This window comes from Streptomyces sp. GESEQ-35, assembly GCF_017948485.1.
In the GTDB taxonomy this organism is placed as follows: Bacteria; Actinomycetota; Actinomycetes; order Streptomycetales; family Streptomycetaceae; genus Streptomyces.
In genome coordinates, this window is sequence record NZ_JAFFSX010000007.1 from 1 (window position 1) to 55,748 (window position 55,748).

Annotated in this window: 51 protein-coding genes and 2 pseudogenes; 23 read left to right on the forward strand and 30 right to left on the reverse strand. The window is 68.8% G+C overall.

Annotation, left to right across the window (positions count from 1 at the left end):
• Positions 1 to 14 precede the first annotated feature (14 nt).
• Positions 15 to 176, forward strand: coding sequence for a VOC family protein (locus tag KCH87_RS15535; protein WP_247196317.1), 162 nt, complete (start codon positions 15 to 17; stop codon positions 174 to 176).
• Here the strand turns inward: KCH87_RS15535 and KCH87_RS15540 are convergent.
• Together KCH87_RS15540 and KCH87_RS15545 are read right to left on the reverse strand one after the other, a co-directional pair.
• Positions 173 to 373 (reverse strand): annotated as a pseudogene (locus tag KCH87_RS15540) (transposase); the annotation flags it as partial. The gene KCH87_RS15535 and the pseudogene KCH87_RS15540 overlap by 4 nt on opposite strands.
• 286 nt (positions 374 to 659) lie before the next feature.
• The gene (locus KCH87_RS15545) at positions 660 to 1,583 is read right to left on the reverse strand and encodes a hypothetical protein (protein ID WP_210586674.1); all 924 of its coding nucleotides are present in this window, start codon (positions 1,581 to 1,583) and stop codon (positions 660 to 662) included.
• Positions 1,584 to 2,450: 867 nt separating this feature from the next.
• Between KCH87_RS15545 and KCH87_RS15550 the strand changes: the two genes are divergently transcribed.
• The 5 genes and pseudogenes from KCH87_RS15550 to KCH87_RS50750 all read left to right on the forward strand — a co-directional run.
• Positions 2,451 to 3,491, forward strand: coding sequence for a DUF4238 domain-containing protein (locus KCH87_RS15550; protein ID WP_210586675.1), 1,041 nt, complete (start codon positions 2,451 to 2,453; stop codon positions 3,489 to 3,491).
• A 128-nt stretch (positions 3,492 to 3,619) separates the two neighbouring features.
• Positions 3,620 to 4,018: a trypco2 family protein gene (locus KCH87_RS15555; RefSeq protein WP_210586676.1), complete on the forward strand. Its 399-nt coding sequence runs from the start codon at positions 3,620 to 3,622 to the stop codon at positions 4,016 to 4,018.
• The gene (locus KCH87_RS49050) at positions 3,961 to 4,266 is read left to right on the forward strand and encodes a peptidase inhibitor family I36 protein (protein WP_308298837.1); all 306 of its coding nucleotides are present in this window, start codon (positions 3,961 to 3,963) and stop codon (positions 4,264 to 4,266) included. The genes KCH87_RS15555 and KCH87_RS49050 overlap by 58 nt, the downstream gene beginning before the upstream one ends.
• Positions 4,267 to 4,425: 159 nt before the next feature.
• Positions 4,426 to 4,998 (forward strand): hypothetical protein, encoded by a 573-nt coding sequence (locus KCH87_RS15565; protein WP_210586678.1) that lies wholly within the window; start codon positions 4,426 to 4,428, stop codon positions 4,996 to 4,998.
• Between the two features lie 128 nt (positions 4,999 to 5,126).
• Positions 5,127 to 5,264: pseudogene (locus KCH87_RS50750) on the forward strand (hypothetical protein); the annotation flags it as partial.
• Positions 5,265 to 5,356: 92 nt separating this feature from the next.
• Here KCH87_RS50750 and KCH87_RS49055 read toward each other — a convergent pair.
• Together KCH87_RS49055 and KCH87_RS15575 are read right to left on the reverse strand one after the other, a co-directional pair.
• Positions 5,357 to 5,560, reverse strand: a complete 204-nt coding sequence (locus tag KCH87_RS49055; protein ID WP_247196289.1) for a DUF397 domain-containing protein — start codon at positions 5,558 to 5,560, stop codon at positions 5,357 to 5,359.
• A complete protein-coding gene (locus tag KCH87_RS15575; protein WP_210586972.1) occupies positions 5,557 to 6,378 on the reverse strand; it encodes a helix-turn-helix transcriptional regulator in 822 nt (273 codons plus the stop codon). The genes KCH87_RS49055 and KCH87_RS15575 overlap by 4 nt, the downstream gene beginning before the upstream one ends.
• A gap of 142 nt (positions 6,379 to 6,520) precedes the next feature.
• On the opposite strand from KCH87_RS15575, the gene KCH87_RS15580 reads away from it, so the two are divergent.
• The 3 genes from KCH87_RS15580 (at position 6,521) to KCH87_RS15590 (ending at position 9,483) form a co-directional block, all read left to right on the forward strand.
• Positions 6,521 to 7,024: an ATP-binding protein gene (locus KCH87_RS15580; protein ID WP_210586680.1), complete on the forward strand. Its 504-nt coding sequence runs from the start codon at positions 6,521 to 6,523 to the stop codon at positions 7,022 to 7,024.
• Positions 7,025 to 7,099: 75 nt separating this feature from the next.
• Positions 7,100 to 8,068: an arabinan endo-1,5-alpha-L-arabinosidase gene (locus KCH87_RS15585; protein ID WP_210586681.1), complete on the forward strand. Its 969-nt coding sequence runs from the start codon at positions 7,100 to 7,102 to the stop codon at positions 8,066 to 8,068.
• Positions 8,050 to 9,483 carry a family 43 glycosylhydrolase gene (locus tag KCH87_RS15590; RefSeq protein ID WP_210586682.1) on the forward strand — a complete coding sequence of 478 codons (1,434 nt, stop codon included), beginning with the start codon at positions 8,050 to 8,052 and terminating at the stop codon, positions 9,481 to 9,483. Before KCH87_RS15585 ends, KCH87_RS15590 begins: the two co-directional genes overlap by 19 nt.
• Positions 9,484 to 9,577: 94 nt before the next feature.
• On the opposite strand, the gene KCH87_RS15595 is transcribed toward KCH87_RS15590, so the two are convergent.
• The 8 genes from KCH87_RS15595 to KCH87_RS15630 form a co-directional block, all read right to left on the reverse strand.
• Positions 9,578 to 11,182, reverse strand: a complete 1,605-nt coding sequence (locus tag KCH87_RS15595; RefSeq protein WP_210586683.1) for a histidinol-phosphate transaminase — start codon at positions 11,180 to 11,182, stop codon at positions 9,578 to 9,580.
• Positions 11,183 to 11,344: 162 nt separating this feature from the next.
• Complete coding sequence (locus KCH87_RS15600; protein WP_210586684.1) at positions 11,345 to 12,490, reverse strand: aldose epimerase family protein; 1,146 nt, start codon at positions 12,488 to 12,490, stop codon at positions 11,345 to 11,347.
• Positions 12,491 to 12,598: 108 nt separating this feature from the next.
• Positions 12,599 to 13,843, reverse strand: coding sequence for a multiple monosaccharide ABC transporter permease (mmsB, locus tag KCH87_RS15605; protein ID WP_210586685.1), 1,245 nt, complete (start codon positions 13,841 to 13,843; stop codon positions 12,599 to 12,601).
• Positions 13,840 to 15,390 carry a multiple monosaccharide ABC transporter ATP-binding protein gene (gene mmsA, locus KCH87_RS15610; protein ID WP_210586686.1) on the reverse strand — a complete coding sequence of 517 codons (1,551 nt, stop codon included), beginning with the start codon at positions 15,388 to 15,390 and terminating at the stop codon, positions 13,840 to 13,842. Before mmsA ends, mmsB begins: the two co-directional genes overlap by 4 nt.
• Before the next feature lie 36 nt (positions 15,391 to 15,426).
• Entirely contained in the window at positions 15,427 to 16,539 is a 1,113-nt protein-coding gene (gene chvE, locus KCH87_RS15615) for a multiple monosaccharide ABC transporter substrate-binding protein (protein WP_374199001.1), read from the reverse strand.
• Positions 16,540 to 16,679: 140 nt separating this feature from the next.
• The gene (locus KCH87_RS15620) at positions 16,680 to 17,648 is read right to left on the reverse strand and encodes a hypothetical protein (protein WP_210586688.1); all 969 of its coding nucleotides are present in this window, start codon (positions 17,646 to 17,648) and stop codon (positions 16,680 to 16,682) included.
• A gap of 110 nt (positions 17,649 to 17,758) precedes the next feature.
• On the reverse strand, positions 17,759 to 18,763 hold the full coding sequence (locus KCH87_RS15625) for an alcohol dehydrogenase catalytic domain-containing protein (protein WP_210586689.1): 1,005 nt from the start codon (positions 18,761 to 18,763) through the stop codon (positions 17,759 to 17,761).
• Positions 18,760 to 19,920: a mandelate racemase/muconate lactonizing enzyme family protein gene (locus tag KCH87_RS15630; RefSeq protein ID WP_210586690.1), complete on the reverse strand. Its 1,161-nt coding sequence runs from the start codon at positions 19,918 to 19,920 to the stop codon at positions 18,760 to 18,762. Before KCH87_RS15630 ends, KCH87_RS15625 begins: the two co-directional genes overlap by 4 nt.
• A 260-nt stretch (positions 19,921 to 20,180) precedes the next feature.
• Between KCH87_RS15630 and KCH87_RS15635 the strand changes: the two genes are divergently transcribed.
• Entirely contained in the window at positions 20,181 to 21,176 is a 996-nt protein-coding gene (locus KCH87_RS15635) for a hypothetical protein (protein ID WP_210586691.1), read from the forward strand.
• A gap of 122 nt (positions 21,177 to 21,298) precedes the next feature.
• Here the strand turns inward: KCH87_RS15635 and KCH87_RS15640 are convergent, their stop codons facing one another.
• Positions 21,299 to 21,754, reverse strand: a complete 456-nt coding sequence (locus KCH87_RS15640) for a MarR family winged helix-turn-helix transcriptional regulator (RefSeq protein ID WP_210586692.1) — start codon at positions 21,752 to 21,754, stop codon at positions 21,299 to 21,301.
• Positions 21,755 to 21,855: 101 nt separating this feature from the next.
• Here KCH87_RS15640 and KCH87_RS15645 point away from each other — a divergent pair, with 101 nt between their 5' ends.
• Positions 21,856 to 22,854: an NADP-dependent oxidoreductase gene (locus KCH87_RS15645; RefSeq protein ID WP_210586693.1), complete on the forward strand. Its 999-nt coding sequence runs from the start codon at positions 21,856 to 21,858 to the stop codon at positions 22,852 to 22,854.
• 98 nt (positions 22,855 to 22,952) lie between these two features.
• Entirely contained in the window at positions 22,953 to 23,372 is a 420-nt protein-coding gene (locus tag KCH87_RS15650; protein WP_210586694.1) for an organic hydroperoxide resistance protein, read from the forward strand.
• A gap of 64 nt (positions 23,373 to 23,436) precedes the next feature.
• Here the strand turns inward: KCH87_RS15650 and KCH87_RS15655 are convergent, their stop codons facing one another.
• Positions 23,437 to 24,591: a serine hydrolase domain-containing protein gene (locus tag KCH87_RS15655; protein WP_210586695.1), complete on the reverse strand. Its 1,155-nt coding sequence runs from the start codon at positions 24,589 to 24,591 to the stop codon at positions 23,437 to 23,439.
• Positions 24,588 to 27,152, reverse strand: coding sequence for a M14 family zinc carboxypeptidase (locus tag KCH87_RS15660; RefSeq protein ID WP_210586696.1), 2,565 nt, complete (start codon positions 27,150 to 27,152; stop codon positions 24,588 to 24,590). Before KCH87_RS15660 ends, KCH87_RS15655 begins: the two co-directional genes overlap by 4 nt.
• Before the next feature lie 168 nt (positions 27,153 to 27,320).
• On the opposite strand from KCH87_RS15660, the gene KCH87_RS15665 reads away from it, so the two are divergent.
• The 4 genes from KCH87_RS15665 (at position 27,321) to KCH87_RS15680 (ending at position 30,880) form a co-directional block, all read left to right on the forward strand.
• Complete coding sequence (locus tag KCH87_RS15665; protein ID WP_210586697.1) at positions 27,321 to 28,187, forward strand: hypothetical protein; 867 nt, start codon at positions 27,321 to 27,323, stop codon at positions 28,185 to 28,187.
• Between the two features lie 96 nt (positions 28,188 to 28,283).
• The gene (locus tag KCH87_RS15670; protein ID WP_210586698.1) at positions 28,284 to 28,757 is read left to right on the forward strand and encodes a carboxymuconolactone decarboxylase family protein; all 474 of its coding nucleotides are present in this window, start codon (positions 28,284 to 28,286) and stop codon (positions 28,755 to 28,757) included.
• Positions 28,758 to 29,073: 316 nt separating this feature from the next.
• Positions 29,074 to 30,018: a TauD/TfdA family dioxygenase gene (locus KCH87_RS15675; protein WP_210586699.1), complete on the forward strand. Its 945-nt coding sequence runs from the start codon at positions 29,074 to 29,076 to the stop codon at positions 30,016 to 30,018.
• A gap of 67 nt (positions 30,019 to 30,085) precedes the next feature.
• Entirely contained in the window at positions 30,086 to 30,880 is a 795-nt protein-coding gene (locus tag KCH87_RS15680) for an EI24 domain-containing protein (protein WP_210586700.1), read from the forward strand.
• Here KCH87_RS15680 and KCH87_RS15685 read toward each other — a convergent pair.
• Positions 30,870 to 32,108, reverse strand: a complete 1,239-nt coding sequence (locus KCH87_RS15685; RefSeq protein ID WP_210586701.1) for a pyroglutamyl peptidase — start codon at positions 32,106 to 32,108, stop codon at positions 30,870 to 30,872. The two genes, KCH87_RS15680 and KCH87_RS15685, sit on opposite strands and share 11 nt — an antisense overlap.
• A gap of 251 nt (positions 32,109 to 32,359) precedes the next feature.
• Between KCH87_RS15685 and KCH87_RS15690 the strand changes: the two genes are divergently transcribed.
• Positions 32,360 to 34,798, forward strand: a complete 2,439-nt coding sequence (locus tag KCH87_RS15690; protein ID WP_210586702.1) for a glycoside hydrolase family 3 protein — start codon at positions 32,360 to 32,362, stop codon at positions 34,796 to 34,798.
• A 155-nt stretch (positions 34,799 to 34,953) separates the two neighbouring features.
• Here KCH87_RS15690 and KCH87_RS15695 read toward each other — a convergent pair whose 3' ends face one another.
• Together KCH87_RS15695 and KCH87_RS15700 are read right to left on the reverse strand one after the other, a co-directional pair.
• Positions 34,954 to 35,922, reverse strand: a complete 969-nt coding sequence (locus tag KCH87_RS15695; RefSeq protein ID WP_210586703.1) for an aldose epimerase family protein — start codon at positions 35,920 to 35,922, stop codon at positions 34,954 to 34,956.
• Positions 35,923 to 35,970: 48 nt separating this feature from the next.
• Positions 35,971 to 36,858, reverse strand: a complete 888-nt coding sequence (locus KCH87_RS15700) for an SGNH/GDSL hydrolase family protein (protein WP_210586704.1) — start codon at positions 36,856 to 36,858, stop codon at positions 35,971 to 35,973.
• A 259-nt stretch (positions 36,859 to 37,117) separates the two neighbouring features.
• On the opposite strand from KCH87_RS15700, the gene KCH87_RS15705 reads away from it, so the two are divergent.
• Positions 37,118 to 37,612 (forward strand): DUF3145 domain-containing protein, encoded by a 495-nt coding sequence (locus KCH87_RS15705; RefSeq protein WP_210586705.1) that lies wholly within the window; start codon positions 37,118 to 37,120, stop codon positions 37,610 to 37,612.
• Between the two features lie 129 nt (positions 37,613 to 37,741).
• Here the strand turns inward: KCH87_RS15705 and fabF are convergent, their stop codons facing one another.
• From fabF to fasR, 5 genes are all read right to left on the reverse strand, one after another.
• A complete protein-coding gene (gene fabF / locus KCH87_RS15710; protein ID WP_210586706.1) occupies positions 37,742 to 39,013 on the reverse strand; it encodes a beta-ketoacyl-ACP synthase II in 1,272 nt (423 codons plus the stop codon).
• A gap of 84 nt (positions 39,014 to 39,097) precedes the next feature.
• Entirely contained in the window at positions 39,098 to 39,346 is a 249-nt protein-coding gene (locus tag KCH87_RS15715; protein ID WP_030931809.1) for an acyl carrier protein, read from the reverse strand.
• A 76-nt stretch (positions 39,347 to 39,422) separates the two neighbouring features.
• Positions 39,423 to 40,454, reverse strand: coding sequence for a ketoacyl-ACP synthase III (locus tag KCH87_RS15720; RefSeq protein WP_210586707.1), 1,032 nt, complete (start codon positions 40,452 to 40,454; stop codon positions 39,423 to 39,425).
• A 21-nt stretch (positions 40,455 to 40,475) separates the two neighbouring features.
• On the reverse strand, positions 40,476 to 41,393 hold the full coding sequence (locus KCH87_RS15725) for an ACP S-malonyltransferase (protein ID WP_210586973.1): 918 nt from the start codon (positions 41,391 to 41,393) through the stop codon (positions 40,476 to 40,478).
• Positions 41,394 to 41,482: 89 nt separating this feature from the next.
• Positions 41,483 to 42,688, reverse strand: a complete 1,206-nt coding sequence (fasR, locus tag KCH87_RS15730) for a fatty acid biosynthesis transcriptional regulator FasR (protein WP_210586708.1) — start codon at positions 42,686 to 42,688, stop codon at positions 41,483 to 41,485.
• Between the two features lie 171 nt (positions 42,689 to 42,859).
• Here fasR and KCH87_RS15735 point away from each other — a divergent pair, with 171 nt between their 5' ends.
• A complete protein-coding gene (locus KCH87_RS15735) occupies positions 42,860 to 43,522 on the forward strand; it encodes a pirin family protein (protein WP_210586709.1) in 663 nt (220 codons plus the stop codon).
• Between the two features lie 7 nt (positions 43,523 to 43,529).
• Here KCH87_RS15735 and KCH87_RS15740 read toward each other — a convergent pair whose 3' ends face one another.
• Positions 43,530 to 44,348: a serine hydrolase gene (locus KCH87_RS15740; RefSeq protein WP_210586710.1), complete on the reverse strand. Its 819-nt coding sequence runs from the start codon at positions 44,346 to 44,348 to the stop codon at positions 43,530 to 43,532.
• A 19-nt stretch (positions 44,349 to 44,367) separates the two neighbouring features.
• Positions 44,368 to 44,847 carry a GNAT family N-acetyltransferase gene (locus tag KCH87_RS15745; protein WP_210586711.1) on the reverse strand — a complete coding sequence of 160 codons (480 nt, stop codon included), beginning with the start codon at positions 44,845 to 44,847 and terminating at the stop codon, positions 44,368 to 44,370.
• A gap of 94 nt (positions 44,848 to 44,941) precedes the next feature.
• Between KCH87_RS15745 and KCH87_RS15750 the strand changes: the two genes are divergently transcribed.
• Together KCH87_RS15750 and KCH87_RS15755 are read left to right on the forward strand one after the other, a co-directional pair.
• The gene (locus tag KCH87_RS15750; protein WP_210586712.1) at positions 44,942 to 45,406 is read left to right on the forward strand and encodes a MerR family transcriptional regulator; all 465 of its coding nucleotides are present in this window, start codon (positions 44,942 to 44,944) and stop codon (positions 45,404 to 45,406) included.
• Positions 45,403 to 46,422 carry an aldo/keto reductase gene (locus KCH87_RS15755; protein ID WP_210586713.1) on the forward strand — a complete coding sequence of 340 codons (1,020 nt, stop codon included), beginning with the start codon at positions 45,403 to 45,405 and terminating at the stop codon, positions 46,420 to 46,422. Before KCH87_RS15750 ends, KCH87_RS15755 begins: the two co-directional genes overlap by 4 nt.
• Positions 46,423 to 46,504: 82 nt before the next feature.
• On the opposite strand, the gene KCH87_RS15760 is transcribed toward KCH87_RS15755, so the two are convergent.
• From KCH87_RS15760 to KCH87_RS15770, 3 genes are all read right to left on the reverse strand, one after another.
• The gene (locus KCH87_RS15760) at positions 46,505 to 47,365 is read right to left on the reverse strand and encodes a DUF4429 domain-containing protein (RefSeq protein ID WP_210586714.1); all 861 of its coding nucleotides are present in this window, start codon (positions 47,363 to 47,365) and stop codon (positions 46,505 to 46,507) included.
• 58 nt (positions 47,366 to 47,423) lie between these two features.
• Positions 47,424 to 48,641, reverse strand: coding sequence for an alpha/beta hydrolase (locus KCH87_RS15765; protein ID WP_210586715.1), 1,218 nt, complete (start codon positions 48,639 to 48,641; stop codon positions 47,424 to 47,426).
• 83 nt (positions 48,642 to 48,724) lie between these two features.
• Positions 48,725 to 49,366 carry a TetR family transcriptional regulator gene (locus tag KCH87_RS15770; protein WP_210586716.1) on the reverse strand — a complete coding sequence of 214 codons (642 nt, stop codon included), beginning with the start codon at positions 49,364 to 49,366 and terminating at the stop codon, positions 48,725 to 48,727.
• A 113-nt stretch (positions 49,367 to 49,479) separates the two neighbouring features.
• Between KCH87_RS15770 and KCH87_RS15775 the strand changes: the two genes are divergently transcribed.
• Together KCH87_RS15775 and KCH87_RS15780 are read left to right on the forward strand one after the other, a co-directional pair.
• A complete protein-coding gene (locus KCH87_RS15775) occupies positions 49,480 to 51,099 on the forward strand; it encodes an MFS transporter (protein WP_210586717.1) in 1,620 nt (539 codons plus the stop codon).
• Between the two features lie 271 nt (positions 51,100 to 51,370).
• A complete protein-coding gene (locus tag KCH87_RS15780; protein ID WP_210586718.1) occupies positions 51,371 to 51,673 on the forward strand; it encodes a small hydrophobic protein in 303 nt (100 codons plus the stop codon).
• 120 nt (positions 51,674 to 51,793) lie between these two features.
• Here KCH87_RS15780 and KCH87_RS15785 read toward each other — a convergent pair whose 3' ends face one another.
• Positions 51,794 to 52,567 carry a potassium channel family protein gene (locus KCH87_RS15785; RefSeq protein ID WP_210586719.1) on the reverse strand — a complete coding sequence of 258 codons (774 nt, stop codon included), beginning with the start codon at positions 52,565 to 52,567 and terminating at the stop codon, positions 51,794 to 51,796.
• Between the two features lie 80 nt (positions 52,568 to 52,647).
• Positions 52,648 to 55,395 (reverse strand): pyruvate dehydrogenase (acetyl-transferring), homodimeric type, encoded by a 2,748-nt coding sequence (aceE, locus tag KCH87_RS15790; protein WP_210586720.1) that lies wholly within the window; start codon positions 55,393 to 55,395, stop codon positions 52,648 to 52,650.
• Positions 55,396 to 55,748 lie beyond the last annotated feature (353 nt).

Consider the following 55,748-nt stretch of genomic DNA (forward strand, 5'->3'; position numbering starts at 1 on the left):
TTCAGCGGATCACGATGCACCTCGACTTCGAGGTCGTCGATCTGCAGGCGGCCGTGGCGCACGCACTCGAACTCGGCGCGCGGGAATCCGGCCACCAGCCGCAGGAAAACGTCAGAGTGATGCTCGACCCGGCCGGTCATCCCTTCTGTCTCTACATGGACAGCAGCAACAGCTAGCAGAGCGAACCGAGTTGTCGGTGGGTGATGAGGCAGCAGGCGATTTTGAGGAACGCTTCGTGGATGTCGGCCCGGCGTTCCCAGCGGACGCGCAGGCGTCGGAAGCCGTGCAGCCAGGCAAAACTCCTCTCGACGACCCAGCGGTAGGTGCCCAGGCCGGTGCCGTGCAGGGTGCCGCGGCGGGCGATCGTGGGTTCCCGTTGCGCATCTCCAAGAGGTACACCGGGTTGTTCGAGACCAGGACCGTTTTGGCGAGCCGCTCCACGGCGACACCGCCATGTAGAGCGCACTCGTCGTACTCGCCGCGCCCGTGATCGTCCATGGCTCTGTGGGCGGCCTTCTTGGCCCCTTCAAGGAAGCTCTCGAAGGAGAGGGAATCGTCCATGAGGGGACGGTAGCGGACCCTGTAATACAGGTGTGATCACTTTGAAGGGCAGCCCCACGGAGCACGTGGGTTCTGCGGCTGGATCGTGAAGGCAGGAGCTACTCGTCATCCTCCCACTCTGGGCTGTCATGCCAGAGGAACTCATCGGCCGGGCTCAGAACCCTTTCCCCGTTCAGGTCTACCAGTGGTACGCGTCGGTCCATGCGTGCCGCTGCAAGTTCCTCGGTCGTCTTCAGCCGGAGTCCGCAGACACGGCACAAGAATTGCTGGGGAGCGGCTTCTCCAGGCCTGTCCTCCATGATCAGGACAATCGGTCCAGTGATCAGCGCCCCGTGGTGGTGGCAAGCGGGACATTCGTGCGGCAGGAGGAAGGAGCGCATGTCGGGGCCGAAGTCAGCCGTTCGCATCGAGCGAGCTTCCACGTACGCCTCCTGCGCAGCTAGAGGAAGGCCCTTGGTGCGTTCTGCGAGTCGATAGCGTGCCTGCTCCACGAGCTGGCGGAAGTGTCGGGTTGCCTTCTCGATAGCCTCGCTCAGGGTCAGCTGCACGAGGCGATGGTGAGGTCCCCAGTACCGCTTGGCGCCATATCGTCCCCAGGCCTTCAACAGGGTCGTGGTGGTCCTGGCAAATACAGCCAGGCCGTCAAATGAGCCGTTAGGCGTGGCTGATAGATGGGCGACGCCGTTCCGTAGCTCGATCAGCTCGTCCAAGTCGGGGTCAGCTGCTTGTGGAAGGACTCCCAGGCGCTTCAGCCGCTTGATGGCCTGTGTTGCTCCTATGGTGCGGACCCTAGTGGCCGGTTCCAGGCCGGCGAACTGGAAGAGGACGTCATCGTTCCCCTTCATTTCCATCAGCAGGAAGGGGTTCTTCTTGGCCAGTACCGCCTTCGCCAGCCGCTCAACGCTGACACCAGCGTGTAGGAGGAAGACCTCCTCATCGTCGTTCGCGTGAGCGTCCATCGCTGAGTGCGCGAATTTCTTCGCACCCGAGATCAGACCTGTGAAGGTCTTATCGATGTCCATACCAGGACGTTAGCCGTGCCTGTAGCACGGGTGCGATCGCTTTGAGAATCGGTCGCAGAAGGCGTTGTGAGGTCCACCAGGGCTACTCCGGCCCGGGAGCGTCCTCCGGCGGGTAGTCCGGCTGCGGGTACTGCTGTGTTGCTCCTCATCGCCATCGTTGTGGTGGTGGGGCTCCTCATCTGGATCGGGGTCGAACTGAGGCGACGCCCCCCAACAGCCAGCCCAAGACGGGGCTGAGCGGAACGTCGACGTGACTCGATCGGTGACCGGTCTCCTGGCTGTCATATCCAGCGACGTGGCTATCGTCGTGGCAGGAATATGGGGCATCACGAAGGCGGGCGACAAGGCGCAGCAAGTGGTGCCGCTCCTCACAAGCGCGTTCACCGCAGTCACCGCTATCACAACGGCGTACTTCGGGATCAGGGCTGTTGCCAACACGGCTAAACAAGCTATCGAGACGCCGAAGCCTCCGGGGCCCCAAGGTGAGCGGGGCCCCAAGGTGACCCAGGTCCCCCGGGTGAGCCAGGTCCCCCGGGCCCGCCAGGCGGCCAGCCACATCCGTCTGATGAGGGTGAGGTGAACGACGAGGACGACTACTCGGAAGGCGCAGGACGGGCCGCAGGACCACGAGGGTCGCCCGCTAGGGCCAGGGCCGCAAGGGCCGCCGCAGAGCGTGGTCGGCGTTAGATGCTCCAGACCGGACTTCGATCGCTGCCATCGGTCCGGACCCGCATTACTTCCAGGACACCTCGACCCGGTCCGGGTTCCAGACGTTGAAGGGCCGGGTCGCGGAGTGGATCAGGATCTCCCTGATCGACCCCCGGAAAAGGCCATGAGGATGTCAGGGGGTGCCCGTATCGTCATGACATGGGCAAGTCCTCCAAGAAGTCGAAGTTGAAGCGCCGTCACCACACCGTGCCGCGCCTCCATCTTCGGCGCTTCGCTGACGGTGAGCGGATCATGCGCGTCCCTCTCGACGGCAGCGAGCGGCGTCCGGTCGGGATTGCCGACGTCACCGTCCACCGCAACTTCTACTCGATGCGGGATGAGAACGGTCAACTCGACGACACCGTTGAGGATCTGCTCGCCGAGCTGGAGAATAAGGCCGCCAGGGTCATCCGACAGGTCGTCGGCGGGCTGTGGCCTTTGCCCATCGAACACCGCGCCGTCCTGGCCGAGTACATCGCGGCGCAGCATGCGCGGATCCCTGCTGCCCGTACGGTTAACGACGAGATCGGGGATCACCTCGGCAAGGTCGTGATCGCCATGGGCGGAAAGCCCGAGATCCGCACGCGCCTCGAAGAGAACGCCACGGAGCCCGTCTCGGACGAGGAGGTCGATGCGGTGTGGGCGGAGGTGACGGACTTTGACGGCTACTACGCCGAGATGTCGGTCAACGACCACATGCTGTCGATGGGCCAGTCCATGGCGACGGCGTACGAGGTGTTCATGGCACGCTCGTGGGGCCTTATCAAGTTCGAGCACCGCACACTGCTCATTCCGGATCACCCGGTGACGCTGGTGCGCGACGGGGACATGCCTAGGTGGCGCGGCGTCGGTATCGGCAACGCAGGCGCGATCCTCGTGCCGATCGATCGGCGGGTGGCCATCATGATGGCGTCGCCTGGGGTTGATGACTTCTTCGTACGGACGCACACCAAGCTGGCCAAGGAGCTGAACCAGCGCTTCGCGGACAACGCGCGCAGGGAACTGTTCCACCACCCCGATGACAACCCCCTGGAGGGGGTTGAACTGCCTCCGGTGCGAGACCGCGAGACGCGGATCAGCCAGCCGCCGGGCAACTTCCTGTTGCCCGACGGACCCTCGGACGTTTTCAAGCGCGTCGTGAGCGACGTCCCCGAGCCGCCGCCTGGCGCCAAGCCACCCCGGTTCGAGGGGCAGCGATGACATTCAGAACTCGGTGCTGAGGCGGTAAAGGAACACGATCAGATGAGTTGTCCCTGTAACGTGCATGCGGAACCGCTCCCGTGTCGCCGTACGTCTCGGCCTGTAACCGTGACCGGTTGGAGGCCAGTGTGGAGATTGGCATCAGGGAAGCCATCGAGGCCGCTCAGGCCGAGATACGTCAGGCTCTACGGACCTTGCCCATGCAAGACGGCGTGAACTTCCACTACAACAGCGTAGAACTCGAACTCACCCTGGAGGCTTGCAGTTCCTCCGAGAAGCAGGGCGGCGTGAAGTTCTGGGTGGTCGAGGGCTCAGGGAAGCGCGGGGTTGAGGACAGGCTGACGCACACCGTTCGTATCTCTATGGTTCCGACGGGATCGCATTACCAATGGACGTCTGACACGACTTTGGCGCCGCTGGCGTGCCACGCTGAAGGCCCCGTCACGGCACCAGATTCGCGCGGCTATTTGTGGCGCCGCCTCGCAGGGCCCTCTACTTCCAACGAACCTCAATCCGATCAGGATTGAAGACGTTGAACGGCCTGGTCGCGGGGTGGATCAGGATCTCCTCGACTGTCGGACGGTGCGTCCAACCTGGGCGTGCTGGTGGGCGTCTCAATGACCACGTGTGGTCGGTGAAGAACATCTCCGGCGACTCGTGGTGCCTGTACCGGGACGCGGACTACGAGAACGAGATCCAGGTGATCCTGGACGGGCAGACGCTCGACCTGGCTTCGTCCGTGCGGGACGAGGTCAGCTCCGTCGAGCCGTGCTGAGAAGTCCTGCCGAACGAACGCCCCGTCGCACCTCGCCGTGCAGCGGGGCGTCGGCCTGTCGGTGGAGCCCCAAGACTTCTGGAGCCCATGACTTCTCAGGATGGCAGGAGGCAAGGATCCCCGGAGCATGTGAGTGCACACCGACCGGGGATGGCTCACATGGCGGTACGCATTCACTTCACCGACGACGATCTCGCCCACATCAGGCTGGCGCAGGCTCCCGAACCCATGTGGGAGGCGCTGCTCAGCATGCACATGCTTCAGACCGACACCGGGTCCGCCGTCTTCGGCGGCTGGCGGCACCGGGTGCGCCGCGAACTACCCGCCGACGTACGCCCGTTGCTCCGCCTGGCACCGCCCGTCGACTGCTCGGCCGATTTTCTCACCCCGGCGGCCGGCACGGGCGGCCTGGACGCCGGCACCGGCGCCCTGCTGTCCACGCCACGGCAGCGGCTCCGCGGCGACCTGCTGGAACTGGCCCGCGCCGGCCGACGACTGCCGCGCTGGGCGAGGCCGCTGGCCGACGGCGACAAGGAGGCGGTCGCCCACCTCGCGCGAGTGTTCCGGCAGTACTTCGGGACCGCGCTGGCCCCCGTGGTGGGGCCCGCATCCGCACCCGCCTCGACGCCGAACATGCCCTCCACGGACGGTACTTGGCGAACGGCGACCTCGGCGCGCTGCTCAGCGCCCTCCACGCCGATCTCGTCCGGCGGCGGCCGGTGCTGGAGGTGAGGGGGTTGGGCGCGGACCGAGACGTCCATCTGGACGGGCGCGGGTTGCTGGTGCTGCTCTCGTACTTCTGCTGGCGCAAGCCGACGCTGCTCAAGGATCCCGCGTTGCCTTGCGTCGTGGTCTACCCGATGACGCACGAGACGGTTCTGAACGGCACGCCCGGACTCCGTCCCCTGAACGCCCTCCTCGGCCGCACCCGCGCCGGGATCCTCGAGACGGTCGCAGACCATGGTGTGACGACGACCGAACTCGCCCATGACACGGGGATCTCACCAGCCACGGCCAGCCATCACGTCGGCATTCTGCGCAAGGCGGGGTTACTGAGCACGCAAGGCGAGGAAGGCCGTACTGCATTCCGTCACGCCGCTGGGGCTGGCCCTGCTGGACGGACGTGCGTGATGAACTCCGTCCACGTGGTGGGGGAGAGGGCGAGCGCGGGGGCCTGCCGGTTCTTGGAGTCGCGTACGTGGATGGTGGCGGGGGTGAGGGCGACCTCGACGCAGTCGCCGGAACCACCGCTGCTGTAGCTGCTCTTGAACCAGGCCAGTTTGCTGGTGCTCATAGGTCTCCTCGCATCCGCTGCAACAGGCTCATGGAGTCTTTGAGGGTGAGAGCCTGTGAGCGCATCCTGGCATACCGCATCTGGAGCATGCTGACCACTTTTCGATCAGCGATGAACTGGCCGCTTTCCTGCCCCTCGCAGTAGGCGAACCACTTGTTCTCCGCGGTCTCCAGCAACTGCATGGGTCCGTCCAGCCCTGCGTGAGTATCCTGCTCCGTCGGCATGATCTGGATCTCCACGTTCCGCAGGTCGGCGATCTCCAGCACATGGTCGATGAGCTCCCGCGTGACCTCCACACCACCCGTCCGCCGCCGGAACAGGTGCTCCTCCAGGATGAAGGCGAACGCCGTGTTCGGCCGTTCTCGCAGCAGTCGTTGCCGTTCCGCCCGCGCTACCCACTGCGCCTCGATCTGCTCGTCGCTCAGCGGCGGGAGCTGGTTCGTGAACAGCGTCCGCGCGTACGCCTCCGTCTGCAACAGCCCTGGAATCAACCGGCATTCGTAGGTGTACAGCGTCATCGCCATGGCCTCCAGCTGGGCCCACCGCCGAAACCACGCCGCCAACCCGGGCTGTCGAGCCAGATACCGTGCCGCCCGTCGCAGGGCGCCGGTATTGCCGAGCACCGGCTCCGACCGGTCCGCGAAATCCGGATCCGGCATCCGCCGCCCCAACTCCACCGAAGCCACCGTGTGCTTCGACAGTCCCACCAGATCCCCGAACTCCTCCCGGCTCAGCCCGGCGTGCTCCCGCAACGCCTGCACGACCGCCCCGAACGTCCGCAGACTGTCCGACGCCTCCGGCTCACCGCCGCCCACCATTGAATCGACCACGGTCGGTCACCTCCCCGGGTCATGGTCACGGCCAGTCACACGTACTGTCCACCCCGTAACCGCGTACGCTCCCGCAGCGTACGCGCCGTGGACCTGGTGAACTTCCCCCCTCGGCCGCCAGATTGAGCGCATGCACGCACCGCTCACCCCCCAACCTCCGGTTACCGTACGTATGTTCACCCAGCGCCTCAGTGCCACCCCACGCGGCGCCCGTCTCGCCCGGCACCTCGCCGTGCACCAGCTCCACGCCTGGGGCATCCCGTACGGCAGTGACGCCTCGGAAGCGGTCGCAGTGATCGTCGCCGAGTTGGCGGCCAACGCGGTGACCCACGGCCGGGTCCCCGGACGGGACTTCGAGCTGGGGCTGTCCCTGCCGACGGGCAGCATCCGGATCGAGGTCAGTGATACCCGAACCGAATCCAGCCCGCCGAAGCCGGGCGATGTGCCGCCTCCGTGTCCCCTCGGCGAACACGGCCGCGGACTCGTTCTCGTCGAGGCCCTGGCCGACCGGTGGGAGGTGCTGGACCGGGACCCTCCTGGCAAGACCGTCCGTGCGGAGGTGGACCTGCCGGGGTGGCGGGCCCTTCTCGGTGGACGTGGGTGGCGAACTCCTGTGGCGCGCGCGGGTCATTGACGCGCAAGTGATTCGATTCTACGTTCCGTCCGAAGTGACGATCGTTGTTCGAGATACAGAACAGGAGCGTCCCGTATGAGCCGCAAGAGAACCGCACTTCTCGCCCTCCCCGCAGCCGCCCTGCTTGCCCTCATCCCGTCCAGCGCGTCGGCCTACCCCAACCCCGGTACCGTCACCGGTTCCGTCGTCACCCACGACCCGACGATGATCCGCACCTCGTCCGGCCAGTACCTGCTGTACGCCACCGGCGGGGGCATCGCGAACAAGACCTCCAGCAACCGCATCGCCTTCAGTGCGGGCGCCGACGCCTTCTCCTCCCGCCCGAGCTGGTGGTCGACGTACTCCTCCGTCCCGGAGGCCTGGGCGCCGGACATCTCGTACCACGGGGGCAAGTACCTGCTGTACTACTCCGTCTCGAAGTTCGGCTCGAACACCTCGGCCATCGGGCTCGCCACCTCCAGCACGGGTCAGCCGGGCAGCTGGACCGACCAGGGGACCGTCTACACGTCCGGCTCGTCCAGCGACTACAACGCCATCGACCCGAACCTCTTCGTGGACGACGACGGCAAGTGGTGGCTGTCCTTCGGCAGTTGGTGGACCGGGATCAAGATGATCCAGATCAACCCGTCCACCGGGAAGCAGCTGGCCGGCAACACCAACCGGTACTCCCTCGCCTCCCGCCCGACCGGCACCAAGGCCGTCGAAGCGCCGTACATCGTCAAGCGCGGCCGCTACTACTACCTCTTCGCTTCGTACGACACCTGCTGCGCCGGCACCAGCTCGACGTACAAGGTCAAGGTCGGCCGCGCCACCGGCGTCACCGGGCCGTACCACGACAGGAGCGGCGTCGCGATGACGAACAACGGCGGCACGCCGGTCCTTGAGTCGCACGGCCGGTACATCGGCCCCGGCGGGCAGTCGATCATGAACGATGTCGACGGGGACCTGATCGTCTACCACTACTACGACGGCCAGGACAACGGCACACCCAAACTCGGCATCAACCTTCTGAACTGGAGCAGCGGATGGCCCGTCGCCTACTGACCCTGCTGGCCGCACTGGTCTTCCTGCTGGGGCTCGGACAGTCCTCCGCGAGCGCGGCCTCCTTCTCCAACCCCGTCAAGGCGCAGAAGGGCGCCGACCCCTGGATCTCGTACCACAGCGGCAACTACTACATGGTGACGACGAGTTGGACCGACGCCATCACCATGCGCAAGTCCACCACCCTCGCCGGCCTCGCCACCGCGCCCAGTGTCCAGGTGTGGACGGGCGACGCCGCCTCCCGGTGCTGCAACATCTGGGCGCCGGAGCTCCACTTCATCAACGGCCGCTGGTATCTGTACTACGTCGCCGGCCAGAACGTCTCCGACTACATCCCCACCCAGCGCACCCATGTCCTGGAGAGCGCCGGCTCCGACCCGATGGGCCCGTACACCTACCGCAACCAGCTCAACTCCGCCTGGATGCTGGACCCGACGGTGGCCACGATCAACGGCAGCCTGTACCTGTTCGGCAGCGCGAGCGGAGGCACACAGAATCTCGTCGCCGCGCGGATGTCCAACCCGTACACCCTCGCCACCGGCTTCTCCACGATCTCCACGCCGACCAACTCCTGGGAGACGTCCGGCGGTTCGGTGAACGAGGGCCCGGAGATCCTCCAGCGGGGTGGCCAGACGTATCTGATCTACTCGGCCAGCGGCTGCTGGACCCCCGACTACAAGCTCGGTCAGCTCACCCTCACCGGCTCCAACCCGCTGTCCGCGTCCTCCTGGACCAAGAAGTCCACGCCGGTCTTCCAGCGCAACGACACCGCGGGCGTCTACGGTCCCGGACACAACGGCTTCTTCACGTCCCCCGACGGCTCCGAGAACTGGATCGTCTACCACGCCAACGACGCCGCCTCCGAGGGCTGCGACAACGGACGTACGACCCGCGCCCAGAAGTTCACCTGGAACTCCGACGGCACACCGAACCTCGGCACCCCGGTCGCCCTCGGCGCGAGCATGACCGGCCCGTCCGGCGAGCCCTCCTCGGCCTCCACGACGTACACCATCACCAACCGCAACTCGGCCAAATGCCTTGACGTAGCCGGTGGTTCGACCGCCGACGGCGCAAACGTCCAGCAGTACACCTGCAACGGCAACAACAACCAGCGCTGGCGCATCGAGGACCAGGGAGACGACACCAGCCGCCTGGTGAACGTCGCCACCGGCAAGGTCCTGGACACCGCCGACTGCTCCTCCGCCGACGGCGCCGACCTGCGCCAGTGGACCTGGCTGAACAACACCTGCCAGCGCTTCAGATTCCTGACGACGAGCGACGGTTACGTCAGGATCGTCAACCAGGCGACGGGCAAGGTGGCAGATGTGGCGAACTGCTCCACGGCGGACGCGGCGGACGTACGCCAGTGGACGTGGCTGAACAACCCCTGCCAACAGTGGCGATTGAACCCCGTGTAGCACAACGCGCCCCAAAGGGGCGCGGGGAACTGCGCGACCAGCCACAACGGCCCCGCAGTCGCCCGCATACAGCACCACCTACGGCGAGACGGCGTTACCCGGCCTGCCCCATCCCCGCCGCATTCGGCCAGCTCTGGGCATTGGGCCACCCCGCAGCAGGCGCAGGCGTAAGCCCGTTAGTGCCCCGGACCTGGGCGGCGGTGAGTCCACCCCGGGCCGGGACACCTGGCGGTGTGGGGCCCGCCGGCTGGGGAGCGGCTGCCGCGGCCGCCGGGAACTGCGAGGGGATGGGGGGAGCCGGCGCGGGCATGGGGGCCGGCGCAGGGATGGGAGCCGGCGCAGCCATGGGCTGCGGGTAGGCCTGGGCGGCGGCCGGCATCGGCATCCCGGCTCCACCGGTGTGCCCCGGAGCCGCCATACCGCCGGAGGCCATCGCGTGCTGGGGCATGCCGCCCACGGCCATGGCCTGAGCCGCAAGGCCATGCATACCGGCCCCGTTGGTCGCGCCGACCAGACGGTCCACCGCCGCCGTACCCGAGCTGTAATTGGTCCCTGTACCCAGCTCGGGCACGGCGGCTCCCCTCCTGGTCCCGTAGAGCACCTGTTCCAGGCCGGACACCAGGCGACGCACGTCGACCTGAGGGCGCACCACGAGTCGCAGGAAGCGGCTCGACGAACCGATCTTGTTGCCGCACTCACGGACCAGGATCCGGTGCTCGGTGAGGAGCCGGTCCCGGACCACGGTGCCTTCGGCGCCCACGGGGAGGCGCACGAAAAGGAAGTTGCCCTGGGAGGGGTAGACCGTCAGACCGGGCAGCGAGGAGAGCTGGCTGGCCATGTCCAGGCGGTCACGGCGCACCTGGTGGAGGCTCTGCATGTACTCCTGGCCGTGGTTCTTCAGCATGAACACCACGTGCTCGGCAAAGGCGTTGAGGTTCCACTTCGGCAGCATCGAGCGGACCCGGCCCGCGAGCGAGGGGTTGGCGACCAGATAGCCGAACCGTATGCCGTGCAGTCCGAAGTTCTTGCCGAGGCTGCGCAGGACGATGACGTTCGGGCGGAGCATCGCCTCCTGGACGACCGAAGGCTCCGCCTCGGCGTCGGCGAACTCGAGGAACGACTCGTCGATGACGACCAGGTCGAGGTCGGCCATCGCGTCCATGAACTGGGTGATGGCGTGCCGGTGGAGGAAGCCGCCGTCGGGGTTGTTGGGGTTGCAGATGACGGCGACGCGGGTGCCGCGGGCCCTGATGAACTCGGCGTACTGCGCGAGGTCGAGGGCGAAGCCGCTGGACTCCTGGAGCGGGAACATGTCGACCCGCTTGCCGGTCTCCATCGGCTGGTCGGTCCAGCGGCCGAAGGTGGGGACGGGGATCGCCAGGGACTCACGGACCATCAGGTGGTCGATCCAGGTGATCAGCTCGGTCGAGCCGTTGCCCATCGCCACGGCCTGCGGCGGGAGTTGCAGGAGGTTGCACAGCTCGGACGTGATTGTGTCGGCGCTGCTGGGGTAATAGGTGATGATGTCGCGCAACCGGCCTGCCATGTCGTCGAACATGGCGGGCGTGGGGAAGTACGGGTTGCACGGGATACAGAAGTCGATCGGGCCGGCTCCTTCGCCGCCCTCGCGAGTCAGAGCCGCCATCGACGGGCTGTGCGCCGCCGTGCTGCGGAACAGCGAGGTGACGTTCTCAGCCATGGAACCTCCGTATGGGGCGGACCCGGTGGGGACGACCGGGCCCGTCGTCTTTGGGTGGCCCGCGCGGGGGAGCGCGGGCCACCCTTAGATACGGATGCCTGTGAGGCGCTGTTCAACGGCTGTGGATTCGATGGAAACTTGTGAAGCTACTGTGAAGCAGGGTCACTTGCCGAACGAGTGCACCGTCGTCGACCGGTACGTCTGCCCAGGTCGCAGCGTCGTTGACGGGAACTTCGGCTGGTTCGGCGAGTCCGGGAAGTGCTGCGTCTCCAGGCACAGCGCGTCGCCCTGCCGATAGACGCTGCCACCGGTGCCGGCGAAGCTGCCGTCGAGGAAGTTACCCGAGTAGAACTGAAGGCCCGGCTCGGTCGTGGCGATCTTCAGGGTGCGGCCGGAGGACGGGTCGCGGAGCGTGGCGATGTGCTCCGGCTTCCCCGTGATGCCCTTGTCGAGCGCCCAGTTGTGGTCGATCCCCTTGCCGTACAGCAGCTGCTGGTGGGCGACGCGGATGTCCTCGCCGACCGTCTTGGTGGAGCGGAAGTCGAAGGGGGTGCCCGCGACCTTCGCCAGCTCGCCCGTGGGGATCAGCCCCGAGTCGACCGGCGTGTAGCGGGAGGCCGCGATGGACAGCTCGTGGTCGTAGATCGTGCCGCTCGACTCGCCCGCGAGGTTCCAGTAGACGTGGCTGGTGAGATTGACGATCGTCGGCTTGCTGGTGGTGGCCGCGTAGTCGATCCGCCAGTCGCCGCGCCGGGTGAGGGTGTACGTCACCTTGCTCTTCAGCGTTCCGGGGTACCCCATCTCGCCGTCGACGCTGACGTAGTGGAGGTGCAGCCCGACGTCCGTGCCCTGGACGAACGGTTCGACGTCCCACACCCGCTTGTCGAAGCCCTTCGCTCCGCCGTGCAGGGTGTTCTCGCCGTCGTTGACGTCCAGCTGGTAGGCCGTGCCGTCCAGGGTGAACTTGCCCTTGGCGATGCGGTTGCCGTAGCGGCCGATCAGCGCGCCGAAGTACGGGCTCTTGGCGACGTAGTCCTCGATGTTGTCGAAGCCCAGGGAGACGTTGGTGTAGCGGCCCCGCCGGTCGGGGATCTCCAGTGACTGGACGATGCCGCCGTAGGAGAGGACCTTCAGCCGCGTCCCTCCGTTCTCCAGCGACCAGCTGTAGACCTTCGTGCCGTCGGCGAGCGTGCCGAAGAGCGACTTCACCGGCTTCCTGCCTCCCGTGGCGTGTGCGGTGCCGATGGTGGTGGCGGTGACACCGGCGGCCGCGGCCCCGGCTATAAGCGTGCGTCTGTTCAGTTCCATGCAGCGGCTCCAGAAAGAAGAGTTGGACAGCGCCGCCAGGGGCGCGGGGAACTGCGCGACCAGCCACAACCGGCCCGCAGCCGCCCCACGACCCCGGCGACCCCTTGCCTACGAACCGACCTTGCGCTTGTTCCACACGTCGAACCCGACCGCCGCCAGCAACACCAGCCCCTTGATGACCTGCTGCCAGTCCGTGCCGATGCCGACGAGGTTCATACCGTTGTTCAGCACGCCCAGGACCAGACCGCCGATGATCGCGCCGAGGACGGTGCCGACCCCGCCGCTCATCGACGCACCGCCGATGAACGCGGCCGCGATGGCCTCCAGCTCGAAGTTCAGACCGGCCTTGGGCGAGGCCGCGTTGAAGCGGGCGGCGAAGACCAGACCCGCCAGGGCCGCGAGCATGCCCATGTTCAGGAAGACCAGGAAGGTGACCTTCTTGTCCTTCACACCCGACAGCTTGGCCGCCGGAAGGTTGCCGCCGATCGCGTAGATGTGGCGGCCGATGATCGCGTTGCGCATGACGTAGCCGAAGCCGACGAGCAGCACACCGAGGATGATCAGCACGATGGGGGCGCCCTTGTAGCTGGCGAGCAGCATCGTGAGCGTGAGGATGGCGGCACCGATCGCCACCAGCTTCAGCAGGAACAGGTTGGTGGGCGGGACATCGAGGGCGAACTCCTGCTGGCGCCGGCGGTCGCGGAACTCCTGGAAGACCACGAACACGATCAGCCCGATGCCCAACAGCAACGTGATGTTGTGGTAGTTGGTGTTCGGGCCGACCTCGGGCATAAAGCCGTTGGCGACCTTCTGGAGCCCCTCCGGGAACGGGCCCAGCGTCTGACCCTCAAGGAAGATCTCGGTCAGACCGCGGAAGATCAGCATGCCCGCGAGGGTCACGATGAAGCTTGGTATGCCGCCGTACGCGATGAAGAACCCTTGCGCCGCGCCCGCGACCGCGCCCATGGCCAGGCACAGGATCACCGCGAGGGGCCAGGGCAGATCGTTCCTGACCATGAACACGGCGGCCATCGAGCCGATGAACGCCGTCAACGAGCCGACCGACAGGTCGATATGGCCCGCGATGATGACGAGCATCATGCCGATCGCGAGGATCAGGATGTAGCTGTTCTGGAGTACCAGGTTGGAGACGTTGCGCGGCAGCAGCAGGTCGCCGTCCGTCCACACCGCGAACAGCACCACGATCAGGCCGAGCGCGATCAGCATGCCGTACTGCCGCATGTTGCGGCGCATGCCGTCCAGGATCAGCTGCAACAGGCCGTTGCCCGTGGTCGAACCGCCCTTGCCGGGCGGCGCGGGGGCCGGCGTCTTGGCGGTCACATCCGTACTCATCGGGATACCTCTTTGTCCTTGGTCATCTGACGCATCAGCGATTCCTGTGAGGCCTCGGCCCGCGAGAACTCACCGGTCAGCCGGCCCGCGGCCATCGTGTAGATGCGGTCGCACATACCGAGCAGCTCCGGCAGCTCGGAGGAGATGAAGACCACCGCCTTGCCCTGCGCGGCCAGTTGGTCGATGACGGTGTAGATCTCGTACTTGGCGCCGACGTCGATGCCGCGCGTCGGCTCGTCCAGGAGCAGCACATCCGGACCCGCGAAGATCCACTTGCTGAGGACGACCTTCTGCTGGTTGCCGCCGGACAGCTTGCCCACCGGCTCGAAGACGGTCGGCGCCTTGATGTTCATCGACTTGCGGAAGCCCTCGGCGACCTGCCGCTCCTCGTGCTCGTCGACGACCCCGCGCTTGGAGACCTTGCCCAGGGCGCTGAGCGAGATGTTCCGGCCGATGGTGTCGATCAGGTTGAGTCCGTAGTGCTTACGGTCCTCGGTGACATAGGCGATGCCGTGCTTCACGGCCTCCGCCACCGTCTTCGTACGGATCTCCCGGCCGTCCTTGAAGACCGAGCCGCCCGCGTACCGGCCGTAGGTGCGCCCGAAGACGCTCATCGCGAGTTCGGTGCGCCCGGCGCCCATCAGGCCTGCGATACCGACGATCTCCCCGCGCCGCACGGACAGTGACACATCGTCGACGACCTTGCGCTGCTGGTCGATCGGGTGGTGCACGGTCCAGTTGCGGATCTCCAGGGCCGCCGCGGTGCCCACCTCGGTGTCGTGCTTCGTCCGCTCCGGGAAGCGGTGCTCCAGGTCGCGGCCGACCATGCCGCTGATGATCCGGTCCTCGGTGGTCTCCGCGGCCTTCACGTTCAGCGTCTCGATGGTGCGGCCGTCGCGCAGGATCGTCACCGAGTCGGCGACCTTGCGGATCTCGTTGAGTTTGTGGGAGATGATGATCGAGGTGATGCCCTGGTTCTTCAACTCCAGGATGAGATCGAGGAGTTTGCCGCTGTCCTCGTCGTTCAGGGCGGCGGTCGGCTCATCCAGGATGAGCAGCTTCACCTTCTTCGACAGCGCCTTGGCGATCTCCACGAGCTGTTGCTTGCCCACGCCGATGTCGGCGACGCGGGTGTCGGGGTGGTCGCCGAGACCGACCCGGCGCAGCAGCTCGGTGGCGTGCCGCAGCGTCTCGGTCCAGCTGATGATCCCTCGTGTGGCGTGCTCGTTGCCGAGGAAGATGTTCTCCGCGATGGAGAGGTAGGGGATCAGGGCCAGTTCCTGATGGATGATCACGATGCCGTGATGCTCACTGGCCCTGATGTCCTTGAACTTGCAGATCTCTGACTCGAAGAGGACCTCACCGTCGTACGTCCCGTGCGGATGAAGGCCGGAGAGGACCTTCATCAGGGTCGACTTGCCGGCGCCGTTCTCCCCGCAGATGGCGTGGACCTCGCCCTGCTGGACGGTCAGTGTGACGTCCGACAGCGCCTTGACGCCGGGAAAGGTCTTGACGATCGAGCGCATTTCCAGGACGGGTCCCGCCATGGTCGTGCCTTCCAATCCCTAGGGTGCGGCGGTGGGTTAGTTGAGGTCGCTCGCCTTGATGTAGCCGGAGTCGACAACTTCCTTCTGGTAGTTGGCCTTGTCGACGCTGATCGGCTCCAGCAGGTACGACGGGACGACCTTGGCGCCGTTGTCGTAGGTCTTGGTGTCGTTGACCTCGGGCTTCTTGTCGTTGAGTACCGCGTCGACCATGTTCGAGGCCACCTTGGCAAGCTCACGGGTGTCCTTGTAGACGGTCATCGACTGCTCGTCCGCGATGATCGACTTCACCGAGGCGAGCTCGGCGTCCTGGCCGGTGACGACCGGCAGCGGCTTGGCCTTGGAGCCGTAGTCGTCGGACTTCAGCGCCGACAGGATGCCGATGGAGATGCCGTCGTACGGCGAGAGGACCGCGTCGACCCGCTCGGACTTGTACGCCGAGGTCAGGATGTCGTCCATGCGCTTCTGTGCGGTGCCGCCGTCCCAGCGCAGCGTGGTGACCTGGGTCAGCGCGGTCTGGCCGGAGCGGACGACGAGCTGCTTCTTGTCGATGAAGGGCTGAAGGACGTTCATCGCACCCTGGAAGAAGTAGCGGGTGTTGTTGTCGTCGTTGGAGCCGGCGAACAGCTCGATGTTGAACGGGCCCTTCTCGGAACCGTCCTTCAGGCCCAGCTTCTCCAGGATGTAGTTGCCCTGGAGCTCGCCGACCTTCTCGTTGTCGAACGACGCGTAGTAGTCGACGTTCTCGGTGCCGAGGATCAGCCGGTCGTAGGAGATCACCGGGATGTCGGCGTCCTTGGCCTGCTGGAGCACGTTGTTCATCGACTTGTTGTCGATGGCCGCGACGATGAGCGCCTTCACACCTTGCGTGATCAGGTTCTCGATCTGCGAGACCTGCTGGTCGGGGTCGTCCTCGCCGTAGACCAGCTTGGTCTTGTACCCCTTGGACTCCAGGTCCTTCTTGACGTTGTTGCCGTCGGCGATCCAGCGCTCCGACGACTTGGTCGGCATCGCGATGCCGATGGTGGCTCCCTCGGCGCTGCCCGAGTCCTCTTCGCTGCCGCCCTCACCGCTCTGACCGCAGGCAGTGAGGGTGAGGGCGAGGGAGGCGGCCGTGGCTATCGCGGCGAGTGCGGCTCGGCGAGTACGCATGATCATCATCCTTGATGTCGGTACGGGCTCGGTCTGGTGCTGCGGGACCCTCTGGGGTGATGCGCCGTACGACCGAGAAGAGGGTGTGTGGGATTGTGTTCGGCTGCGTCTTCTTTTGTGAAGAGGTGTCGGCCGGAACGTTATGAGGGTGTTTCGAAACGACGGAGCGGGCCGGGCAGCCGGGAGCCGAGCGGCGCCATGTCGCCGTCCGCTCCGTGCCGTGCGAGCAGGTCCAGGGCGAGCCGTCCCCGCCGCACCCGTTCCCGGGCGGTGGTCAGGGTCAGCTCGCGCAGATGGTGGCCGTACGGGTAGATCCCCGGGGCCTTCGACAGACCGAACTTGAGGTAGAGCGGTGCGCCGCGCCGGATCAGCTCGGCGACCTCGTACATCCGCACATAGCCGCCGAGATCGTCGGGGGCCTCGATGTACATGTCCATGGGGGCGGCCGACACCCGCCGGATCTCGGTGAGATGATCGAGCGTCAGATCGCTGGGCACGTTGAGCGAGTCGGCGCCCAGGTTCTCGAACACCGCGTACGCCGCCGGGTTGACCGGACCGATGAGCGCGGAGACCTTGAGGGTGGTGTCGGCCGGGATGATGCCCGCCGTACGCGCCCGGTGCAGGGTCCACAGCACGCCCTCGTCGGCGACCAGCAGACACTTGACGCCCAACTCCGTTGCCCGGACGGCGTCTTCGACGCAGCCGGCGACGGCGTCATGACCACGGGCACGCAGTCCGCCCCCGCGCGAGTCGGTCCGGGTGGACCCGCCGATGTCCCAGGTTCCGCGCGGACCCGTGAACAGGCAGAGCTCGATGTCCCGTTCGTCGGTGGCCTCGACCATCTCGGTGATCTCGGCGTCGGTCAGCATCCACACGCCGCTGCCCTGGCTGATCCGGTGGATCGGCACATCGAGCCGCGAGGACTCCTTCAGGATCACGGCCAGCGCTTCGGGGCCCTCGCACGAGGGGATCTCGGTGCGCCAGCGGCCGCCGCCGGGGAAGGAGTGCGGCGAGGTGTCGGCGGGGTCGAGGGCGGGCGCACCCAGGCCGAGCGCGGTGAGGGCCTGCTCACCGGGGCGACGGGCTGCCGTGTCGGAAGCGTCGGTCACTAGCTGTCCTTCGTGTTCGATATATCGGACGGAGTTCGCGGCTCGGGGTGGGAAAAGCTGGGAGTACGCCGGTGCGGGGGCCGTCAGGTCGCCCCCGTACCGGCGTACGACTAGGGGCGAAGGAGCACTTTGCCGACCTTCGGATCACCGGACCCGACCAGCTCGATGGCCTGCGGGAACTCGGCCAGCGGCAACTCGTGCGTGACGAGCGGCAGCGGATCGAGCAGCCCGGCGGCGAACACCCGCACCGTGTGCGCCCAGGCGTCCGGCGGCGCCCCGAAGACGGTGTGCACCTCCAGCTGCCGTACGACCAGATCCGTCGGGTCGAGACCCTCGGCGCCCGGCGCCGGGATGCCCGTCAGGACCAGGCGTCCGCCGCGCCTGAGCAGGGAGGCGGCGGTGCGCGCGGCGGACGCGGACCCGGCGGTCTCGATGACCACGTCGAAGTCGCCGGGGAGTTGCTGGTCCTTCGTACGGAAGTCGGTGGCGCCGTACTGACGCGACAGCGCCTCGCGGTCGCCCCGGGTGCCCACGACCAGCAGCTCGGCCGGCGAGCCCGCCTTGAGGAACTGCACGGCGAACATGCCGAGGGTGCCGGTGCCGACGACCGCAACTCGCTCACCGGGCCGGGAGTTGGCCTTGATCGCGGCGGCCGCGATACAGGCGGCGGGCTCCAGCAGCGCCGCCGCCGTGAGGTCGGCCGCGTCCGGCAGGACGTGCAGCAGCCGGGCCGGGAGCGTGAGCGTGTCCGCCATCGCGCCCGGCTGGGTGAACCCGGTCTCCTCGTAGCCGGCCGAGCACAGGGTCGTCTCGCCCGCGTGGCAGCGGTCGCAGACCTGGCAGTTCCGGAAGCCCTCACCGACGACCTTGCGGCCGACGAGGGACTCCGGCACACCGGCGCCGACGGCGTGCACGGTGCCGGACCACTCGTGGCCGGGGGTCAGCGGGTAACGGACGTACCCCTCGGGCCGGTTGCCCTGATAGACCTCGCGGTCGCTGCCGCAGATCCCCACGGCATGCACCCCGACGAGCGCCTCGCCGGGACCCGGCTCGCGCGGCGTGTGCTCGACGAGCCGGTGCTCGCCGGGCGCCTCGATGACGACGGCCCTGCTCACGCCTGCGAACCCTTCGGCTTGCGCTGCTCCCAGCCCTCGGCCCACAGGTCGAACCGGGCCTGCTGCTGGGGGAATTCGGCGGCGGCGTCGGTGTCGAGCTCGACGCCGAGACCGGGCGCGTCGGAGATCTCGAAGTACCCGTCCACGACCTGGGGCGCCCCCTTCACGACCTTCTTGATCTCCGCGTCGGCGAAGTCGTTGAAGTGTTCCAGGATCTTGAAGTTCGGGGTGGAGAAGCCGACTTGGAGGGAGGCGGCGGTGAGCACGGAGCCGCCGACGTTGTGCGGCGCGACCAGCATGTAGTGGGTCTCGGCGGTGGCGGCGAGCTTCCGGGTCTCCCAAATGCCGCCGATATGACCGACGTCGGGCTGGAGGATGTCGACGGCCTGGCTCTCGAAGAGCTCGCGGAACTCGATGCGGTCATGGATGCGCTCACCGGTGGCGACGGGCATGTCGACCTTCGCCGAAACCTTTTCGAGCGCCTTCAGGTTCTCCGGCGGCACGGGCTCCTCCAGCCAGGCGGGCTTGAAGGGCGCGAGTTCATGCGCGAGCCGGACGGCCGTGGAGGGCGAGAACCGGCCGTGCATCTCCAGCATCAGCTCGGAGTCCGGCCCGATGGCGTCGCGCACGGCCTCGATCAGCGACACGGCGTACAGGGTCTGCGCGTGGTCCAGCTCGAAGTGCCCGGTCCCGAAGGGGTCGATCTTCAGCGCCTTGTACCCGCGGGCCATGACCTCCAGGGCGGCCTTGTGGTAGGCCTCCGGCGTCCGCTCCGTGGTGTACCAGCCGTTGGCGTAGGCCTTGACCCTGTCGGTGACCTTGCCGCCGAGCAGCTGCCACACGGGCACGCCGAGCGCCTTGCCCTTGATGTCCCAGCAGGCCATCTCGATGACGGCGATTCCGGACATGACGATCTCGCCGGCCCGCCCGTAGTCCCCGTACTTCATCCGGCGTACGAGGTCTTCCGTGGCGAACGGGTCGGAACCGAGAATGTGATTGGCCTCGGCCTCCCGCAGATAGCCGATCAGCGCGTCGGTGCGGCCCAGCATCCGGGTCTCGCCGACTCCAGTGATCCCCTCGTCGGTGTGCACCTGGACGTAGGTCAGGTTGCGCCACGGCGTCCCGACCACGTGAGTGCTGATTCCGGTGATGCGCACGGCAGTTGCCCCTTGCTGCGTCGTCGTCGGCTCGGTTCCAGTGTGTTCGATATTTCGGCACACGTTCGAAATGCTGGCGTGACAGTAAGGAGGGGGCGGTCGGGGTGTCAATGGGTCGAACACATAACGGTTTCGACAGTTTCGAGAAGAGCTTTCGGTCCGTCACGCCAACACGCCATACCGGAAGCGGAAGTTCCCCACACAACTTTCACAGCTGTGACTATGAACGTTACCTGTGAGGAACTTAGTCTTCCCGCGTCATGGACTACTGCCACCCGTGCCGACGGCACCTGAATGGCGCCCTGGCCTGCCCAGGGTGCGGCGCACCGGCCGACTCGCTCCAGGAGTCGCGCGCGTACGCGCAGGGCAATGGCGCGCGCCCCGGGCCGGCCGGCGGCGGTGCCTACACGGGGTCGTACGAGGCTCCGGGCGGCGCGTACGGGGCCCGGCAGGGGGCGTATGAGACTCCGGCCCAGGGCGGGTCGTACGACGCTCCGCGCGCCGCTGGGAGCGATGCCTACGGTGAGGGTCGCGACGCGCCCCACGGTGCCGAGCCTGACGAGGCGTACGACGATGACGAGCGCGCCGATGACGAGTACGACGACGAGCCCCGCGGCCGGGCCGCCCGGCGCCGTGGTCGGGGTCGAGGCCGGGGCAGGGGTCGTGGGCGGGATGTCACCGTCGCCATGGGCGCGGTCGCCGTCGACGAGGGCGATGATGACGACGACGAGGAGGAGCCTGCCTCCGCGGGGTCGAGCCGACGCGACCGCAAAGCCGCGGCACACCGGCGCCGCCGTCGCCGGACCCTGCTGATATCCGCGGGCTTCATCCTCGCGGCCGCCGGACTGAGCCTCGCCGAACTCGGCATGGACGCCCCGGGTTCGTCGCCGAAGACGGCGGTTGCCGGCGGCGACGCGTCGGCCGAGGGCGGCACCTCGGACGAGGCGGGCGAGACAGCCGAGCCGATAGGCGACAAGGCGGGTACGGCCGCGGATTCTCCCAGCCCGTCCGGCTCCGGATCCCCGTCGGCTTCCAAGTCCGCGAAGGAGAAGAAGCCGAAGGACGACGAGACGGACGCCGACCAGGACTCCCAGTCCTCGCCGGCGGACACGGTCCCGGATCCGACCACGGGAGCCCCCGCCACATCGGCCCCGCCCCAGACATCGGCCCCGAGCGCCGACCCGCCCTCGTCGGAACCGACAGCGGACCCGTCGCCTTCGGAGTCGTGCGAGCGCTTCTTGTGGTGGTGCGCCTAAGCGACCTCGGCGAAGTCCGCTCCGGTTCGGCAGCGCCCCAAAGGGGCGCGGGGAACTGCGCGACAAGCCACGACGGCGCCGCAGACAACCGACAACCCATCGCGGCACAACCAGTGGAGCGCCTAGCGCTCTGCCGACGAGCCCGTTTCCAACATCCGCCGCAGCAAATCCCGCAACGCCAGCCGCTCGTCGTCCGAGAGTCCCGCCAGCGGTTCCCGCGCGAACCGCAGCGACTCGCGCAGCCCTCGCGCCACGCGCAGCCCCTCCTCCGTCGCCGCGGCAAGCTTCACCCGCCGGTCCTTCGGGTCGGGCCGCCGCTCCACCAGCCCCCGGGACTCCAGCCGGTCCACGATCCCGGTGACGTTCGACGGTTCGCACTTCAGCTTCTTGGCCAGCTTGCGCATCGGCAGCGGCTCCAGTGACAGCAGGCTGAGCAGCCGCGCCTGTGCGCCGGTCAGGGCGTGGTCGGCGGCGGCGACGTCGAAGTCCTCGTGGTAGCGGGCCACGACGTCACCGATCAACTCGACCACTTCCATGGTCAGGGCGTCGGGGCGGCGGGTTTTCTGGTCTGTGGCCATGCGCTCCAGAGTACCCCGTTACTTGACATCATGAAATATTCAGGAGCATGGTTGTTTCAGGTACTGAAGTATTGCCCCGCTCGCAAGGAAAGGCGCTTGTCATGATCAACCGCGAATGGCACCTGCTCAGTCGCCCCGTCGGCTGGCCCAAGCCCGAGGACTTCGCCCTGGTCGAGACGGAGGTCCCGACGCCGGGCGAGGGGCAGGTGCTCGTCCGGAACAAGTACCTCTCCGTCGACCCGTACATGCGCGGACGCATGTCGGCGGCCAAGTCCTACGCCGCTCCCTTCGAGCTCGGCAAGGTCATGCAGGGTGGCGCCGTCGGTGAGGTCGTCGCCTCGAACGCCGAGGGCATCGCCGTCGGCGACCACGTCCTGCACTTCTTCGGCTGGCGCGAGTACGCCGTCATGGACGCGAAGAACGCCGTCAAGGTCGACCCGCAGGCCGCGCCCCTGTCGACGTACCTCGGCGTCCTCGGCATGACCGGCCTGACCGCCTACGCCGGTCTGCTGCGCACCGCCTCCTTCAAGGAGGGCGACTCGGTCTTCGTCTCCGGCGCGGCCGGTGCCGTCGGCAGTCAGGTCGGCCAGATCGCCAGGCTGAAGGGCGCCTCCCGGGTCATCGGCTCCGCCGGGTCCGACGAGAAGGTGAAGCTGCTCATCGAGGAGTACGGCTTCGACGCCGCCTTCAACTACAAGAACGGTTCGGTGAGCGAGCAGCTGCGCGAGGCCGCCCCGGACGGTGTCGACGTGTACTTCGACAACGTCGGTGGTGACCACCTGGAAGCCGCCATCGGGCAGCTCAACCTCCATGGCCGGATCGCCATCTGCGGCATGATCTCGGTCTACAACAACACCGAGCCCGCCCCCGGCCCGAAGAACCTCGCCCGTCTCATCGCGACCCGCGGCCGCATCGAGGGCTTCCTGGTCGGAGACCACTACGACCTCCAGCCGCAGTTCGTCCAGGAGGTCGGTCCCTGGGTCGCCTCGGGCGCGCTCAAGTACCGCGAGACGGTCGTCGAGGGCATCGAGAACAACCTGGAGGCCTTCCTGGGTGTCCTGCGCGGCGACAACACCGGGAAGATGATCGTCAAGCTCTGACCCTCTGGTCGCTGTTTCCGGCATGCGGTAACTTCATTCCGAAATCCGTCGTCGATCGTGGGCGCGAGTCACGGCGGACCTAGGAGGAAGACAACCGCATGCCCATTCAGCAGTCCGAGGTCCTGTACACCGCCGTCGCCACCGCCGAGAACGGCCGTGACGGCCGCGTCGCCACCGACGACGGCAAGCTCGACGTCGTCGTCAACCCGCCCAAGGAGATGGGCGGCAGCGGCTCCGGCACCAACCCGGAGCAGCTCTTCGCCGCCGGCTACAGCGCCTGCTTCCAAGGTGCGCTCGGCGTCGTCGCCCGTCAGGAGAACGCCGACATCTCCGGCTCGACCGTCACCGCGAAGGTCGGCATAGGCAAGAACACCGACGGGTTCGGCATCATCGTCGAGATCTCGGCCCACATCCCGAACGTCGACGCGGCCACAGCCACGTCCCTGCTCGAGAAGGCCCACCAGGTCTGCCCGTACTCGAAGGCAACCCGCGGCAACATCACCGTGACGCTGGTCTGACCACGATCGTTGCTACGACGGAGGCCGCACCCTTGGACGTGGGGTGCGGCCTCTGTGTTTGCGCTCAGCTTGCCAGTGTTGCCTTGTGGGCGGCCCTGACGAACCGTTCGTTCTCCGGAGCCGCGCCGCCCGGAAACGCGAACCGGCGGCGTGTGTAGCCGTACGCCAGGCCGCTCCTCGGGTCGGCGAAGGCCTGTGATCCGCCCGCCCCGCTGTGGCCGAACGTCCCCGCGCCCAGGAACGGGTACAGGTTGTCGGCCGTTGCCTGGAAGCCCAAGCCGTACGAGCGGTGCGCGCGGGACACCAGGTCGTAGCCGGTGGAGTGGATCTGGCCGACCTCGGCCGCGGTGTCCGGCTTCAGCAGTGGTGGCCGGCCGTCCACCTCGCTGATCGCCGCCGCGTACATTCCGGCGAGGCCACGCGCGGATGCCACGCCGCCTGCCGAGGCCTGGCCCTTGGCGCGTACGGTGCGGGAGTTGGCGAAGTCGTGCAGCTCGCCCGGGTCCGGGACGTGGGTGTTGTACGCGATCGAGGCCAGCGTGTGCGGGCCGGTCGGGGTTGCGTCCAGTTCGGCCTGCTCTTCCGGTGTCGGGGCCATCGGCTGTACCGGGCGGAAGCGGGGTTCCAGGGACTGGGGCAGGCCCAGGTGGAAGTCGAGGCCGTACGGCGCTCGCACCCGGTCCTCGAACAGCTCCTGGAGTGTCCGTCCCGTCGCCCGGCGCGCCACCTCGCCGGTGAGCGCGCCGATGACGTAGGCGTGGTAGCCGAAGGCCGTGCCGGGGCGCCAGAACGGGCGCTGGTCCGCCAGCCGTTCGGCGATCACCCGGTCGTCGGCCAGCTCCTCGGGCGAGAAGCCGGCGTCGAGACCGATCAGGCCCGCCCGGTGCGCCACCAGGTCACGCAGGGTGAGGGCGGCCTTGCCCTCGGCGCTGAACTCCGGCCAGTAGTAGGTCACTTTGCGGTCGAGTTCGAGCGTGCCTTCCTGCACGAGAAGCGCGACCACCAGGTGGGCGGCGCCCTTGGTGCACGAGTACACGCCGTAGAGCGATGTCGCGTCGACGCCGTCGCCCGCCCACAGGTCGACGACTCTGCGGCCGTGCGCGTACGCGCACAACTGCCCCTCGTAGTCGGCACGTTCCGTCGCCACGAAGGCGGCGAACTCCTCGCGTACCGCCTCGAAGCCGTCCGCGACGGTGCCGTGGATCTCCTTCGTCGTCACCCACCACTCTCCTCACTCGCCGGCGCCACGGCGAACAATGCCCGGGCGACCTGCGCGAATTCCCCCTTCGGATGGTCCCGGAAGAGGGGTTCGGTGCCGAACAGCACGGCACCTGGACCGCTGACGACCGAGGCCTGCCCGGCCGCCGCGCCCGGACCGCCGGAGCCGTCCTCCAACGGCCGCCAGTGCCCGGAGACCAGCGGGTTCCCGGCCGCGTACGACTGCTCCACCCGCACCTCGGGCCCGAGGTCGGTGAACCAGACGGGCGCGTACACGAACCCGTGCTCCGGAGCGCCACCGGTGATCGGCCCGTCCGCGTTCACCACGCGCACCACGCCGTTGGCGTCCCCGTTGCCCTCGACGGGTTTGGCGGCCAGCGGACCGGCCGCGGAGTTGAGTTCCGCGCCCGTGGCACCTCGGCCGACGAGGCCGTGGCCGGTGAGGAAGGCGTCGAGTGCCGTGCGGGCAGCCGGATCCAGGCCGTCGTAGGACAGTCCGGCCGATACGAAGAGGACGTCCGCCTTCGACCAGTCGAAGCCCGCGTTGAGGATGCCGGTCGAGACGGGCGTGACCTCGAAGTTCATCTCCCGCAGTGCGAACAGCTCGCCCGCCGTGACGGCGGCGGCCACCCGTAGCCGGCGCAGCTCGGTGGTGCCGCGGGCGTGCGTCGCGTCGAAGGCCACGTCGTACGTCCGTGCCGCGGTGGCGGCGGCCTTGCGTGCGGACGACGGGACGATCGCGCTGCCGTCCGCTGCACGGCGTACCGAAATGCCCTGCTGGAGAAGGTCGTTGAGGGCCGCGAGTTCCTGTGGGGTGTCCAGGCGGAGACGCAGGGTGCCGCGCGGGGCGACGTATCCGACGGACGCGGCCGCGTCCACGGCGCGCAGTGCGCCGTACGGAAGGCTCCCGCGCTGTGCGGACTCCACCGTGGCGCCCCACAGACGGCCGAGGCTCCAGCCCGAGATGTCGTACATCACCGACACCTTGTCGCTGATGTCGGTGCCGTCGGCCAGGAGGACGTTCGCGAGGCCGCGCTTGGACTGGTGCATGTCGACGACGTAGGAGCCGGCGGAGTAGGCGCGTCCGGCCAGGCGGAAGGGGCGGGTCGCGCGGGTGACGCCGATGTCGTTGGCGAGGAGGTGGTCCACGAGGCGGGCCGCCGCGGTGGCGGAGCGCTGGGAGCGGGCGCCCGCCGGAATGACGTAGGCGCGGGGGAAGTTCGTGGTGTAGACGTCCTCGGGGCCGATCCCGGGGACGCCCGGGACCGTTTCCTCCGACACCGGGACCTGCGCCTCGCCCGCCGCGCCACGCCGGAAGACCTCGATCTGGTCGGCGATCAGTGTGCCGCGGTGGGTGCGGGTGAAGTCGAGGGTGGCGCGGATGGCGGCGCCCGCTACGTCTACGTTGACGGCTGACCTGCGGCGCAGCTCCGCGGTCGGGAGAGTGTCGTACTCCTCGTTGTTCACCGCGAGCGGGATCTCCACGGTGTGCGCGGCGACCGTGCCCTGGAAGGCCGCGTACTGCGGGGTGAAGATGGGCGGCCAGTCGTCCCAGCCCTCCTCCTGGTCCCGGAACGGGATCTGGGCGGGCTCGACGCCGTCCTTCTCCGGGGTGTAGCCGAGGCCGTTGACGGCGGACTCCATGCCGAGGGCGTTGGCGTAGGTGTTCTTCAGGAACAGGTCGTACTCGTAGTTCTCGCCGTGCGGGGGAGTGGTGGGCTCGATGAGCGTGCCGTTGACGTAGCCGTGCAGGTCGAGCATGACGGCGGGTTGCTTGTCGATCTGGATCTGGCGCATCGCGCGCACCTCGGGCTGCGAGGCGGTGGCGAAGTCCCGGTTCATGTCGAAGCCGTTGGCGTTCGTGCGGGTGCCGGCGATACGGCCGTCCGGGTTGGCCGTGATGTTGAAGTAGAGGCGGGAGCGGGACAGAAGGTCCCTCGTCTTCGCGTCCTTCGCGGTCGCCAGCTGCTCGATGAGGCCGAGGGAGGCGTCGGTGCCCTCCCACTCGTTGCCGTGGATGTTGTTGTTCACGAAGAGCGGGACTTTGTAACTCGACTTGATCTCATGGGACTTGGCGGCGGCTGCGGGTGCCCTCTCGATCAACTCGCGCATCCGCTCCTGGGAGCGGGCCTGACGTGCGCTCTCCGGCGCGGTGACCGTGACGAGGTAGAGGCGGTGCCCGCCGGCCGAGCGGCCCGCGACCTCTACGCTCACCCGGTCGCCGAGCGCCTGAAGGGCGTTCAGCTTCGGGGCGATCGCGTGGTACGGGGTGAGGCCGAGCTTGATGGACTTGTCGGCGGGGTTCGGCGGGTCGGGGGTCAGGACCTGCTCGCGGGGATAGCCGTAGGAGGAATCGGTCCTGCTCGCCGGGGTGTTGAGCGCGCGCAGGGCCGCGCTCGCCGGGGTCTGGGCGGCCTGCCGGTCGAGCGCCGGACCCTCCCGGGTGACCGGCTTCGGGTCGGCCCCGGCGATACCGGGGGTGAGGAGAAGTGAGCCCGCCGTGGTGAGGGCGAGGGCGGTGATCAGGACGGGTCTCGCAGGGGTGGTTCTCGTGGTGCGCACGCGTACCTCCTATGAGCTTCCTGAGATCGGTACGGCGAGATCTACCTGTTCGACTCAACGGCAACAAGAGGGAGTCCGTGTCGCGGATGCCCCGGATGGCGCATCCCTGCCCGGGCGAACGGGGCATGCTGAGGGTGCCCGGCGGCGCGCTCAAGGCTTGGAGAGCCCATGGCAACGATCCCTTCGCTCCCCAGCAGGGACGAGATGCTGCGCATGGCCCGCAGCACGACCGACATCACCGGCCAACTCCTCGACACGGCGGGGAACATCACCAGAATCGCCATCAACACCTTCGACCCACGGGACGGTTCGGGCGCGGAAGTGCTGCGCGTCCTGCGCGAGACCACCGCCGAACTCGCCGAGGCGAGCGCCTCCCCGCAGGCCCAGGAAGCCTTCTACCGCATCGTCGACACCCTCACCCGGCTCGGCACCAGCGGCGCCCCGCTCGCCGTGCACCCGGTGAGCGAACCGGTCCAGGCGCTGCTGACGGCGCTGAGCGACAGCCTGCTGCCGGTGCTGGACGCGGTGGAGCCGGCGGTGCAGGAGTTCACCACCGCCCTCGGCGACTTCGTCGAGGCGACGTCACCGCTGCTGCCCGCGGCGGCGGGTCTGGCCGCGGGCCTGCTGCTCGCCCTCACCCCGCTGATCCGGGCGGCGACCGAGGTCCTGCACGAGTCGACCCCCGAACTCCGCCGTGCCGCCGACGCGTTGACGTCCGCGCTGGCCCCGCTGATGCCGCTCCAGGTGGCCCTGGCGGAGCGTGCGGCCGCTGCCGGCGCAGGCCTCGTACGCGCCACGCTCCCGCCGCTCGCCGACCTCACCGAAGCGGCGGCCGCGACCACCAAGGCGGCCCGGCCGGTTCTGATCGCCGGGGAGGAACTGCTGGTGTCGGCCCTGGAGGCGGTCCAGCCCCTGCTGCTGGCCGGCGCCTCCCGCGCGGGGCGCGTGGCACGGGTGACGGCGGTACGGGTGACGGCGGCGGTGTCGCCCGCGGCCGATCGGGGTGTGGTGGTGGCGGTCGCTGTGGGGGGTTGAGGCAGGGAGACGCAGGTCACATCTGGTGGTGTCACATCGTGCCGGGGTCGTTCCGTCATAGCTGTGCAGCCAACGAAAACGGCATAGGAGACCACCATGAGTGCTCGTTTGGACGCCTTCAGCAGCCCGACCGCGATGAAGGTCATGAAGCACCTCATCGCGGCGGACAAGGTGCTCAAGGACTCGACACTGCCGGTCGCGACGCAGGAGCTGGTGAAGCTCCGCGCCAGTCAGATCAACGGGTGCGGCTACTGCACCGACATGCACTTCAAGGACGCCGTCGCCGCCGGTGAGACCGTCCATCGTCTCAATCTGGTCGCGGCCTGGCGGGAGGCCACGCTCTTCACCGAGGCCGAGCGCGCCGCGCTGGAGCTGGCGGAGGAGGGCACCCGCCTCGCGGATGCGGCCGGTGGTGTCACGGACGAGGTATGGGCGAACGCCGTCAAGCACTACGACGAGGAACAGCTCGCCGCCCTCGTGAGCGGGATCGCCATCATCAACGCCTTCAACCGGGCGAACGTCATCCTCCAGCAGCCCGCCGGCGACTACCAGCCCGGCCAGTTCGGCTAGCCGGAAGAGCCCGACCCGGGGGCCGGTCACCGTGCGGTGGCCGGCCCCGGCGTCGCCGGCAGGGCTGGCGCGCCATTGACAGGACAAAGGGGGACCCACACAATCATCGACATGATCGGGCACTGGTTCGACACGACGACGGGGCCTCTGCGCGCCCCTGATCGAACCGGTTGCGAACGCTCCGGTCGCTAGTCCGGTTGCCGCCGAGCCGTGTGCTCGCTGCGCGCAACGCCCTTTCGTTCGCGGCGCTCGAAAGCACGCGTGTCTCACGCCGGCTGACGTCTGCCAACGCACACCGCGAACGAGGAGAGACTCCATGACCGTGACCGTTCCACCTGCCGGATCGCCGACGGTGCTGCGCGAGGCGCGCGTGCCGGACGGCGGGATGTACGAGGGAGCGAGAACGCTGCGGCGGCTGCCCGAAGGGCGGCAGGAACAGCCGTACCGGCACATCGAACTCATCCCACAGGGATGCACCATCGGGGCCGAGGTGCGGGGCATCGACCTCTCACGCCCGCTCGGCCCCGCCCTGCGCGAGGAGCTGAACCGCGCCCTGCTGGAGTGGAAGGTCCTCTTCTTCCGCGCCCAGCACCTCACCTCCGCGCAGCAGCGCGACTTCGCCCGCAACTGGGGCGAGTTGGAGACCAACCCGCTGCTCGCCCGCGGGGCCGGCGAGGACGTGGTGCGCTTCGACAAGGGCGGCGACGCCACCCCCACCTTCGAGAACGTCTGGCACGCCGACGTCACCTTCCGTGAGCGGCCCGCGCTCGGCGCCGTGCTCCAGCTGCGCGAGGTCCCGCCGTTCGGCGGGGACACCATGTGGGCGGACATGGCCGCCGCGTACGACAACCTGCCGCAGGAGGTGAAGGACCGTATCGACGGCGCCACCGCCGTGCACGACTTCATCCCCGGGTTCGCCCGCTTCTACGGCCCCGAGCGACTCGCGCCGTTCCAGGACGCGTTCCCGCCCGTGGAGCACCCGGTGGTACGCACCCATCCGGAAACCGGCCGCCGGCTGCTCTTCGTCAACACCTCCTTCACCACCCGGATCACAGGGATGGAGCGAGAGGAGAGCGACAGCCTGCTGCGCTATCTCTTCCAGCAGGCGCACGTCCCGGAGTACCAGGTGCGGTTCCGCTGGCAGCCCGGCGATGTCGCCTTCTGGGACAACCGCGCCACCCAGCACTACGCCGTCAACGACTACGGCACGCACCGCCGCGTGGCCGAACGCGTCGCCATCGTCGGCGACCGCCCCTTCTGACCGAGGCCCCGCACTTTCCCGGCAGCCCGCCCCATCACTGTCAGTGGTCCCCGATAGAGTTTTCTCCATGCGCGATCTTGGGGTGGGCTTCAACTACCTTCTGAAGGGCCAGCGCTGGGTGGCCCAACACGGCAAGCAGTACGGCTTCGGGCTGGTCCCGGGCCTGATCACGCTCGTCCTCTATGCGGCGGCGCTGGTCGCCCTGGCGCTGTGGGGCGAGGACTTCGTGTCCTGGGCGACGCCCTTCGCCGACGACTGGTCGAGCCCGTGGCCCGGCCTCTTCCGCGGCTTCCTCCTCGCCGTCCTGTTCGCGCTCGGCCTCCTCCTCTCCGTCCTCACCTTCACCGCGGTCACCCTCCTGATCGGCGAGCCGTTCTACGAGAGCCTCTCCGAGAAGGTCGACCGGGACGTCTCCCCGGACGGCACCGCACCGGAGTCCGGCCTGTCGCTCTGGCAGGAACTGTGGATCTCGGGCCGCGACAGCCTGAGAGTCCTCGTGCGGGCCGCGCTCTGGGCCGTCCTGCTCTTCGGCTGCGGCTTCATCCCGTTCGTCGGCCAGACGGTCGTCCCGGTGATCGGCTTCTTCGTCACCGGCTTCTTCCTCACCGAGCAGCTCACCGCCGTCTCCCTCCAGCGCCGCCGCGTCGACCTGCGCGCCCGCCTCACCCTGCTCCGCTCCCGCAAGACCCTGGTCTGGGGCTTCGGCACGCCCCTCGCCCTGGCCTTCGTGGTCCCGTTCGTCGCCGTGTTCCTGATGCCGGGCGCGGTCGCGGGCGCCACGCTGATGGCCCGCGACCTGGCCGGCGAGGCGACCGTCGAGGACGGCGCCGGGGACCCCGAGGAGGAGGAAGTCACCCGGTGACGGCCACCGTCAGGATCGCCCGCACCTGAGCGATGATGTCCAGCCGGTTCTGCACAAACGCCGGGTCGGTGACGGCCCCGGTCGCCGGGTCGGTGTTGCCCGTGCCGAACTGGAGCACCGGCGTGTGGACATGCCCGCCCGGCAGTGAGTCATGCAATCCGAGCCGGTCCCGCAACAGCGTGGCCCGGTAGGCGATCTCGTTGGACAGATAGTCGCCGCCGCCCCCGGCACGGGCCGTCGAACCGGGAGTCGGTCCGTCCGGCCGTACGACGGGCTGGGTGCCGCCCGCCGGGATCTCGGTCACGCTCGTGTTGTCGTACACGGGGAACCGTCCGGTACTCGCGGCCACGATCGCGGTGTACGGCAGGGTGGTCGTCGTCCACTGCGGCTGCGAGGCCGGGTCGGTGACCGGGACGGTCTCGGGCGTGCCGGTGTTCTCGTTGTCGCCGAACCCGCCCCGCCAGGCTCCGTTGGTCCGCTCGACGTCGAACCGCCCGACCCGCCCCTGGCTCACGGTCGTGAACAGGTCGACCTTCGGGAGGTACGGCCGCAGCGCCCGCTCGACCGTCCCCTGCGCGAAGTCCCGCCACCGCACCGGGAACACGGCGGTCTCGACCCTTGCCGGACCCTCCGCCGTCTCGATCACCGTGCCGTCGAGGGCCAGCGCGGTCGCCCCGGACGGGTTGGAGATCCGGACGTCCCGGTCCAGCGTGAACGGGTCGAAGCCGGTGACCAGAATCCGCTTGAGCCCCTTGCCCTGCGGATAGCGGATGGCGGTCTGCCCGCGCGAGTTCCGCTCCAACGTGTCGATCAGCGCGGCCCGTTGGGTGTCGCTCAGCCCGAACTCCGCCTCCCAGGTGCGCACTTCCCGCGTCATACCGAGCCGCGCCCAGTACAGCGGCCGGTCGTCGTCCCGGCTCAGATCCCCGCCCGCGGGGACTCGCCCCTGCGCCCGCGCAACGGCCCGCTGCCACAGCGCCGCACCCTGCCGCTCGACGACCAGGCGGGCCTGCGCATACGACTCCGTCGCAGCGAGCGCCCGCGCGAACTCCGGCGTCACCGTGTCGAATCCGGAACGCCTGAGGATCTCCTGCGGTTGCGCCTTGTCGAGCCGCAGCTCCTCGACCGTCGGAGCCGGCGCGGTGTCCGCTGTCGCAGTCGCCGGGGCCGCGAGCCCCGCCAGCAGTGCCAGTCCGAGTACGCCGATCCGAACACGTATGGAATACAAGGGGTTCAGGTCCTTCCGTCGCTTTGGGGAGCGTGCTCGGAAGTATGGCGTGACGGGAGGGACATGGGTAGATCAGAGATAGGAGGCGACCGCTTCCCGCAGTACCCCGATGAACAACGACCGCCAGGTCCCGCCACTGTGTGTTCGGCACGGCGTCCCACTGGTCCCGCTCCTCCAGGACCGCGACGATTCCATCGCGGGCGGCCGAGGCAGGATTGAGGCGTCCACGGACTCAATGAGGAGGCACCCCGATGGCGGGAACCCGCAGCCAGGCCGATGAAGCGCGCGAGGCGGTCGTCGAGGCCGCGCTCGGCAGGCTCGACCTCGACGCGAAGGCGCGGCTGTTGTCCGGCCAGGACATGTGGTCGCTGCCCGCGCTGCCTCAGATCGGCCTGAAGTCCCTGGTCATGTCGGACGGCCCGATCGGCGTCCGGGGTGTGCGCTGGACCGCCGACGACCCCTCCGTCGCCCTGCCCTCCCCGACCGCGCTCGCCGCGACCTGGGACCCGGAACTCGCCCGCCGCGCCGGCACGCTGCTCGCGCAGGAGGCCCGCCGCAAGGGCGTCCATGTGCTCCTCGCTCCCACGGTCAATCTCCATCGCTCCCCGCTCGGCGGCCGCCACTTCGAGGCCTACAGCGAGGACCCGTACCTCACCGGTCTGATCGGCGCGGGCTATGTGAACGGCGTCCAGTCCGGCGGCGTCGGCACCACCGTCAAGCACTTCGTCGCCAACGACGCCGAGACCGACCGCTTCACGGTCGACAACGTGGTCTCCCAACGCGCCCTGCGCGAGCTGTATTTGGCGCCCTTCGAGATCATCGTCGAGAACGCCCACCCCTGGGGCATCATGACCGCGTACAACAAGGTCAACGGCACGACGATGACCGAGCACCGTCACCTGGTGAACGAGATCCTGCGCGGCGAATGGGGCTTCGACGGCTTCAATATCTCCGACTGGATGGCCGCCCGCTCCACCACCGGCGACATCGAGGGCGGTCTCGACGTCGCCATGCCCGGCCCGGACACGGTGTACGGCGAGGCCCTCGCGACGGCCGTACGCGACGGCAAGGCCGACGAGGCCACGGTCGACGCCGCCGTACGCAACGTTCTGCGCCTCGCCGCCCGCGTCGGCATCCTGGACGGCGCCGACCCGGTCGTCACCGAACTGCCGGACTCTGTCGACGGCGAGGCGCTGGCCCGCGAGATCGCCCGCCGCGGCTTCGTCCTCGTGCGCAACGAGAATCGAGCCCTCCCGCTGCGGCCCAAGGGCACGGTGGCGCTCATCGGCGCCGCCGCCCGCGACGCCCGGGTCCTCGGCGGCGGCTCGGCCACCGTCTTCCCCAGGCACACCGTCTCCCCGCTCGACGGCCTCACCGCCGCCCTCCCCGAAGGCGCCCTCACCTACGCCGTCGGCGCCGACCCCAACACCGAACTCGCCGTCGCCGACAAGGGATTCGAGTTGCGGGCGGTGTGCCGGGACGCCGAGGGCACCGTCATCGGCACCGCCTCCGCGCCGGGCGGCCAGATCCAGTGGATGGGTTCGGACCTCCCCGAGGGCGTCACGCACGATCGCCTGCACACCGTCGAACTGACCGGCACCTTCACCCCGCGCGAGACCGGCCCGCACACCTTCGGCATCAAGGGCATCGGCGCCTTCGAGCTCACCATCGCCGGCACGACGTACTACGACGACGTCCTGCGCCCCGCCAAGGACGACCCCTTCATCTCCTTCTTCGGCGCCCCGGCGCCCGTCGGTCTGCCCGAACTGACCGCGGGGGAACCGGTCGAGGTCTCCCTGACCTACGTGGTGGCCTTCCGCGAGGACATCCCCATGAAGGTCGTCGGCTTCGCCCTCGCCCATCAGGAGCCGCAGCGCGACCCGGACGAGCTGATCGCCGAGGCCGTCGCGGCCGCCCGCGCCGCCGACACGGCCGTCGTTGTGGTCGCCACCACCGAACGCGTCGAGTCCGAGGGCTACGACCGCAAGGACCTGGGGCTCCCCGGCCGCCAGGACGACCTGGTCCGCGCGGTCGCCGCCGCCAACCCGAACACGGTCGTGATCGTCAACTCCGGTTCCCCGGTGGAGCTGCCGTGGCGTGACGACGTGGCCGCGGTGCTGCTGAGCTGGTTCCCCGGCCAGGAGGGCGGCACGGCTCTCGCCGACGTACTCACCGGCGCCCACGAGCCCGGCGGCCGCCTGCCCACCACCTGGGGCTCGTTCACCGACGCCCCGGTCACCCAGGTCGTCCCGGCCGGCGGCCGACTCCCGTACAGCGAGGGCGTGTTCATCGGCTACCGCGCCTGGGAGAAGGAGGGCCGCACCCCGTCGTACCCCTTCGGCCACGGCCTCGGCTACACCGGCTGGACGTACGAGTCGGTCGAGGTCGAGGGCGCGACGGTACGGGTTCGGGTGCGCAACTCCGGGGAGCGCGCGGGCCGCGAGGTCGTCCAGGTCTACCTGGCGCCGGGCGAGCCCGACGGCGAGCGCCCGGCCCGCCTGCTGGCCGGTTTCGCGAGCGTCGAGGCCGCGCCCGGCGAGAGCGTCGAGGTGACCGTGGAACTCCCGCGCCGCGCGTTCGAGATCTGGGACGAGATGACCATGGCGTGGTCCTTTGTGAAGGGTTCGTACGAGATCCAGGCCGGCCGCTCGATCACGGACCGCCGCCTCACCGCGACGATTACCGTCTGAGGCGGGACAGGACTTCGGGACGAGTCTCCCCACAAACAGCCCCGGCCCGGGCCCTGACACCCGGGCCGGGGCTCGTGCCCCGTAAGGGGCGCGGGGAACTGCGCGACCAGCCCCCACCGGCCCGCGGACAAACGAACCCCGTACCCAGCGGAGCGCTACCGCGCAGAGAAGCCGTACACCGTCTCCGAGCGGAACACCTCACCCGGCCGCAACACCGTGCTCGGGAACTCCGGCCGGTTGGGGGAGTCCGGGAAGTGCTGGGTCTCCAGCGCGACGCCGTCGCCGGGAGCGAAGGGCTCGCCCAGGTGGTCCGCGGTGTAGAGCTGGAGGCCGGGCTCGGTGGTCGCGACCGTCAGCGCACGCCCGGACGCGGGGTCGTACACCTCGGCCACCTGCACGGGAGCCGACGTCACCCCCTTGTCGAGCACGAAGTTGTGGTCGTACCCGGCGCCGACCTTGCGCTCCACACGGAAGTCGAAGCGGGTGCCCTCGACGGGGGCGACACCGGTCGGGATCAGATCCGCGTCAACCGGTGTGAACCGCGACGCGGCGATCCGCAGCTCGTGCCCGCTCGCGTCGCCCGAGCCGCTCAGGTTCCAGTACGAGTGGTTCGTCAGGTTCACCACGGTCGGCGCGTCGGTGACCGCCTCGTACGCGATCCGCAGTGATCCGGCGGTGTCCAGCGTGTACGTGGCGGAGACCTCGAGCCGTCCCGGGAACCCCTCCTCGCCGTGCGGGCTGACGCGCGCGAGCCGCACCCCGTGCTCGACCGGCGTCACATCCCACACCCGCTTGTCGAAGCCGCGCTCACCGCCGTGCAGCGAGTTGGGCCCGTTGTTCGGCGCCAGCGCATACGTCACGCCGTCCAGCGGGAAACGGCCGCCCGCGATCCGGTTCGCGTACCGCCCGATCAGAGCACCGAAGTACGGCCCCGGATGCGCCGGATAGCCCTCCAGGTCGGCGAACCCCAGCACCACGTTCCCCGGGCGCCCCTCCCGGTCAGGCACCTCGACCGACTGCACGATCCCGCCGTACGACAGAATCCGCACGCGGACGCCCGCGCGCTCCAGGGTCCAGCGGTGGACAGGGGTGCCGTCGGAAAGTGTGCCAAAGAGTTCGTTCATGTTCGGAACTCTAATTCGGAACCCTCGCCCACGCCTTCGAGCCCCGGTTCACGCCTTCTTCGCGGTGACCGCCCGATAGGCGATCTCGGCGAGCCGCGCCTGTCCGTTCACACTCGGGTGGAACCAGTCCCAGTGGCTCAACTGGTCGGTGCCGAAGCGGTACTCGTACACCGCGCCGCCGTCGAAGCGGCAGTGGCGGTCCTTGGCACAGACCTCCTCCAGCACTTCGTTGTACGCCTTCACCCGCTCCTGCACCGTGTCGCGCCGCTCGGTCGCCGCCGCGTCCAGCGCGTCCGCGTCGTCCAGCATCGACGGGCAGATGCCCAGCTTCCACACCTGCTTGCCCATCGGATTGGTCCGCCCCTCGGACCACAGCCGCTTCAGGTCCGGCACGCTCGCCACAAACACCTGAGCCTTGGGCAGAGCAGTGCGCAGCGTGCTCATCGCGTCCTCGAACCGATTCCGGAAGTCGTCCACCGAGGTCATCGCCGACGTGCTGGCCCGACAGGCGTCGTTCGCCCCCGCCATCACCGTCACCAACTGCGGCTTCCGGGCCACGGCCTGTGCCATCTGCCCGGGCACGTCCGCCATCAGCGCCCCGGTCTCGGCGTAGTTCCAGCTGCGCTCGGCGGCCTGTGCCCTGCCCAGCAGCCGTACGGCGAGACTGTCCACGTCCTCCCTGCTGCCGGTCGCCCAGGAGGCCTCGGGGCAGTCGGACAGGACCGCACAGGCGTCGAATCCACGGGTGATGGAGTCGCCCACGGCGGCGATCGAGCTGGGGCTGCGGTCCCAGGCCGGCGTCGGCTTCACCTGCTTGGCCTCGGTGCCTCTGGGGCTGGGGGAGTCACCACCGACCGCGTCGCAACCGGCAACGCCCAGGACTGCCGCCACCAGGGCGGCGAGCACGGCTGTCGAACGGTGGCTGCGCCTGCGCATCCCCTGGTGATCCCCTCGCTCGACGTGCACTGCTACTCCCCCCATAACAACGCGTGGGAGTTCCCGACCGCACGAGATGCAACGCCGCACCCCCGTACAAGCGTCCTGCCGGGTGAATGGCGGGCGTTTCACGGCACCGGGACCGACGGTACGTCACACTCCTTGCGCCGTCGCACGGTAGCCTCGCCATCAAACGTGGCTTCTGCCACTGCCGTTCCGCCAGTTCGCAAAGATGGTCCCGCTCAGTCCGGAGGTCCCGGTGACGACACGTGGAGTTCTGTACGTGCACTCCGCGCCGCGCGCGCTGTGCCCGCATGTCGAGTGGGCCGTCGCCGGGGTGCTCGGCACTCGCGTCAACCTCGACTGGATCCGGCAGCCGGCGGCCCCCGGCACCTGGCGCTCCGAGTTCTCCTGGCAGGCCGAGCCGGGCACCGCCTCCAAGCTGGCGTCCGCCCTGCGCGGCTGGCACCTCCTGCGCTTCGAGGTCACCGCCGAGCCCTGCCCCACCGCCGAGGGCGAGCGCTACAGCTGCACCCCAGACCTGGGCATCTTCCACGCCGTCACCGGCATCCACGGCGACATCCTCATCCCGGAAGACCGCCTGAGAGCAGCCCTGGTCCGCTCCCAACGAGGAGAAACGGACCTGGAGGCCGAACTGGCCAAGCTCCTCGGCAAGCCCTGGGACGACGAGTTGGAGCCGTTCAGGTACGCGGGCGAGGGCGCCCCGGTGAGATGGCTACACCAGGTGGTGTGAGGCTTTTAGGGGCGCGGGGAACTGCGCGATCAGCCCCCACCGACCGGCAGCCGGCCGACAACAGACACCCAAACGGCGATGGCCCGAACTCCAACACGGAGTCCGGGCCATTTTCGGCTAAGGCCGACTTCAAACCGTACGGAACGCCAAGACGACGTTGTGCCCGCCGAATCCGAACGAGTCGTTCAGGGCAGCGATGCGGCCCTCCACCGGCAGCTTGCGAGCCTCACCGCGCACGATGTCGGCCGCAGCCTCCGCCTCAGGGTCGAGGTTGTCGACGTTGATGGTCGGCGGAGCCACCCGGTGGTACAGCGCCAGCACGGTCGCAACCGTCTCGACACCACCGGCGCCACCGAGCAGATGACCGGTCATCGACTTGGTCGCGGACACCGCGATGTGGTCCGTGTCGTCGCCGAACACCTTCCGCAGCGCCTTCAGCTCGGCCACGTCACCGGCCGGCGTCGACGTGCCGTGCGCGTTGACGTGCATGACCTCCGCCGGGTTCAGATCGGTGTTGTCGAGCAGGTTCTGAAGGGCGTGCGAGATGCCGCGCCCCTCCGGCTCCGGCTGCACGATGTCGTGCGCGTCGGACGAGATGCCCTGTCCGACCGCCTCGGCGTACACCCGGGCACCGCGCTTCGCGGCGTGCTCGGCGGACTCCAGGACGACCACACCGGCGCCCTCGCCGAGGACGAACCCGTCGCGGGCCGTGTCGTAGGGACGGGACGCGCCCTGCGGGTCGTCGTTGTTCTTGGACATCGCCATCATGTTGCCGAACGCGGCGATGGGCAGCGGGTGGATCGCCGCCTCCGTACCACCCGCGACGACGACGTCGGCGCGGCCGGAGCGGATCATCTCGATGCCGTAGCCGATGGCCTCGGCGCCGGAGGCGCACGCGGAGACCGGCGTGTGCACGCCCGCACGAGCGCCCACGAGGAGACCCACGTTGGCGGACGGGCCGTTCGGCATCAGCATGGGGACGGTGTGCGGGGAGACGCGGCGGACGCCCTTCTCCCTGAGCACGTCGTACTGGTCGAGCAGCGTCGTCACGCCGCCGATGCCGGAGGCGATGACCGCGCCCAGCCGGTCGGGGTCGATGGCGCCGTCGTCACCGGCCTTGGCGGTGAAACCGGCGTCCGCCCAGGCCTCCTGGGCGGCGATCAGCGCGAACTGCGCCGAGCGGTCCAGGCGGCGGGCCTGCGGCCGTGGGATGACCTCGGACGGCTCCACGGCGACCGGGGCCGCGATACGGACGGCCTGTTCGGCCGCCCACTCCTGCTCCAGGGGCTTGACACCGGACTTGCCGGCGATCAGGCCCTCCCAAGTAGAGGCTACGTCGCCACCCAGCGGTGTGGTTGCGCCGATACCGGTGACGACCACGGTGCGATTGGTCGGGCTCACGGGAATTCTTTCTCCAACGGATCCGAGGATTCAGCGGCGCCACCGCCGGGTGGCGGGGCCATACAGCCGGGCCTAGAGGGTGGTTCAGGCCTGGTGCTTGAGGATGTAGTTGGTCGCGTCGCCGACCGTCTTGAGGTTCTTGACGTCCTCGTCCGGGATCTTGACGTCGAAGCGCTCTTCGGCGGCGACGACGACCTCGACCATGGACAGCGAGTCGACGTCCAGGTCGTCGGTGAAGGACTTGTCCAGCTGGACGTCCTCAACCGGGATGCCGGCGATCTCGTTCACGATGTCGGCGAGACCGGCGACGATCTCTTCTTGAGTGGCGGCCATGTCAGGCGCTCCTTCGTATGTATCCAGAGGGTGTGGCGGTGCTTCCCGTACCGGAGTGTGATCCGGCACGGAGTGCCTAGGGGAGGGTAACGACCGTGGCGGCGTACACAAGACCCGCCCCGAAGCCGATGACGAGCGCGGTGTCGCCGCTCTTCGCCTCGCCGGTCGCCAGAAGCCGCTCCATAGCGAGCGGAATCGAGGCGGCCGAGGTGTTGCCGGTGGTACGTACGTCACGCGCGACCGTGACGTGCTCCGGCAGTTTCAGCGTCTTCACCATCGAGTCGATGATCCGCTCGTTGGCCTGGTGGGGAATGAAGACGTCCAGGTCGTCCGGCGAAAGTCCGGAAGCGTCCAGCGCCTCCTTGGCGACCTTCGCCATCTCGAACACGGCCCAGCGGAACACCGCCTGGCCCTCCTGCGTGATCGCAGGGAACTTGACGTTGCCCTCGCTGTCGAGCGGGAGCTTGGAGACGTCGCCGATCCGGTACTCGTTCCACGGGACCGTCTGCTTGATCGTCTCGGACTTGTCGCCCTCCGAGCCCCAGACCGTCGGGCCGATGTGCGGCTCCTGCGAGGGGCCGACCACGACAGCGCCGGCACCGTCACCGAAGAGGAACGCGGTGGCGCGGTCCTCCAGGTCGGTCAGGTCGGACAGCCGCTCCACGCCGATGACGAGGACGTACTCCGCGGAACCCTCGACGATCATGCCCTTGGCGAGGGTGAGGCCGTAGCCGAAGCCCGCGCAGCCCGCCGAGATGTCGAAGGCGGCGGCCTTGGCCGTGCCGAGCTTGTCGGCGATCTCGGTGGCGACGGCCGGGGTCTGGCTGAAGTGCGAGACCGTCGAGACGACCACGGCACCGATCTGCTCGGCCGAGATCCCGGCGTCGGCGATCGCCTTGCCGGACGCCTCGATCGACATCGCGGCGACCGTCTCCTCGTCGGAGGCCCAGTGCCGCGTCTCGATGCCGGAGCGCGAACGGATCCACTCGTCGGACGAGTCGATCCTCTCGAGGATCACCTCGTTCGGCACGACCCGGGTGGGACGGTAACCGCCCACGCCGAGGATGCGCGCGTACGGGGCGCCCTTGCTGGGCTTGATCTTCGACATGTTCGTACGGCTCCTTAGGCGTCAGGCTTGGGCGTGCTCGGCGATGAGCTCGCGGGCCGCGTCGAGGTCGTCGGGGGTCTTCAGGGCCAGCGTCCTGACGCCGGGGAGCGCGCGCTTGGCGAGGCCGGTGAGCGTGCCGCCGGGGCAGACCTCAAGGAGGGCGGTGACGCCGAGTTCCTTGAAGGTCTCCATGCACAGGTCCCAGCGGACCGGGTTCGCGACCTGGCCGACGAGGCGGTCGAGGACCTCGGCGCCGGTCGCGACTGCCTGGCCGTCCTTGTTCGAAACGTACGTGATCGCCGGGTCGGCGGGCGTCAGGTCCGCGGCGGCCTTGGCCAGCACGTCGACCGCCGGGGCCATGTGCTGGGTGTGGAAGGCGCCGGCGACCTTCAGCGCGACGACCTTGCGGACACCCTCGGGCTTGTCCTCGGCGAGCGCGGCAAGCTGCTCCAGCGTGCCCGCGGCGACGATCTGGCCGGCGCCGTTCACGTTGGCCGGGGTCAGGCCCAGCTTCTCCAGGTGCGCGACCGACACCTCCGGGTCGCCGCCGAGCAGCGCCGACATTCCGGTCTCGGTGACCGCGGCGGCGGCGGCCATGGCCAGACCCCGCTTGCGTACGAGGGTCAGCGCGGCGGTGTCGTCCAGCACGCCCGCGAAGGAGGCGGCGGTGAACTCACCGACGCTGTGGCCCGCGACGGCGCCCGGCGCAAGGTCACCGAGTGCCTGCGCCGACAGGATCCCGGCCGCGACGAGCAGCGGCTGGGCCACGGCGGTGTCGCGGATCGCGTCCGCGTCGGCCTGTGTGCCGTAGTGGACGAGGTCCAGTCCGATGGCGTCCGACCAGACGGCGACGCGGTCCGCGGCACCGGGCAGATCGAGCCAGGGGGTCAGGAAGCCGGGCGTCTGGGCGCCTTGGCCGGGAGCGACGAGTACGAGCACTCTCACACTCTCTCTTGGGTACGGGCACGGCCGCCCGTGGGGACAGGGACGAAGAACGTGAAGGGGTTTTGTAGGGCCCCGACAAAAGGCTAGGACTGGAGATCTCCATCGGCCAGACGCCCCAGGATCAGCGCGATCCGCAACGTGAACGCCGACCGTACATCTGATGGCGACCAGCCGGTGACGTCAGTCACACGTCGCAGCCGGTAGCGCACGGTGTTGGGATGGACGAACAGCATGCGCGCGGCACCTTCGAGGCTACTCGCCTGCTCCAGATAGACGCTGAGCGTTTCCAGCAGCGCCGAGCCGGCCTCCTCCAGCGGTCTGTAGATCTCCTCCACCAGTTGCTCACGGGCCGAGGGGTCTCCGGCCATCGCGCGCTCCGGCAGCACATCGTCGGCCAGCACCGGCCGCGGGGCGTCCTGCCAGGCAGAACACGCCTTGAGCCCGGCCGCCGCGGCCTGCGCGGACCGGGTCGCGGCGAGCAGATCCGGTACGACGGGACCGGCCACGACGGGCCCGGCGGCGTACGGCCCGATCAGCGACTTGGCCACCGCGAGGGGGTTGTCGCTGCCGCCCGCGATCACCACCAGCCGGTCCCCGAGCACCCCGGTGAGCACCTGGAGCTTGGCGTGCCGGGCCGCCCGCCGGATCGCCTCCACGGTCAGCTCGCTGTCACCGTCGGGCGCCGTACCCAACACCACGCACACATGCTCGGGCGAGTTCCAGCCGAGGGCGGCGGCCCGTGACACGGCGCCCTCGTCGGCCTCCCCGCTGAGGACGGCGTTCACGACCAGCGACTCCAGCCGTGCGTCCCAGGCACCGCGTGCCTCGGCGGCCTGGGCGTAGACCTGGGCGGTGGCGAAGGCGATCTCACGGGCGTAGACGAGCAGCGCCTCGCGCAGCACGTTCTCGTCGCCGGGAGCGGCGACCTCGTCGATCGCGCTCTCCATGACCTCGATGGTGGTGCGCACCATCTCGACGGTCTGCCGCAGCGTGATGGCCCGGGTCAGCTCGCGCGGCGCCGTCCCGAAGACGTCCGTGGAGATGGCCTGCGGGGCGTCGGGATGCCGGAACCACTCGGTGAACGCGGCGATGCCCGCCTGCGCCACGAGCCCGATCCAGGAACGGTTCTCCGGGGGCATGGCCCGGTACCACGGCAGCGTCTCGTCCATGCGCGCGATGGCCTGCGCGGCAAGACTCCCCGACGACTTCTCCAGCCGCTTCAAGGTCGCGGGGTGGGGGTGGACGGCGGAGGCTGCGTCGGGGGACTTGCTGGTTTCGGGTTCGGGCACGGGACAAGACTGCCTTATCCGGACGTCGGTGCGTGCGGGCGGGGCTGTGCTTGATTGCTCGGTCGGCTGTGTTTGATTGCTCGGTCGCCTCCGGGGGCGCGCGGCCGACGCGTCGGACCAGTGGAGGTCGGTGGGCCCTTGCCGCCTGTTCGGCAGGGCTACGGTGGGGGCGTGATGGACGTAAGGCGTGCGATGGACCGCTACCTGGGAGGCGACCCGGCCGCCGGCATCGAGTCGTGGCACGCCTTCTCCTTCGGCCCGCACTACGACCCCGACAACCTCCGCTTCGGTGCGGTGATCGCCTGCAACGAAGAGCACCTCGCGCCCGGCGCCGGCTTCGACGAGCACCCGCACAGCCACACCGAGCTGGTGACCTGGGTCGTCGAGGGCGAGCTGACCCACCGGGACTCGCAGGGCCACGAGACGGTGATCCGTCCCGGCGACGTCCAGCGCCTCAGCTCGGCGGCGGGCGTCCGTCATGTCGAGCGCAACGACGGCACCGAGCCCCTCACGTTCGTGCAGCTGTGGCTGGCCCCGCTGGAGCCCGGCGGCGACCCCGCCTACGAGACCGTCCGCGGCATCGCCGACTCCACGCCGTACGCCGTCCCGGAGGCGGGCGCGATGCTGCATGTGCGCCGGCTCGCGGCGGGGGAGCGCACCGCGGTGCCGGACGCGCCGCTGGCCTACGTCCATGTGGTGCGCGGCACGGTCAGGCTCGGCCCGCATGATCTGGGGCCGGGTGACGCGGTGCGCGCGACCGCCGAGCAGGACCTCGAACTCCTCGCCGTGTCCGCACCGGCCGAGGTGCTGGTGTGGGAACTGCCCAAGAAGTAGGCGGAGTTCAGCGGAGGTCGGCGAGCACGGCGTCCGTGAACACCGGCCACACCTCGACCGCCCACGGCCCGAACGCCCGGTCCGTCAGCGCGACACACGCCAGCCGGGCATCCGGGTCGATCCAGAGGAACGTACCGGACTGCCCGAAGTGCCCGAAGGTGCGCGGTGACGACGAAGACCCCGTCCAGTGGGGCGACTTGGAGTCCCGGATCTCGAAGCCGAGCCCCCAGTCGTTGGGGCTCTGGTGTCCGTATCCCGGCAGGACGCCCTTCGTTCCCGGGTACTGGACGGTCATGGCCGCCGCGACCGTACGGGGATCGAGGAGCCGCGGCGCCTGCACCTCGGCCGCGAACCGCACGAGGTCGTCGACGGTCGAGACGCCGTCCTTCGCGGGCGATCCCTCCAGCGAGGTCGACGTCATCCCCAACGGCTCCAGCACCGCCTGCCGCAGATACTCGCCGAAGGGGATCTCCGTGGCCTTCGCGATGTGGTCGCCGAGCTGCTCGAACCCCGCGTTGGAGTACAGCCGCCGCTCGCCGGGCGCGGAGGTGACCCGGTGTTCGTCGAAGGCCAGCCCCGAGGTGTGGGCGAGGAGGTGACGCACGGTCGAGCCGGGCGGGCCCGCCGGTTCGTCGAGCTCGATCGCCCCCTCCTCGTACGCGACGAGAGCGGCGTACGCGGCCAGCGGCTTGGTGACCGAGGCGAGCGCGAACCGCCGGCCGGCCGGTCCGTGGGACCCGAGGACGGTGCCGTCCGCTCGTACGACGGCCGCCGCGGCGGCGGAAACCGGCCAGTTCTCGATCAACGCGAGGCTCTTCAAGGACATGCCGTCGAGCCTAAGGGCCTCAGAGCAGCAGCCGCATGGAGGGGTCGCTGTCCCTGGTGAAGCCCAGCGACGCGTACAGCGGCTCGGCGTCGGGAGAGGCGTTGAGGAGGACGTGCCCGGCACCCCGCTCCCGCAGCCACACCAGCAGCTCCTCCATGCAGGCGCGCGCGTACCCGCGGCGCCGGACGTCCGGGTCCGTCGCGACGCTGAAGACCTGTCCGACGAGCCCGTGCGGATTGCCGGTCCGTCCGATCCGGTAGTCCACCGTCCCGGCCGCCAGCGCGGCCAGCGCACCCGGTCGCTCCGGATGCCCGGCGACGAAGGCGGCGAAGTCACCGTCCGGGTCGGCGAGCCGGGCCCGAAGGGTGGGCAGGGACTCGGTATGCCAGTCGGTGACTCCCTTGGCGGACTTTCCGGAGGAGACGGAGTCGATCATGACCTGACGCAGACGGAGCACTTCCTCCGCGTCCTCGGCTGTGGCACGGCGTACGAGACTCATGGCCCGCACGCTAGTCACACCAGCCCGCCCAGTCTTGCCCATTTCTCACGGTCCGCTTGCCTGGAGTGCACTCGAAGGCCATAGCGTTGAGGTCATGACGGTGATGGACACCACGAGTACCAGGACCGACACCTGCGCGGGGCCGCCGCATGTCGATCGGCGGCCGGACGGTCAGGACAGCTACACGATCAGCGAGGTCGCCGCGTTCACCGGACTGACCGCACACACTCTGCGTTGGTACGAGCGGATCGGCCTGATGCCGCACATCGACCGCTCGCACACCGGCCAGCGCCGCTACAGCAACCGCGACCTGGACTGGCTCGACCTCGTCGGCAAGCTCCGGCTCACCGGTATGCCGGTTGCCGACATGGTGCGGTACGCCGAGCTGGTGCGCGAGGGCGACGACACCTACGGCGAACGGTACGAACTCCTTGAGGCGACCCGCCGGGACGTACGCGCCCGGATCGCGGAACTCCAGGACACCCTTTCCGTACTCGACCGGAAGATCAACTTCTATGCGGACGCCGGGCGTGCCCTGGCGTCGGAGAGGCCCCGATGACCGACGGCACCAGGATCGCGACGACCCGCCTCGGCGAGCACGGCCCCGAGGTCGGCGTCCAGGGCCTCGGCTGTATGGGCATGAGTTTCGGCTACGGCCCGTCGGACGCGAAGGAGTCCAGGGCCACCCTGGCGCGGGCGCTGGAACTGGGCGTCACGCTGTACGACACGGCGGACGCGTATGGCGCCGGGGCGAACGAGAAGTTCCTGTCGCCGTTCTTCAAGGAGCACCGCGACGAGATCGTCATCGCGACCAAGTTCGGCCTGGCGATCCATCCGGACGATCCGACGAAGCGGATCATCCGCAACGACACGCCGTACATCCGCCAGTGCGTCGAGGCGAGCCTGAAGCGTCTGGACGTCGACGTCATCGACCTCTACTACATGCACCGCCGGGACGTGAACGTCCCCATCGAGGAGACCGTCGGCGTCATGGCCGAACTGGTCCGCGAGGGCAAGGTCAAGCACCTGGGCCTGAGCGAGGTGACAGCGGGCGAGATGCGCACCGCACACGCCGTACACCCCATCGCGGCGGTGCAGTCCGAGTGGTCGCTGTTCAGCCGCGACATCGAGGCGAACGTGGTCCCCGCCGTCCGCGAACTGGGCGTCACGCTCGTGCCGTACTCACCGCTTGGCCGGGGCTTCCTCACCGGCTCCTTCGCCGCCGCCGACAAGGACCTCACGGCCGACGACTTCCGCCGCCAGCAGCCCCGCTTCAACGGCGACAACGCGGCGGCCAACGCCGCCCTCCTGGACCCGATCCGCACGGTCGCCCGCTCCCACGGCGCCTCCCTCGGCCAGATCGCCCTGGCCTGGGCCCAGCAGCAGGCGGCGACGCACGGCCTCCCCGTCGTCCCCATCCCGGGCACCCGCAAGCCGAGCCGGGTCGAGGAGAACACGGCGGCCACCCGGCTCGTACTGGGCGAGCAGGACATGGCGCTGCTGGAGCCGATCGCCGGCAAGGTGGCAGGCGACCGGTACAAGGACATGGCGTTCACTTCTGCAGGACGGGAGTGAGACGCGCCCCAAAGGGGCGCGGGGAACTGCGCGAGCAACCCACCACAACCCGCGCCCGACCACCGGTGGTACCTGGCAGACGCTAAAGCTCCGCCAACAACTCCGCCTTCTTGGAAGAGAACTCCTCATCCGTCACCAGCCCAGCCTGATGCAGCTCCCCAAGATGACGGATCCGCTCGGCAATATCCGCAGGATCCCGGCGCGGCGCAGCCGCAGCCGGGACAGCGGGCCCCACGGAGTGCTCCCGCACAGCCGCAAGCACCGCCGCCGCGAACGGCAACGACTCATGCACAGGCCCATACCCCAACCCGAACACCACAGCCCCGGGATCCTGATCAACCTGCACAGCCGGCGCAGCCACCTCGCGTCGCACCAGCCGCAGATACCCCTCGAACACCTCGGGTGACCGCCACTCGACCCCACTGAGGTCGGCGACGGCGAACGTCTGATCCCCGGCCTTCCACTTCGCGGACGACGCCCCCGTCCAGAACCACCGGAAGGACACGGCCCGCCCGTCGAAGGACGCCTTCGCGTCGTACGCCTTGAAGGCCCGCGGAGCTTCCGGCGCGGGCACCAGATACCGTTCCGACGGCCCGCTCTCGGTCAGCACGGCCCGCAGTTCGTCGGCGTAGTACTCGGCCAGCGTCTCCTTGTCGGCCGGCAACACCAGCCGATAGGGATCGCTGCCGTCCTTGAGCTGCCCGGCGGCCGCCTCCATCAGCGGATCCGCCCCCGGCCGCGGCTCGGCCCGCAGGATCACGGTCCCGCGCTTGCCGTGCGTGAGCGTCACCTCTTGCAGAGCCGCCAACGGCACCCGGCGCTCCCCGAGCACCTGGAACAGCTTGGGTGTTCGAATCCCCCGTTCGTAACGGATGAGCACGGAGTCGGACTCGAACTCCCAGGCGGCATGAAATCCGGCCAGCACGTCACCCATGCGGCTCATCGTATGCGGCACGAGCTTCTTCGTCCCCTCCCCGCGCAAACCGCAGTTTCTTGCGTCTCTACGCGCGTCCGGCCATGGTCGTGTCGGACAAACCCGCCCGACAGGCTTTGTCATCGTCAGCGCAGTGCACCGAGTGGTACGCGCCAATGCCGATCTCGGCGAAGTTCAGCAGACTCTCCGTACCCGGCTCGAAATACCCGCTGTGTCCCTGCGCATCCCGGGCCGCCAGCACCCGCGCCCCGAACGCGCGGGACATCGGGTCGGCACCGTGGCCCAGGCCCCCGAGCTCGAGATTCGGGACGTCCTCGATCCAGTCGTCGGCGTCCCGCATCGCCCACACATGCGCGGAGGTGCGCAGATGGGACGCCTTGGCGACCCGCATGCCGGGGCTGCCGGCCACGGCTATGTCGGCCACCCGGCCGGGCAGCGTGCGCGCGGCGATCCCGCACACCACGGAGCCGTAGCTGTGGCAGAACAGTGAGACGTCCGAGTCCCCGGGCAGCCCCCGCACCAGCGCATTCAGTCGTACGGCGCCCTCCACGGCCCGCGTCGCGGTGGCCGAGTCGATGCCGAGACCGGCGGGCGCGGTGTAGTCGGCCCAGGCGATCACGGCCGTACGGGTCGAAGGGCTCGCCTTGCGCTCGGCCGTGTAGAGGGATTCGGCCATGCCGGCGGTCGCCGTGTACTTGCGGGCCGTCTTCTGGAAGCTGAGCAGGTCTGTGTCTACCCCGGGCACGACAACGGAGACGCGCTCGGCCTTGTTCAGGTTGCCGAAGACCTCGGCGACCCGTCCGGACCCCGCGGGGTCGAAGGCGAGGAACGCGCGGTCGGTCCCCATCATCGACTCGAGCCGGTGCATACGCCGGCCCGCATCCTGCTGCCCGTCGAGCGTGAGGCGGTCGTCGTGCATGCGTTTTCGCTCGACCTTGCGTGCCTGGTCGATGGCGATCCGGTTGGCCTGATAGCGCAGCTCGACGGGGGCGCCGTTCATGTTGCCGACCGCGAGGGGGTAGCGCTGCGCGAGGTCGATGCGCTGCGCCGTGGTGAGCGAGGCGAAGAACCGGGCCAGCAGAGCGGGGCCGGCGTCCGGGTCGGGCAGCAGCTGACCGTTGATACGGCCGTGCTCCCATGCGCTGACCGAGGACTGGAGCGGGGTGGACGTCCGGTGGTGGCGCATGGCGGTCCAGCCCGATGTCGCCAGCATCACGAACACCACGGCCAGCGCGAGCAGTGCGCGCCAGACGTTCAGTTGGGGGGACGTATCGAAGGAAGTCACTGGGAGGACACACTAGGAGAACGAGACGGTCTCGCGTTAACCAAGTGACGGGTATCACGTTTGAGGGTTACGTGACGATGACCTCACTTCGTTCGCCAGTTCCCCGTGAGTGCCGGTCCCACCTGCTCCAGATATGTGGAGGCCAGCTCACGCATCGCCGGCAGGCTGAAGTCGTCCCCCTCGGACCACTTCCGCTCCGCGACCCGTATGACCGAGCCGAACGCCGCCACGACGATGCGCGGCCGCGGATCGGCGTCCATGTCGAGTCCCTCGCGCTCGGCGATGATGCGAGCGATCTCCTCCTCCAGCTCCGCCGAACGCCGCAGATGGGCCGCGAGCAGCGCGGGCGTCGACTCGATCACCCGGTAGATGCGCATATGGAGTTCGAGCGGCACGACCTCCTTGATGGCTTCGCCGATGGTGTCCCAGCTCTCCAGGACGGCCCGGCGCAGTGCCTCCAGCGGTGCCTCCTCGGGCGGGCGGGTGCGGACGGCCTCGACGAAGTGCGACTCGGCGAGGCGTGCCGCGAAGAACGCGACCTCCTCCTTGCTCGTGAAGTAACGGAAGAAGGTGCGCTGCGAGACCTCGACGGCCTCGGCGATGTCGTCGACGGTCGTCTGCTCGTACCCGCGCGTGGTGAACAGTTCGAGGGCGGCGCGCAGGAGCGCGTCCCGGGTGCGCTGCTTCTTGCGCTCGCGCAGGCCGGACGGAGGTGCGGTCACCATCAGCCTCTCCTCCGAATTGTTTCCCCAGTTCAAGCTGTTTACGAGTGACGTGACAGTTACCGACTTGTGAATTGGTTTGTCAACTGTCAGTTGCTGTCATTAGCCTCGAACGCATGACTAGTCAGACCACCATCGACAAGACGGGGCCGGGGGACAAGGCACCATCAGCCCCGTCGGACGCGGCGCCCGCCAAGGGACTGCGCGGCCACCCGTGGTTCACCCTCATAACCGTCGCCGTCGGCGTCATGATGGTGGCCCTCGACGGCACCATTGTCGCCATCGCAAACCCGGCCATCCAGCAGGACCTCGGCGCCACCTTCGCCCAGGTCCAGTGGATCACCAACGGCTACTTCCTCGCCCTCGCGGTCTGCCTGATCACCGCGGGCAAGCTCGGTGACCGCTTCGGCCACCGCCAGACCTTCCTCATCGGCGTCGTCGGCTTCGCCGCCGCTTCCGGGGCCATCGGCCTGTCGAGCAGCATCGGGCTCGTCGTTGCCTTCCGTGTCCTACAGGGTCTGTTCGGGGCGCTGCTGATGCCGGCCGCGCTCGGCCTGCTGCGCGCCACCTTCCCCGCCGAGAAGCTGAACATGGCCATCGGCATCTGGGGCATGGTCATCGGTGCCTCCACCGCCGGCGGCCCGATCCTGGGCGGTGTGCTGGTCGAGCACGTCAACTGGCAGTCGGTGTTCTTCATCAATGTGCCGGTCGGCATCCTCGCCGTGGTCCTCGGCGTCCTGATCCTCCTGGACCACCGCGCCCAGAACGCCCCGCGCTCCTTCGACATCCTGGGCATCGTCCTGCTGTCGGGCGCCATGTTCTGCCTGGTGTGGGCCCTCATCAAGGCCCCGAGCTGGGGCTGGGGCGCCGGCATGACGTGGACGTTCATCGCCGTGTCCGTGGTGGGCTTCGCCCTCTTCGCCTTCTGGGAGACGCGCGTCAAGGAACCGCTGATCCCGCTGGCCCTGTTCCGCTCGGTCCCGCTGTCGGCGGGCGTCGTCCTCATGGTCCTGATGGCCATCGCCTTCATGGGCGGCCTGTTCTTCGTCACCTTCTATCTCCAGAACGTGCACGGCATGAGCCCGATCGACGCCGGTCTGCACCTGCTGCCGCTCACCGGCATGATGATCGTCGGCTCCCCGCTCGCGGGCGCGATGATCACCAAGCTCGGCCCGCGCATTCCGCTGGCCGGCGGCATGGTGTCCGTGGCGATCGCCATGTTCGGGATGTCCACGCTGGAGACGGACACCGGCAGCGGCATCATGTCGCTCTGGTTCGCCCTGCTCGGCTTCGGTCTCGCGCCCGTGATGGTCGGCGCCACCGAGGTCATCGTCGGCAACGCCCCGATGGAACTGTCCGGCGTCGCCGGCGGCCTCCAGCAGGCCGCGATGCAGATCGGCGGCAGCCTCGGTACGGCCGTGCTGGGCGCCGTGATGGCCTCCAAGGTCGACAGCGACCTCGCCGGCAACTGGGCGGACGCGGGCCTTCCGCAGCTCACGCCGGAGCAGCAGGCCCAGGCCTCCGAGGCGGTCCAGGTCGGCGTGGCACCGGTGGCCAAGGGCACGCCGGCGGAGATCGCCGCGAAGATCACGGACGTGGCCCATGACACCTTCATCTCCGGCATGAGCCTGGCGTCGCTGGTGGCGGCGGGCGTGGCGGCGGTGGCCGTCCTGGTCGCGTTCCTCACGAAGCGAGGCGAGAACGCGGAGGCGGGAGCAGGAGCCGCCCACATCTAGGCGCCCAACGCAGGGGATTCCACAGTGATTTCGCCTATCAGGGTGACAACGCTAAAGATTCCTCGCCTCCGGTGCGCGCCGCGGTTCACAGTGGTCGAGCCCCATCCGTACGGCATGTTCCAGAGGCAACTCCGTACGACGAGAAGGGCAACCGGGACTGCGGCGCGCTGCCGGAGGGGGGTGGCGCGCCGACAGCCCGCAGGATTAGTCACGGCATCCGGGGTACTCGCCTCGTCGACACGAATCGACCGACAGGCCCCGGGAGTTGAAGATGGCGGGCTTCGGACACGGAACGCGCAGGTACCCCCGCTCACGTAGCCGGACGAGGTCACGGACCGGGCCGGATCGCGCAACACTCGGCATCATCGGTGTCATCTGCGCCGTAGTCGGCTTCTTCACCCTGGGCATCATCCTCGGTCCGGCGGCCATGGTGTGCGGCTGGCTGGCCATGGGCCGCACCTGGTCACGCTCGCGCCCCGTACCGGCCCTGATCGCCCTGGTCCTGGGCGCGGTGGACACGCTCCTGGCCATCATCTGGCTGGCAGGCACAACCCCGGGCAACGGCTTGCTGTAATGGCTCTCCACCAAGCTGTACCGCCTGGAGCGCCCCCGACTCAAAGAGGAGAGGCGGCACCCCGGCCGCCCGGGGCTGCGCGCCCGCCTCCCGGCGGGCACCCCCCCCGCGGTGACTCCGCTACCGACGCTGTTGCTCCGCCACCGGACGTGGCACCCCGGTTGGCCCGGCCGCCCCGGACAACGCGGCCACCTCGGCCCGTAGCGCCCGGATCTCCTCCGTCAGCGTGGCAATCGCCTCCGTCTGCCGGCGCTCCTCCACGTCGTCCATGTCGAATCGGGCGATGAACCACGCCGCGATGTTCGCGGTCACCACACCCAGCAGCGCGATGCCGGACAGCATCAGCCCGACGGCCAGAATCCGCCCCAGCCCTGTCGTCGGCGCGTGATCCCCGTACCCCACGGTCGTCATCGTCGTGAACGACCACCACAGCGCGTCACCCAGCGTCTTGATGTTCCCGTTCGGTGACTCCCGTTCCACCGACAGCACGGCCAGCGACCCGAACATCAGCAACGCCACCACGGTCCCGGCGACATACGTCGTCAGCTGGATCTGCGAAGCCATCCGTGCCCGCCGCCCCACGAGCAGCAACGTCGAGACGAGCCGCAGAATCCGCAGCGGCTGCAACAGGGGCAGCAGCACCACGCACAGGTCGATCCAATGCCGGCGCAGAAAGTCCCTGCGGTGTGGAGCGAGCCCCAGCCGCACCGCGAAGTCGGCCGCGAACGCCCCCCACACCACCCATTCGGCGACCGTGCACGCGACCGTCAACGACCGGCTCGCGGTGCTGTCCAGGATCGGCACGGCATAGGCCACGGCGAACACGACCGCGAGCGCCAGCAGGGGCCGTTGGGTGCGCCGTTCCCAACGCGTTTGCGCCGACTGTTCCTTCATGCCCGCATCGTAGGGAACGTGGAGGGGCGGTGAAGCCCCAGGCCCCACCGCCCCTCGTCCGCCGCTCAAACCGCGGAGCGCTACGCGTCGCCGCCCGCGGCCCCCGGATCGGCAGCCGACACATCCAGCAACTGGTACCGGTCGACGGCCTGCTTCAGCACCGACCGATCCATCTTCCCCGCGTTCGCCAGCTCGGTCAGCACGCCCACCACGATCGACTGCGCGTCGATGTGGAAGAACCGCCGAGCCGCCCCGCGCGTGTCCGCGAACCCGAACCCGTCGGCTCCCAGCGACTGGTAAGTCCCCGGCACCCACCGCGAGATCTGGTCCGGAACCGACCGCATCCAGTCGGAAACCGCCACGAACGGTCCCTCGGCCCCGCTCAGCTTCCGCGTCACCCACGGCACCCGCTGCTCCTCCTCGGGATGCAGCAGGTTGTGCTCCTCGCACGCCACGGCCTCGCGCCGCAGCTCGTTCCAGGAGGTCGCCGACCACACGTCGGCCTTCACACTCCACTCCTCGGCGAGGATCCGCTGCGCCTCCAGAGCCCACGGCACCGCGACACCGGACGCCATGATCTGCGCCGGAATCGACCCCGAAGTCCCCGCCGAGAGCCGGTGGATGCCCTTGAGGATGCCCTCCACGTCGACGTTCTCGGGCTCGGCCGGGTGCTGGATCGGCTCGTTGTAGACGGTGAGGTAGTAGAAGACGTCCTCGCCGTGCGGGTGTTCCGCGTCGCCGCCGTACATCCGGCGCAGACCGTCCTGCACGATGTGCGCGATCTCGTACGAGTAGGCCGGGTCGTACGAGACACAGGCCGGGTTGCTGGAGGCGAGCAGCTGCGAATGGCCGTCCGCGTGCTGGAGACCCTCACCGGTCAGTGTCGTACGACCGGCGGTCGCACCCAGCACGAAACCGCGCGCAAGCTGGTCGCCCATCTGCCAGAACTGGTCGCCGGTGCGCTGGAAACCGAACATCGAGTAGAAGACGTACACCGGGATGAGCGGCTCGCCATGCGTCGCGTACGACGAGCCCGCCGCGATCAGCGAGGCCGTACAGCCCGCCTCGGAGATGCCGTCGTGCAGCATCTGGCCGGTCGGCGACTCCTTGTAGGCGAGCAGAAGGTCACGGTCCACCGACTCGTACTGCTGGCCAAGCGGGTTGTAGATCTTCGCACTCGGGAAGAAGGAGTCCATGCCGAACGTGCGGTACTCGTCCGGCGCGATCAGCACGAACCGCTTGCCGATCTCCTTGTCCCGCATGAGGTCCTTGAGCAGCCGGACGAACGCCATCGTCGTCGCGATCGACTGCTGGCCGGAGCCCTTCTTCACGGTCGCGTACGTCTTGTCGTCCGGCAGCGCCAGCGGCTTCGAGCGCACGACGCGGGTCGGGACGTAGCCGCCGAGTCCATTGCGGCGGTCGTGCATGTACTGGATCTCTTCCGAGTTCCGGCCCGGGTGGAAGTACGGCGGCAGGCCGGAGTCCAGCTCCTTGTCGGAGATCGGCAGGTGCAGCCGGTCGCGGAAGCCCTTGAGGTCGGCGACCGTCAGCTTCTTCATCTGGTGCGTGGCGTTGCGGCCCTCGAAGTTCGGGCCGAGCGTCCAGCCCTTGATCGTCTTGGCCAGGATCACCGTCGGCTGGCCCTTGTGCGCCTTGGCCGCCGAGAACGCCGCGAAGATCTTCCGGTGGTCGTGCCCGCCGCGTCCCAGGTGCAGGATCTGGTCGTCGGTCATATTCTCGACCATCGCGCGCAGCCGGTGGTCGTCACCGAAGAAGTGCTCACGGATGTAGGCGCCGGTCTCGGTGGCGTACGTCTGGTACTGCCCGTCCGGGGTCGTGTTCATCCGGTTGACCAGCACGCCGTCCCGGTCCTGGGCCAGCAGCGGGTCCCAGGTCCGGTCCCAGACCAGCTTGATCACGTTCCAGCCGGCGCCGCGGAAGATCGACTCCAGCTCCTGGATGATCTTGCCGTTGCCGCGCACCGGGCCGTCCAGGCGCTGAAGGTTGCAGTTGACGACGAAGGTCAGGTTGTCGAGGCCCTCACGAGCCGCGATGGACAGCTGGCCGAGCGACTCCGGCTCGTCCATCTCGCCGTCCCCGAGGAACGCCCACACCTGCGACTTGGAGGTGTCCGCGATGCCGCGCGCCTGAAGGTAGCGGTTCATCCGCGCCTGGTAGATCGCGCCGATCGGGCCGAGGCCCATCGACACCGTCGGGAACTCCCAGAAGTCCGGCATCAGGCGCGGGTGCGGATAGCTGGACAGCCCGTACGGCGCCTTCGACTTCTCCTGCCGGAACCCGTCCAGGTTCTCCTCACTCAGGCGGTCCAGCAGGAACGCGCGCGCGTAGATGCCCGGCGAGGCGTGGCCCTGGAAGAAGACCTGGTCGCCGCCGTCGCCCTCGTCCTTGCCGCGGAAGAAGTGGTTGAAGCCGACGTCGTAGAGCGAGGCGGAGGACGCGAAGGTGGCGATGTGACCGCCGACGCCGATGCCGGGGCGCTGGGCACGCGAGACCATCACCGCCGCGTTCCAGCGGGTCGCGTTGAGGATCCGCCGCTCGATCTCCTCGTTGCCGGGGAAGAACGGCTCGCTCTTGGTGGGGATCGTGTTGACGTAGTCCGTGCTGCGCATCTCCGGCACGGCCACGCGCTTCTCACGGGCCCGCTCGATCAGCCGCAGCATCAGATAGCGGGCCCGCTCCCGGCCGCGCTCGTCGACGGCGGCGTCGAGGGAGTCGAGCCACTCCTGGGTTTCCTCGGGATCGAAGTCAGGAACCTGACTCGGAAGGCCGCCAATGATGATCGGGTTGCGATCGGATCCGGAAGCCACGGTGTTCCTTACCTGTCGGAGGGCTGCTTTTTCGGGGTTTTCGGGTGCCCAGCACCGTCCACCATCGTCTACCTCGGCATGCCAAACGTCATCTCTACTTCGGGGTAACCCAAGCTTGACGCTCCTATAGGGTTCCCAAACACGCAAAGAGGGCAGAAAGGTGTGGCGTATGTCACTGAGGGCTTCGGGCGTCGTGCCTGGAGTTGCGGCGACACGGTCGGGAACGTCACCGTTTCGGCGGTCTGAACGGCCGGGTACTTGCGCGATCCGTCCCGCCCGTGTGGACTACGGCCAATGCTTCGCGCACGCGCGTGGCTGAGACATTCACCGAAAACATGATCAGGAGGCAACCC

What these genes read in the sequence shown, in the direction of transcription:
- KCH87_RS15590 (WP_210586682.1), top strand. Translation starts at nt 8,050, where the DNA reads ATGGCCCGTCGCCTACTGACCCTGCTGGCCGCACTGGTCTTCCTGCTG.
- KCH87_RS15755 (WP_210586713.1), top strand. Translation starts at nt 45,403, where the DNA reads ATGACCGACGGCACCAGGATCGCGACGACCCGCCTCGGCGAGCACGGC.
- KCH87_RS15545 (WP_210586674.1), bottom strand. Translation starts at nt 1,583, where the DNA reads ATGGACATCGATAAGACCTTCACAGGTCTGATCTCGGGTGCGAAGAAA.
- KCH87_RS15550 (WP_210586675.1), top strand. Translation starts at nt 2,451, where the DNA reads ATGGGCAAGTCCTCCAAGAAGTCGAAGTTGAAGCGCCGTCACCACACC.
- KCH87_RS15650 (WP_210586694.1), top strand. Translation starts at nt 22,953, where the DNA reads ATGCCCATTCAGCAGTCCGAGGTCCTGTACACCGCCGTCGCCACCGCC.
- chvE (WP_374199001.1), bottom strand. Translation starts at nt 16,539, where the DNA reads ATGCGTACTCGCCGAGCCGCACTCGCCGCGATAGCCACGGCCGCCTCC.
- KCH87_RS15745 (WP_210586711.1), bottom strand. Translation starts at nt 44,847, where the DNA reads ATGAGTCTCGTACGCCGTGCCACAGCCGAGGACGCGGAGGAAGTGCTC.
- mmsA (WP_210586686.1), bottom strand. Translation starts at nt 15,390, where the DNA reads ATGGCGGGACCCGTCCTGGAAATGCGCTCGATCGTCAAGACCTTTCCC.
- KCH87_RS15700 (WP_210586704.1), bottom strand. Translation starts at nt 36,858, where the DNA reads ATGCGCAGGCGCAGCCACCGTTCGACAGCCGTGCTCGCCGCCCTGGTG.
- KCH87_RS15535 (WP_247196317.1), top strand. Translation starts at nt 15, where the DNA reads ATGCACCTCGACTTCGAGGTCGTCGATCTGCAGGCGGCCGTGGCGCAC.
- KCH87_RS15715 (WP_030931809.1), bottom strand. Translation starts at nt 39,346, where the DNA reads ATGGCCGCCACTCAAGAAGAGATCGTCGCCGGTCTCGCCGACATCGTG.
- KCH87_RS15565 (WP_210586678.1), top strand. Translation starts at nt 4,426, where the DNA reads ATGGCGGTACGCATTCACTTCACCGACGACGATCTCGCCCACATCAGG.
- KCH87_RS15580 (WP_210586680.1), top strand. Translation starts at nt 6,521, where the DNA reads ATGCACGCACCGCTCACCCCCCAACCTCCGGTTACCGTACGTATGTTC.
- KCH87_RS15720 (WP_210586707.1), bottom strand. Translation starts at nt 40,454, where the DNA reads ATGTCGAAGATCAAGCCCAGCAAGGGCGCCCCGTACGCGCGCATCCTC.
- KCH87_RS15585 (WP_210586681.1), top strand. Translation starts at nt 7,100, where the DNA reads ATGAGCCGCAAGAGAACCGCACTTCTCGCCCTCCCCGCAGCCGCCCTG.
- KCH87_RS15600 (WP_210586684.1), bottom strand. Translation starts at nt 12,490, where the DNA reads ATGGAACTGAACAGACGCACGCTTATAGCCGGGGCCGCGGCCGCCGGT.
- KCH87_RS15750 (WP_210586712.1), top strand. Translation starts at nt 44,942, where the DNA reads ATGACGGTGATGGACACCACGAGTACCAGGACCGACACCTGCGCGGGG.
- KCH87_RS15595 (WP_210586683.1), bottom strand. Translation starts at nt 11,182, where the DNA reads ATGGCTGAGAACGTCACCTCGCTGTTCCGCAGCACGGCGGCGCACAGC.
- KCH87_RS15690 (WP_210586702.1), top strand. Translation starts at nt 32,360, where the DNA reads ATGGCGGGAACCCGCAGCCAGGCCGATGAAGCGCGCGAGGCGGTCGTC.
- KCH87_RS15785 (WP_210586719.1), bottom strand. Translation starts at nt 52,567, where the DNA reads ATGAAGGAACAGTCGGCGCAAACGCGTTGGGAACGGCGCACCCAACGG.
- KCH87_RS15665 (WP_210586697.1), top strand. Translation starts at nt 27,321, where the DNA reads ATGGCAACGATCCCTTCGCTCCCCAGCAGGGACGAGATGCTGCGCATG.
- KCH87_RS15680 (WP_210586700.1), top strand. Translation starts at nt 30,086, where the DNA reads ATGCGCGATCTTGGGGTGGGCTTCAACTACCTTCTGAAGGGCCAGCGC.
- KCH87_RS15770 (WP_210586716.1), bottom strand. Translation starts at nt 49,366, where the DNA reads ATGGTGACCGCACCTCCGTCCGGCCTGCGCGAGCGCAAGAAGCAGCGC.
- KCH87_RS15695 (WP_210586703.1), bottom strand. Translation starts at nt 35,922, where the DNA reads ATGAACGAACTCTTTGGCACACTTTCCGACGGCACCCCTGTCCACCGC.
- KCH87_RS15575 (WP_210586972.1), bottom strand. Translation starts at nt 6,378, where the DNA reads ATGGTGGGCGGCGGTGAGCCGGAGGCGTCGGACAGTCTGCGGACGTTC.
- mmsB (WP_210586685.1), bottom strand. Translation starts at nt 13,843, where the DNA reads ATGAGTACGGATGTGACCGCCAAGACGCCGGCCCCCGCGCCGCCCGGC.
- KCH87_RS15640 (WP_210586692.1), bottom strand. Translation starts at nt 21,754, where the DNA reads ATGGCCACAGACCAGAAAACCCGCCGCCCCGACGCCCTGACCATGGAA.
- KCH87_RS15740 (WP_210586710.1), bottom strand. Translation starts at nt 44,348, where the DNA reads ATGTCCTTGAAGAGCCTCGCGTTGATCGAGAACTGGCCGGTTTCCGCC.
- KCH87_RS15670 (WP_210586698.1), top strand. Translation starts at nt 28,284, where the DNA reads ATGAGTGCTCGTTTGGACGCCTTCAGCAGCCCGACCGCGATGAAGGTC.
- KCH87_RS15635 (WP_210586691.1), top strand. Translation starts at nt 20,181, where the DNA reads ATGGACTACTGCCACCCGTGCCGACGGCACCTGAATGGCGCCCTGGCC.
- KCH87_RS15780 (WP_210586718.1), top strand. Translation starts at nt 51,371, where the DNA reads ATGGCGGGCTTCGGACACGGAACGCGCAGGTACCCCCGCTCACGTAGC.
- KCH87_RS15760 (WP_210586714.1), bottom strand. Translation starts at nt 47,365, where the DNA reads ATGAGCCGCATGGGTGACGTGCTGGCCGGATTTCATGCCGCCTGGGAG.
- KCH87_RS15675 (WP_210586699.1), top strand. Translation starts at nt 29,074, where the DNA reads ATGACCGTGACCGTTCCACCTGCCGGATCGCCGACGGTGCTGCGCGAG.
- KCH87_RS49055 (WP_247196289.1), bottom strand. Translation starts at nt 5,560, where the DNA reads ATGAGCACCAGCAAACTGGCCTGGTTCAAGAGCAGCTACAGCAGCGGT.
- KCH87_RS15645 (WP_210586693.1), top strand. Translation starts at nt 21,856, where the DNA reads ATGATCAACCGCGAATGGCACCTGCTCAGTCGCCCCGTCGGCTGGCCC.
- KCH87_RS15775 (WP_210586717.1), top strand. Translation starts at nt 49,480, where the DNA reads ATGACTAGTCAGACCACCATCGACAAGACGGGGCCGGGGGACAAGGCA.